Raw genomic sequence first — 44515 nt, forward strand, 5'->3', positions numbered from 1 at the left:
GGCCGGACGAACTCCCACTCCTCATCGGACAGTTCATGGCGACGTATCACCCCGACATGATCCACCACGCAAGATCAATTGAAGACACCGCCTAGTGGAAGCACCCACCGAAGTGTCTCGACATGCTAGCGCGCCCGTCCGCGCTCCCTTCCTCCAAACGCCCGAAGCGCTCATCGACAACGCCGAATTGAGTGACGCCGCCCTCCGTCTCCTCCAGGCGATGGTCAAGCTCGCGCCCCGCAACGCCCGCAACAGCGACTCCGTCGCCCGCGCCCTCCGTATGGGCAAGGACAAGACCAACGCCGCCCGTAAGGCGCTGCGCGCCCTCGGGCACTGGCATGCGCGGAAGAGGCGGAACGGCAACGGTGAGGTGCGGGATCAGCGGCTCGCCTCGCTCGTTCCGCTGCGTACGGCCGCCGAGGTCGCCGCCGGGTGGGCGGCGGCGGAGGAGGCGGCGCGGCTGGGGAAGGACACGGACGCCTCGCGCCGCCTCGGGGTGCGGGTGCTCAATTCCGCCGAGTGGTACGGGCGTTCCGCGCCGCGCACCCCCGTACCGGCCGCCGGTCCGCCCGCCGTCCGGCCCACCCGGCGGCGTCCCCCTGCGGGGGAGAAGAAGGAAGAAGAACTCCACACCCCCCTCCCTGTCCCCGCGCCGTACGCCGAGCGGGCCGAGCGCGTGCTGCTCCAGCTCCGCCGCACCGTGCCCGAACTGGTCCTCACCGTCGCCGAGGCGCGCGAGCTGGCGCAGGTCGCCGGGGAGTATCTGCTGCGGGGCGAGAGCCCCGAGACCGTACGGGCCGTTGTGGCGCACGGGCTTCCGGCTGAGGGCGTGCGGTGCCCGCGGGCCTTCGTCCGTACGCGGCTGCTGCGGTACATGCCTCCCCTCCCCGAGCCCCGGGGAGAACCCGTACTCGTACCCGTACGGGCTCCTGAGCCGCCCCGCGCGGGCGGGCCCGCCGAGCTCTTCCGGCGGGGTGAGGGGTGGCGGGCAGCTGTGCGTGCCGCCGCCCGGCCCTACGAGGTCAGCACGCGGGCCAAGGACGCGATGTCGTCCGCCACCAGGTCCACGCCCTCCGGCGGCGGAGGCGGGGTCACGGTCGGGCCCCACTCCCGGCGGGGGACGTAGGCGGTGCGGAGTCCGGCCCTCGCCGCCGCCTCCAGGTCGTCGGGGTGGCAGGCCGTCATCAGCAGGCGCCTCGGCTCGACGTCGAGCAGTTCGGCGGCCATCAGGTAGACCCGCGCGTCGGGCTTGTACGACCTGGCCAGCTCGGAGGAGAGGACGCAGTCGAAGCGGAGTCCGGACTGTTTGGCGAGGCGCGTGAGCAGGGCGACGCTGCCGTTGGAGAGCGTCGCCGTGATCAGACGGCTGTCGTGCAGCAGCTCCAGGCCGCGCGGCGCGTCGTCCCAGGCGCGCAACCGGTGCCAGGCGCGGACGAGTTCGCCCCGTTCGGCCTCGCCGAGGGCGCCGAGGCCGTGCTCGGGCAGCGCCTCGTCGAGCATCATCCGGTGCAGCGCGTCCAGCGGCTGCCACGGCAGCTCCCCGGCGAGCACGCGGCCCAGGACCGGGCGGTACCGGCTCCGCCAGGCGTCGGCCACGGCCGCCCAGTCGGCGTGCAGCCCGGCCCGTTCCCCGACGACCGCCAGCTCGGCGGCGACGCTGGAGCGCCAGTCGGTCATCGTCCCGAACACGTCGAACACCACGGCGTCGACATCCACGCCCGGCCTCCTCCCGTCAGCTTCCTTCTCCCGTCTCATCATGCCGCCGCAGGCCTGTGCGATGCTCCGACGGTGACCGACGAAGCGAGGGAAGCCGAGCGGGAAGCCGAGCTCAAGGCGCTGGCGGAGGCCGTCGCGTCCGACGGGGCGCGGTTCCCGGTGTTCGGGCTGCGGCAGGATGCGGGGCCGGAGCAGCCGCCCGTCGTGCTCGTCGCCTCCGCCATGGGGACGCCGGGTCGCTACTACCGGCGGCTCGTGCGGGAGTTGCACGGGGCCGGGGCGACGGCCGCCGTCTATGACTTCCGGTGGCAGGGCGACCGGCCGCGCGACCCCGCGCCCTGCGGTTACGCGGAGCTGGTCGACGATCTGCGGGCCGCGCTCGGCGCCGTACGGGAGGAGTTCCCCGGAGCGCCCGTCGTGGTGCTCGGGCACAGCCTGGGCGGGCAGCTCGCGCTGCTCCAGGCCGCCGAGGCGGCAGGGGGAGAGGGGCCGGGGCCCGATGCGGTCGCGCTGGTCGCCTCCGCCTCCGTGCACCACCGGGCGTTCGGGCTGCGGGCCCCGGGGCTGCTGGCGTTCGGGACGTTCATGGCCGCGTTCGCGACCGTACGGGGACGCTGGCCCGGCATCGGCTTCGGCGGGGTGCAGCCCGCGGGCGTGATCCGGGACTGGGCGTACCAGTCCCGCACCGGGCGGTACCGGCTGCGCCCGCACGGGGAGCGCGTGGAGGAGCGGCTGCGGGCGCTGCGGCTGCCGGTGCTCGGCGTCGGCGTCGAGCGGGACTTCTTCGCGCCGCCCCGCGCCCTGGACCACCTGTGCGCGAAGGTGCCGGGCGCCGAGGTGGAGCGCTGGCGGTACACGGCGGAGCTGGCGGGTGCCGAACGGCTCGACCACTTCCGCTGGACCCGGCACAGCGCCGCGCTCGCCCGGTACGTGACGGAGTGGGCGGGGCGGGTCACGACGGGCTGACGCGTGCGCGCCGCCGGGCACCCGCCCCGCCCACGGCGCGGGGTGTGACGGAGCGGGTGTACACGTCCATGTGCGCGTATGCGCCGACGGTCAGTGGAACTTCAGGGTGGCCGTCACCGACTGGGTGGCCGGGCAGAGGGCGCCGCCCTCGGTCAGTTTCGCGTCGGCGGTCGCCGAGTAGTTGCGGGTGTCGCCGTCGCGCTTCGCGGACAGCCCCTCGGCCTTGTAGCGGCAGGTGACGCCGATGACGGTGACCGAGACGTCGAGGACGTCGGCCTTGGCGGTGCCCGCGGCGTCGTCGAAGGTGACCGCCGGGTCGTTGTTCAGGGTCGCGCTGAGGCCGGAGCAGCTCAGCTTGCCGTTGATGGAACTGCGGTCCACCGTGAGGGCGTTGGGCGCGGTGTCGCTGGTGACGCCGTCGGTCCAGCTGCAGGATCTGTCGCCCGCGGCGATGGTGCCGTCGACTTTGCCCTGGGCCGCGCTGGCGGGTCCGGCCGCCAGTGCCGCCACGGTCAGCGCGCCCACGAGCACGCCGGTGGCCTTGAGGGGGGTCTTGAGGGGGGTGAGACGGGGCATTGCGCATACCTCCGTGATCGCGCCGGTCGATTACCAGCGGTAACGTGAAAATAGACATGACCATGTCACTGGTCAAGCCTTCGGGCCGAGCTCTGCCGGGCGAACGGGTTCCTCCGCATACTTGGTGCCCGGTCATCCGACAGGGCACCAACGTGCCGACGGGCAGGGCAAGTTGCGGAGGTGCTGATGCGCACGGGCATGGTCATCGGGGAGCGGTACGAGGTGGGCGGGCTCATCGGCCGGGGCGGCTTCGGCGAGGTGTGGGACGCGGTCGACCGCAATCTGCGCCGCGACGTCGCCATCAAGTTCCTCACGATCGTCACCGACGACCCCGACGCCGTGGACCGTTACGCCCGCGAGGCCAGGACCCTGGCGACGCTGCAGCACCCGGCCGTCGTCGGCGTCCAGGACGCGGGCAGCCTCGACCATGAGGGTGTCGCGCTGCCGTACCTCGTCATGGAGCGCCTGACCGGCGACACCTGGGAGACCGCCGAGGCCGCCACCCCCGTCACGCGGACGGGGGCGCAGGTCGCGGACGCGCTCGACCACGTCCACGGGGCGAACGTCGTTCACCGGGACGTGAAGCCCGCGAACATCATGATCTGCACCGGGGGACGCGTCGTCCTCATGGACTTCGGCATCGCCCGCGACGACTCCAGCACCCGCAGGGCCACGACCACGGGCGCCGTCTTCGGCACCCCCGCCTACATGGCGCCCGAGCAGCTGGCCCGCCAGCCCGCGACGCCCGCCTCGGACGTGTACGCGCTCGGCCTGGTGCTGGTCGAGAAGCTCACCGGGCAGCGGACTCCGGCACGCCAGCTCGGCGCCGAGGCCCGCGCCCGTATCCCCTGGAAGCTGCGGAAGCTGCTGGAACGCATGACCAGCCACGAGGGCGAGCAGCGGCCCACGGCGGCCGAGTGCGCGGCCGGACTGCGCGCCGCGGGATCCGTGCGGGGCGCGCGCTCGTCGGCGAACGGCGCAGGCCGCGCCAATCGCGCCGGTCCCACGTCGCTGGGCCGGACGGCACGGCAGGTGGGCGATCTGGTGCGCAGGATCCGGGAGATGAGACGCGAGGCCGCCACCACGGTGCTGCCTCCCGAGGAGGAGGAGGAGGGGGCGGGCGAGGGGGTGCGGCCGGACCGGGGGCCGTCCCTCTACGACCGCGCGGCGCGGCGCCTCCGCGAGGGGCTGCGCGAAGGGCTGCGCCGCGTGCGCGGCGGGCGCAGCGTGGTGGAACTCTGCGCGGGCGTGGTCATCTTCCTCACCCGCGTCGTCCGCGACCTGCTCATCCTCGCGGCGGCCGGAGCGGGGGCGTGGTTCGGCTCGTTCGGCGTCGCGACCGCCGTCACGTACTACTTCGAGCACCCGAGCCACGACAGCGACGGGACCTCGAACGTCTGGCCGTTCACGGTCCTGACCCTCCTCGGCTACGCCTTCGGCTTCGCGATGCTGTGGTCGTGGTGGGCGCACCTGACGACCGCCGCGCGGTACGGCCGCTCCGTCTTCGCGAAGGTCCTGGTCCGCCCGCTGATCGTGAGCCTGGCGCCGGTCCCGTTCCTGCTCGCCCTCCCGGAGGCGCCCGCGTGGACCGTGCCCGCGACGCCCGCGCTCGTCTGGGGCGGCTGGCTGCTCCACGCCGTCCTGCGGAGGCTCCAGAAGATCGATGAGAGGGCCCGGCGGCGCGGCGGCCGGGGATAGTTGTACAGTCGAAACAGTTACGCATACACAACTACTTCGGAGGCGCTCCCTTGTCCGAAGCCGCCCCGCGCCGACCCGCGCTCGTCCTCGCGATCTGCTGCATGTCGCTGCTGATCGTCAGCATCGACGTCACCGCGCTCAACGTCGCGCTGCCCGACATCCGCCAGGACCTGGACGCCTCCGTCTCCGGCCTCCAGTGGGTGCTGGACGCCTACACCCTCGTGCTCGCCTCGCTGCTGATGCTCGCGGGCTCGACCGCCGACCGGATCGGGCGCCGCCGGGTCTTCCGCACCGGGCTCGTGCTCTTCGTGCTCGGCTCGCTCGTGTGCAGCCTCGCGCCCAGCCTGAACTGGCTGATCGCGGCGCGCGTGCTGCAGGCCGTCGGGGGCTCGATGCTCAACCCGGTCGCGATGTCGATCATCACCAACACCTTCACCGAGCCCCGCGAGCGCGCCCGCGCGATAGGCGTGTGGGGCGGCGTCGTCGGCCTCAGCATGGCGGCGGGCCCGATGCTCGGCGGGCTGCTCGTCGACGTCAGCGGCTGGCGGGCGATCTTCTGGCTCAACCTTCCCATCGGCCTCGCCGCGCTCCTCCTCACCGGGCGGTACGTGCCGGAGTCCCGCGCCGCGCACGCCCGCCGCGCCGACCCCGTGGGCCAGGCGCTGATGATGCTGCTGCTCGGCTCGCTGACGTACGGGATCATCGAGGGCCCGCACCACGGCTACACCTCGCCGCTCGTGCTGGGCTGCGGCACGCTCGCGGTCCTCGCGCTGGCGGGGCTGCTGGCGTACGAGCCGCGGCGCGCGGAGCCCCTGATCGACCTGCGGTTCTTCCGCAGCGTCCCGTTCGCGGGCGCCACCCTGGTCGCGGTCTGCGCCTTCGCCTCGCTGGGCGGCTTCCTCTTCCTCACCACCCTCCACCTCCAGGAGGAACGCGGCCTGAGCGCCCTGAGCACCGGCCTCCACATGCTGCCGATGGCCCTGCTGACGCTGGTCTGCGGCCCGCTCTCCGGGCGGCTCGTCGGGGCGCGCGGGCCCCGTCCCTCGCTGCTGATCGCGGGCGTCGCGCTGACGGCGACCGGGGTGCTCTTCGCGCTCACGGCCTCCGCCGAGCTGCCGCTGCCCGTGCTCTTCGCCGGTTACGTGGCCTTCGGCATCGGCTTCGGCTTCGTCAACGCGCCGATCACCAACACCGCCGTCTCCGGCATGCCCCGCGCCCAGGCCGGGGTCGCCGCGGGGCTCGCCTCCACGAGCCGCCAGATCGGCACCTCGCTGGGCGTCGCCGTGATCGGCGCGGTGATGGCGGCGGCCACGGCGGATGGCGGCGGCACGCGGGCCGCCGTGCAGTCCGCGGACCGTACCGGATGGTGGATCATCGGGGCGTGCGGCTTCGCCGTGCTCGTCCTCGGCGCGCTCAGCACGGGCCGCCGGGCCCGCCGTACGGCGGAACGGGCCGCACGGCATCTGGACGACGAACCGCGCGCCGAATGCTCGGCACCGGCCCGGCGGAGCGAGGTGGCACAGGGGTGAGCGGGGAGTCCTCGGCGCACGAGGAGGAGGCGGTCCGGGCCTGGAGCGCGATGCGTGCCTTCGTCCTGGAGACGGCCGACAAGCGCAGACAGGTCACCGAGGCGCTCGGCATGAGCTACTTCCGCGCCAAGGCGCTGCGCATGATCGGCAAGAAGGGCCCCCTCACGCTGCGGGAACTGGCCGCGGGGCTCTACGCCGACGCCCCGTACACGACGGTCACCGTCGAACACCTCGTCCAGCGCGGCCTCGTGACCCGTACGCCCCACCCCGCCGACCGGCGCTCGAAGCTGGTCCAGGTCACCGAGGAGGGCGCGGCGGCGGTCGCCGAGATGGTCCGGCTGTCCGACGCGCCGCCGGAGGCCCTGCGCGCGCTCCCGCCCGAGGACCTGGCGGCGCTGGACCGCATCCTGTCGGTCCTCACGGGCGGGCCGGAAGAGCGGTGACGGCACAACGGTGACGGCACAACGTTGAGGGCCCGGTAGGACGTCGAACGTCCTGCCGGGCCCTCGTACGTACGGCACGGGCGCGGGCGCCTGCCGTCACTCTTCGAGCATCAGACCCTTGCGGAGCTTGCCCAGGGTCCGGGAGAGGAGGCGGGAGACGTGCATCTGCGAGATGCCCAGTTCCTCACCGATCTCGGACTGCGTCATGTTGGCGACGAAGCGCAGGGAGAGGATCCGCCGGTCGCGGGCCGGGAGTTCCGCGATGAGCGGCTTCAGGGACTCTACGTACTCGATGCCCTCGAGTCCGTGGTCCTCGTAGCCGATGCGGTCGGCCAGCGCGCCCTCGGTGTCGTCCTCCTCCGGCTGCGCGTCCAGCGAGCTCGCGGTGTACGCGTTGCTCGCGGCCATGCCCTCGACGACCTCCTCGGAGGAGATGTTCAGCCGGGTGGCCAGCTCCTCCACGGTCGGGGCGCGGTCCAGGGACTGGGCGAGTTCGTCGCCCGCCTTGGCCAGGTCGAGACGGAGCTCCTGAAGGCGCCGGGGTACGCGCACGGACCAGGAGGTGTCGCGGAAGAAGCGCTTGATCTCGCCGACGATGGTCGGCATCGCGAAGGTGGGGAACTCGACGCCGCGGCTGAGCTCGAAGCGGTCGATCGCCTTGATCAGGCCGATGGTGCCGACCTGGACGATGTCCTCCATGGGCTCGCTGCGCGAGCGGAAGCGGGAGGCCGCGAACTTCACCAGCGCGAGGTTGAGTTCGACGAGCGTGTTCCGTACGTACGCGAACTCGTGCGTGCCTTCTTCGAGGTTCTCCAGCCTCTCGAAGAGGGTCTTGGACAGGGCACGCGCGTCCAGCGGCCCGACCTCGTCGTACGGTGGGATCTCGGGGAGCTGGAGCTGGTCGAAGAGGTCGGCTTCCGCCGCTTCCTCCACGGCCTGGTCCGGGCTCGTGGTGTCGGGGTCCGGTCGGTCCGGCGTCCGCTCCGGGGCATGCTGCCTCGGGACGGTCGGGGCGGTGGCATCGGTGATGTCCGGTATCCCGTGGTCGAGCCGGGGTGACATGGTTGTCCTCCATTGTTTCTCGGCGTATGGCTGCCGAAGCCGTGACGTGCACTACGGGGTGCGGCGCCTCCAAGGCCGACGTGTTTCGGTATCCCTTCTAGACCTACCTGCTTTTCCACAGGCAGGGCAAGTTCCTTATGTCCGTATTCGTCCCACTCTGTGGGTTGTTCGGCTACCGGTGGGCGCGTCAAGGGCGTAGGGTTCGAAGCGCTCGACGGGGGAAGCAGTGAGGGCCCTAACGCGACCAGAAGGGGTGTGCATGGACCGCGGGATGCCCGGCAGTACGAGCCGGGGCCGGCTGACGGTCGACGTACGGCACGTGGGAATCAGTGCCGTGGTGACTCCCGAGGGTGAACTCGATCACCACACCGCGGATCTGCTGCGCGAGCCGCTGGAGCAGAGCGTCGAGGACGGCTACAGCCGTCTGGTCGTCGACTGCTCGCGGCTGGAGTTCTGCGACTCGACGGGGCTGAACGTGCTCCTCGGTGCCCGCCTCAAGGCGGAGGCCGCGGGGGGCGGCGTGCACCTCGCGGGGATGCTGCCCGTGGTGGCCCGGGTCTTCGAGATCACCGGCGCGGGGGCGGTCTTCACGGTGCATGATGATCTTGATGCGGCGCTTCGGCATCCGTCAGGGGCGTAACCGGGGCGTTACGCGCATCACACGAGTCCGGCCGAATCAGTGGGTGTTCTCACGGTTCGGCAGGGCAGGAGACCTCTGAATCTGTCAGGCAATCGTTAAGAGTGCGTTCTGGCTGGGCCTGGCTCAGGCTGGACGTGGACGAATCGGTAATCGGTGATCGGTGAGGTGAACCACTGATGAGCACCACCCGGCCGCACCCGGCGGGCGACTGCGGCCCGGAGCCCGAGGGCACCGCGGCGACTGCCGCCGCGCCGCAGGCCGGGTTCGCGGCGGGCTCGGGTGGTTCCGGTGGTGCGGGTGGTTCAGGCGGTGCGGAGCTGGAGGAGCCGGAGGCTCCCTCTTCTCCCTCCTCTTCTTCTTCCTCTTCCTCGTCCTCCGAGGCCGATTCCGGTTCCGAAGGGGGAGGCGGCGCTGTGGGTACCACTGCCGAGGGTGTCGCTGCCGCGGGTACGTCGAGTACGTCGCGGCAGCAGGGGCACACGATGCGCCAGGTCCGCAGGCTGCGCCTCGTCGGCGCGAGCGGCGCCGTGCCACGTGCCCGCGACTTCACCCGGCAGGCGCTGCAGGACTGGGGCTGGCTCCCCGCCGCCACCGCCGACCAGCGTGCCGCGGCGGAGGACGTCCTCCTCGTCGTCTCCGAGCTCGTGACGAACGCGTGCCTGCACGCGAACGGGCCCGAGGAGCTGCGGATAGGGACCGGGTCCAAGGTCCTCCGCCTGGAGATCGTCGACCTCGGCTCCGGCTCGCCCTCCCCCCGCACGCCTCACCGCGCTGGGCGCCCCGGGGGGCACGGCATGTTCATCGTCCAGCGTCTCTGCCTGGACTGGGGCGTCGTCCGCAACCCCGAAGGCACCGGCAAAACGGTCTGGGCCGAACTAGCCGCCCCGAACTAACCCCTGGGGCTCGCACCTTCTCCCCCGGCACCGTGCGCGGCTGACCCGCGCGATCCGCCGACCCACACCTTCTCCCCCCGGCACCTGTGCGCGGGGGCCTGCCCCTGCCCTGCCCCCTGCTGCGCATCGCAGGCTGCGACTGCGTAGTGGCTGGCCGCGCAGTTCCCCGCGCCCCTACCGGGGCACGCCCCTGCTCCTCCCTCCGCCCTGCTGTGCTTGGCAGGTCTGCGCTTCGCCCTCCGCTGTGCTTGGGAAGTCTGCGCAAGGCGCAGGGTTGGCAAGCGCAGCCCACTTCGCCGGGTGCCCCGCGTAACGGGGCCGCGCCCGGGGTGCCCCGGGCTGTGCTTCGCGGGCCGCGCCCGCGTCGTGGCTGGGCGCGCAGTTCCCCGCGCCCCTGAGGGCAAAGGGGCAAGCCCCGAGGTGTCGTGATCAGGCGCGCCCACGCGGCGGAGCCGCAAAGCAAACACAGGCCCGCGCCCCTAGATGGTTGAGTCCGATGTTCGTGCTGGTCGCGACCATGGCGAAGGGCGTCCGTTGGTTCGTTTGTGAGAACTACCAACTTGGACGCCCTTCTGGCGGCACTGTACGTGTTCATCGATGACCATGTGGCCCCTTGTCGCCGGATCGGGCGACCCCCGAAACTCACCGACAGCGAACTGCTGTGCCTGGCGGTCGCCCAGGTCCTGCTCGGCTTTCCCTCGGCCCGGCACTGGATCCGCTTCGCCCACGCCAGGCTCGCTCATCTCTTCCGCTACCTGCCCGGCCAGTCCGCCTACAACAAGCGGCTCAACGCCGCCGGACCCCTGATCAGCCACACCATCGAGATGCTCGCCCGGCAGGTACCCACCTGGCACGACGACCTGCGACTGATCGACTGCACCCCACTGCCGTGCGCGGCCTCCCGTGAGACCGTCAAACGCTCACAGCTGTCCGGGCACGCCGGATACGGCTACTGCCGCAGCCACTCGCGCTACTTCTGGGGATTCCGCCTCTACCTGGTCACCACCGCCGAGGGCATGCCCGTCACCTGGTGCCTGGCCAACCCGAAGCTCGGAGAACGGGAAGTGATGACCACCCTGCTGGAACGCGACCACCACCTCCTCCGGGCCGGACAGGTGATCCTGGCCGACAAGGGCTTCGCGGGCGAGGAGTTCGAGACCTTCATCACCGACCGACTGGGGGTTCACCTGGTCCGGCCGGACCGCAAGGACGAACCCGTCCGGCACGGGAAGATCGCCCGTGTCCGCCAGTGGATCGAAGCCGTCATCGACACCCTCAAAGGCCAGCTCAGCCTCGAACAGCACGGTGCCAGAACCCCAGCCGGAGTCTTCGCCCGCACCGGACAACGACTCCTCGCCCTCGCCGCCGGCATCTGGCACAACTGGACCACCAACACCCCCATCAAACGATCACTGATCGCGTATGACCACTGAAGACATCGGACTCATTCATCTAGGGAGAAGGGGCAAGCCCCGACGTGTCGTGACCGTCGCGCCCACGCGGCGGAGCCGCGCATCGGGCCCCCGGAGGGGTCGGGTTCCGGTTGGGGTGCTGGTTGTCTTCCATCGTCACGGCACGCGGCGTACTGTCTGCGACCAATCTGATAGGTCGTCAGTAACTTGCGAGCAAGGATGAAGGGGGAACCCGGTGTCCCACAGCAAGACGCACCACAGTCGTAGCGCCGCGATGGCGTTGGCCACGGCGGTCGTCGCCGGATCCGCGGTGCTGCTGTCGGCACCCGCGGCGAGCGCCGCCACGGTCGACGTCGACTACCAGTGCAAGACGCCCATCGGCAACAAGGGCGCCGTCTCGCCCATCGACATCAAGAGCACCAAGAGCGGGAGCGGCTACAAGCTCACGATGTCGTTCGAGAAAGGCGTCTCCTCCAGCCCCGTCGAGCTGGGCAAGGGCGCGATGAAGCCGAGTGCGCAGATCAAGCTCGGCGGCGCGGAGAGCGGGAACGTCGAGGTGACCGGCGGGCCGAACGACAAGGCCATCCCGCCCAACACCCCCATCAAGATCCCTGACTTGTCGGGCACGTACACCCCGAAGAAGAGCGGCAAGGTCACGTTCACCGCCAGCGTGCTCACGATCAAGGCGATGGGCACGACCACCACCTGCACCCCGAAGAACAACCCCAAGCCCTCCCTCTCCCTCGACGTGAAGGCTTCCGGGGGCGGAGGAGACGGTGGGGGCGGTGACACTGGCTCCGGGTCCGGGGATACGGGGGCCGGGGACAGCGGCACCGGGGACACCGGAGGCGCGGCCGCCGCCGCGACCGGTGGGGGCGGGGGCGGCGGCGAGCTGCCCAAGACCGGTCCCGCCGACTCGGCCGTCGCGCTCGGCACGCTCGGCGGAACGGTGCTCCTCGCCGGAGTGGCCGGGGCGCTGTGGGTGACGCGGCGCAGGGCCGCTGTCCGGCAGTAGGCCGTGAAGGGCCGTTCCCTGGTCGTCGCCCTCTCGTCCCTGCTGCTCGTCCTCCTCGGCGGAGGCGGCGCGACGGCCGCCTCCGCCGACAGGGGCGACACATGGTCGGCGGCGCCGTCCGGCGGTTCCGGCGGCGCCCGCTCGTACTTCTATCTGGAGGGCCCGCCCGGCACCGTCCTCGACGACACGCTCGCGCTCACGAACGAGGGCGACGAGCCCCGTACGTTCCGCGTGCGCGGCGAGGGCGAGGCGCGGTGGATCGTGCCCGCGCGGAAGCGGATCACGGTGCCGCCGCGTACGCGCGCGGAGGTGCCGTTCCGCGTCACCGTGCCGTCCGGGGCCGTGCCCGGTGACCATCCGTCCGCCCTGACGGTGAGAGAGGACGGGGAGCGCGGCAAGCGTGCCGTGCGGCTGCATCTGCGGGTGAGCGGGCCGACGCTGGCGGCGCTGAGCGTCGAGGACGTGTCCGTGCGGGACGCGGGCGGCGGCGACGGCGGCGCCGAGATCGCGTACACCCTCGTGAACCGGGGCAACACCACGCTGCGCCCCCGGCTCGCGGTGAGCGCCGACGGGCTGTTCGGGGCGCTGCCGCTGCGCGCGGCGCGCACGCTGCCCGTCGAGGTCCCGCCGGGGGAGCGCGTCACGCGCCACGAGCGCTGGACGGATCCGCCGGGCGCCGACCGGGCGACGGTACGGCTGCGGGTCACCGCCGCGGGCGGCGCGGCGGACACGGCGTCGGCCACGTACACGGCCGTCCCGTGGGGCGGCCTCGCCGGAATCGGGGCGCTGCTGGCGCTGGGCCTCTCGGGCGCCGTCTGGTACGTACACAGGACACGGCAGCGGCAACGGGACGACGGACCCGGAGAGGAAGGCACGCGCGCAGGCGAACGGCACGGTGCACCCCGCGAGTTGACGGGAGCGGTGAAGTGAGCACGCGGATACGGACGACGGCGCGCCTCGTACTCGTCCTCCTCCTCGCCCTCGGCCCCCTGGCGGCCACGGGCCCGGCGTACGCGGATACGGCGAGATCCGGCGAGCCCGACGTCTCGCTCTCCCGGCAGGAGGCGGGCGCGGGCGCGTCCGTCACCGTACGGGGGAAGGGCTGGCGGCCGAAGACGCTGCTGACCCTCCTCGTCTGCGGGCAGAACGCGATCGGCGGCACCAACGCCTGCGCCAACGACGAGGGGCGCGCCGTGACGACCGGCAAGGACGGCACGTTCCGCAAGCGGATCCCGGTGACGGAGCCGCCGAAGCCCTGCCCCTGCGTCGTACGGGCGACGACCGTGACCGGCGCGCACGCCTCGGCCGACGCGGCGCTCAAGGTCGCCGGGCATCCGGTGAAGCCGCTGCCGCGCGACGAGACGGGCGGGCGCCTCACCGTGCTGGCGGCGCGGCTGGACGGCGACAGCGGGATCCTCAACTGGTTCGGCGCCCCCGAGCAGCGCAAGCTCGTGCTCACGGTCGGCAACCTGGGCTCGGAACGGGCCAAGGACCCGGTCTTCGAGGTCGGCACCTCGCACGGGGTGTTCGCGCCGAAGTGGGAGCGGCAGCAGTGGCGCGGCACGGTCGCCCCGGGCAAGAAGGAGCGGATCGAGCTGCCGGTGGAGCTGGCCTCGGGCGCGCGCGGCGAGTACACGGTCGCGGCCAAGCACGGCGAGAAGGTGCTGACCGAGCAGCCGTGGGACGTCGGGCGGCCCTGGGGCGTGACGCTCTTCTGGGTACTGGTGTTCGTCGTCGTCCCCGCCGCCGTCTTCCGGCTCGGCATGGTGGCCGTCGACCGCGTACGCCCCCGGCAGCGCACGGGGGCCGCGCCGTCGCCGAAGGCGTCCAGTGGGGCCAAAGCTCGTGCCGCGCTCGCGGCGTTCCGCCAGGTCGGTCAGAACGGCTCGGAGGGCAGACACGTGAAGCCGAGACCCGGCCGTACCCGTATGCCGGACCCCGCGCCCGAGGCGCCCCCGCCCCCGGACCACGGCCTGCCCTGGTTCACCCCGGACACGCAGCCGTCCGTGCCGAAACAGGAGGGCCCGTCGGGCTGACGCTCAGCGGCCCAGCAGCCAGGAGCGGATCATGTCCATCACGCCCGGGAGGTCCATCAGCGGGCCGCCGTGGGCGCTGCCGGGGAGGGTGGTGACGGAGACCGCGTCACCGCCGGTCCGCGCGAGCGCGCGCGAGTGGGCGTCCGGCACGAAGTCCCAGCGCGAGTGGAGCAGCAGCATCGGCGGGTCGTCGGGCGTCAGATGGGTGGCGACGTTCATGTCGCGCCAGATCCGCGCGCACCGGGCCGACCTGTCGCGCCCCGGGTCGCAGGCGGCGAGCACCTCGGCGTTGGCCCGTACGCGCCGCTCGCGGGCGTTGCCGTGCCGCCCGTCGCGCCAGGCGCGCAGCGGATCGGTGACGGGGGAGAGGCCGATGACGCCCCGGACCCGGACGCCGGTGGCCCTCGCGCCTCCGTACGTGGCGGCGCTGAGCGCGAGATGGCCGCCCGCGGAGGAGCCGAGCAGGTAGAGCCGCCTCGGGTCCACGCCGAAGGAGGCGGAGTGGCCCCGGATCCAGCGCAGCGCGGCGAGCACGTCGTTGCGCTGGGCCGGCCAGGGGGCGTCGACGTTGCGGCGGTAGTCGATGTCGAAGACGTCGTAGCCCGCCTTGGCGAACCGCGCCGACCAGGTGTTCCAGTGCGGGGAGCGGTCGTCGGTCCAGTAGCCCCCGTGCAGGACGACGAGACCGGGCCGTGGCGCGGTGGCGCTCCGCTTGTGCCAGAGCGCGAGGAGGCGCTGGCGCGGGTGGGAGCCGTAGGCGAACGGGGTGAAGGCGGCGGCCCCTTCGTCCGCGCGGACCTTGGCGTTCCCGCTGCCGGTCCCTTCGACGCGGGCGTCGAAGGACGTGCCCAGCAGGAAGACCGTGCAGACGGTCATGACGGTCACTATTCGGCGCACGAGATGATCGTCGCCGCGCCTTTCTCCCGCCGCATGCCGGGTGAGCCGAATGGTGGGCTGGGCCCGGGCTGCCCCGTGCGATCCATCGCAGGGCGCGCCTTCCGTCGTGGCTGGCCGCGCAGTTCCCCGCGCCCCTGAAGCAGCCCCTTCGGGGCGCTTCAGCGGCGCGCTTCCGGGTGCGCCCCGAAGGGGCGCGGGGAACTGCGCGCCAAGCCACGACGTGGGCGCGGCCTGCGAAGCAACGGCACGGGGCAGCCCCTGCCCAGCAAGCTCTAGCGAACGGTGCCCAGCAGGGCATTCACCCGCTTCCGGGCGGCGAGGAAGACCAGGCCGGCCAAGACGGCGACACCGCCCTGTACGGCGAACCCGGCGGTGCCGCTCGCCGCGTCGCCGATGGCGAGCTGGAGCAGGGCGAAGACGCAGTCGCCGGCCGTGACGGCGAGGAACCAGACGCCCATGAGCTGCCCGGCGTACTTCGCGGGGGCCAGCTTCGTCGTCACCGAGAGGCCGACGGGGGAGAGGCACAGCTCGGCGAGGGTCTGGATCAGGTAGATGACGATCAGCCAGAGGGGGCTGACCTTGGCGCCGCCGGAGGCCGCGACCAGGGCCAGTGCCATCACGCCGAAGGAGACGCCGACACCGATCAGGCCCATCGAGAACTTGGTGGTCGTGGAGGGGTTCCGGCCCCGCCTGCCCAGTGCGACCCAGAGCGTGGCGAGGACGGGCGCCAGCAGCATCACCCAGAGCGGGTTCACGGACTGGAACCAGGTCGTGGGGAAGGTGATCCCGAGCAGGTCGGTGGAGGTGCTCTTCTCGGCGAAGAGGTTCAGCGTGGAGCCCGCCTGGTCGAAGATCATGAAGAAGATCGCGGCGGCGACGAAGAACCAGATGAAGCCGCTGAGCTTCCGCTTCTCCTCGGGTGTGACGTCCTTGTCGCGGCGCATCCGCGCGAAGTAGTACGTCGGCAGGACCAGGCCCGCGACGCTGACCGGCCACAGGACCCAGTCGATGGTGAAGGCGTCGGCGAGCACGACGGCGGCGTAGAAGACGCCCAGGACGGCGGCGCCCGTGAGCGTCAGGCGCAGGGCGCGGGCGCGTTCGGCGGGGGTCAGCGGGTTGGGGACGACGCTGGAGCGCGCGGCGAGGTGCCGGGTGCCGACGAGGAACTGGACCAGGCCGAGCGCCATGCCGACGGCGGCGAGGCCGAAGCCGAGGTGCCAGCTGATCTGCTGGCCGGCCCAGCCGATGAGCAGTGGGGCGGCGAAGCCGCCGATGTTGATGCCCATGTAGAAGACGGTGAAGCCGCCGTCGCGGCGCGGGTCCTGGGGGCCGTCGTAGAGGTGGCCGACCATCGTGGAGATGTTGGCCTTGAGCAGTCCGGAGCCGACGCCGATGAGGACCAGTCCGGCGAAGAAGAGGGCCGAGACCCCGGTGGCCAGCAGGAGGTGCCCGAGCATGATGACGGACGCCGAGATCGCGACCGTACGGCGAGGGCCCCAGACGCGGTCGCCGAGCCAGCCGCCCGGCATCGACATCAGGTAGACCGTCGCGTTGTAGACGGAGTAGAGCGCGACGGCCGTGGCGGCGGCCATGCCCATGCCGCCCTGCGAGGCGGCGGCCGTCAGGTAGAGGACGAGCAGCGCGCGCATGCCGTAGAAGCTGAAGCGCTCCCACATCTCGGTCATGAAGAGGGTGGCCAGGCCGCGGGGGTGGCCGAAGAAGGTCTTGCCGGAGCTGTCCTCCGGCGCGTCCTTGGTCAGGGTGGACGCCATAGGGGGTTCCTCGCTGCTGAGTTCGCTGAGCGGGCGGGATGTGCCTGTCCAGGGTCGGGAGCGAGGGGGAGGGGAGGCAGGGGCCGAGGACTCGTCCGTTCCGGGACCAAGGTCCTGAAACGGACGTACCCCCAGCTCAGGCCGGGGGTACGTCCGATGAGGCGTGCGTCACGCGGGAGCGGGGGCGGTCACTGGACCTCGCTCATCGTGGAGGTGATCTTCTTGCGGTACATGTAGACCGCGAAGCCCGCGAGGACGGCGAGCGAGGCCTCCAGGGCGACCATGCCCGTGGTGCTCAGGTCGGCGCCGCCTATCGAGAGCAGCCCGGTGACGCTGTCGCCCGCGGTGACGGCGAGGAACCAGACGCCCATGAGCTGGCTGCCGTACTTGGCGGGGGCCAGCTTCGTGGTCACGGAGAGGCCGACCGGCGAGATGCACAGCTCGGCGATGGTGTGCATCAGGAAGATGAGCACCAGCCACATCGGGCTGACCTTGGTGCCGTCGGACGCCATGCCCATCGGGATCACGAAGACGAAGAACGAGAGCCCGGTCATGACCAGACCGAAGGCGAACTTCGCCGTGGTCGTCGGCTCCTTGGAGCGCCGGTTGAGCGCGAGCCAGAGGGAGGCGAAGAGCGGGGCGATCAGGATGATGAAGAGCGGGTTGATCGACTGGAACCAGGTCGAGGGGAAGTGCCAGCCGAAGACCGACGTCGAGGTCTTCGCGTCGCCGAACGCCTGGACGGTGGACGCGCCCTGGTCGTAGATCATCCAGAAGACGGCGGCGGCCACGAAGAACCAGATGTAGCCGGTCATCCGGCCCTGGTCGGACGGGGTCAGCTCCTTGTCGCGCTTGATGCGGACCAGCACGGCGATCGGGATGACCAGGCCGAGGACGGTCAGCGGGACCATCGCCCAGTTGAGGGTGAAGGTGCCGGTGCCGACGACGATGCCGTAGAAGACCACGGCGGCCAGGACCCAGAGCAGGCCCTTGCGCAGCCAGGAGGCGCGCTCCTCCGCGCTGAGCGGCGCGGGCACGTGGCTGCTCTTGGCGTCCAGGTGGCGGGAGCCGATGAGGAACTGGACCAGGCCGAGGGCCATGCCGACGGCCGCGAGGCCGAAGCCCAGGTGCCAGTTGACGGTCTGGCCGATGCTGCCGATCACCAGCGGCGCGAGGAACGAGCCGGTGTTGATGCCGATGTAGAAGATGGTGAAGCCGCCGTCGCGGCGCGGGTCCTCCGGGCCGTTGTAGAGGTCGCCGACCATCTTGGAGATGTTGGCCTTCAGCAGGCCCGAGCCGATGGCGACGAACGCCAGGCCGACGTAGAGCGTCGGCTCGCCCGGCAGTGCGAGCGTGAGGTGGCCGACCATGATGATCACGGAGCCGACGGTGACCGTCTTGCGCGGTCCCCAGACGCGGTCGGCCAGCCAGCCGCCCGGCATCGTCAGCAGGTAGACCATGGCGTTGTAGACCGAGTAGATCGCGGTCGCCGTGGCCAGGTTCATGGCCAGGCCGCCGCCCTGGTGGCCCGCGCCGCCCTCGCCCGCGTCCGGCCCGCCGGCGACGAGGTAGACGACGAGGAGTGCGCGCAGACCGTAGAAGCTGAAGCGCTCCCACATCTCGGTCATGAAGAGGGTGGCCAGGCCGCGGGGGTGGCCGAAGAAGGTGGGCCCGCCGGTGGTGCCGGGGGCGTCCTTCGTCACGCTGGACGCCATAAGTGCGTGTTCCTTGCCTTGCGCGTCGGGACACGCCTGCCCGTACGCCCGTGTACGGGGAAGCAGTGCGTGCCCGGTGTGGGGGAGCGGCCAACGGCCGGGCGGAGAGTGGGCCCGAGCCCTGTGACCTTCACGAGAAAGGACCCCGGGCCATGGTGCTGTGGGCCAAGAGTCCTTGACGTTCACTACATAAGTGCACTCACCATATGTCACTCTCCGGCGTCCTACGGAAGAGCTTGCGGCATAGATCACAGGCCGGACCTGAAACTCTCCGCCGCAATCGATGGTGACGTGTCCATCTCACCGTCGAATCGCCGAAGATCATCATTGGCCCCCGGGGACCCCCCTTACGCTCGGCCACGCGGACTACCATCGGTCCATGACCCGAGTACTGCTCGCCGAGGATGACGCATCGATCTCGGAACCACTCGCCCGCGCCCTGCGCAGAGAGGGGTACGAGGTCGAGGTGCGGGAGGACGGCCCCACCGCGCTCGACGCGGGACTGCGGGAGGGAATCGACCTGGTCGTGCTCGATCTCGGGCTGCCAGGGATGGACGGCCTGGAGGTCTGCCGGCGGCTGCGGAACGAGGGCCACGCCTTCCCCGTGCTCGTCCTCACCGCCCGGGCCGACGAGGTCGACACGGTCGTGGGCCTGGACGCGGGCGCCGACGACTACGTGACCAAGCCCTTCCGGCTGGCCGAACTGCTCGCGCGGGTCCGGGCCCTGCTCCGCCGCGGCACCGCGACCGAGCCCGCGCAGCCGCCCGCCACGCACGGCGTCCGTATCGACGTCGAGTCGCACCGCGCCTGGATGGGCGACGAGGAGCTGCAGCTCACCGCCAAGGAGTTCGACCTGCTGCGGGTGCTGGTGCGCGACGCGGGCCGGGTCGTCACCCGTGACCAGCTGATGCGCGAGGTCTGGGACACCACCTGGTGGTCCTCGACCAAGACGCTGGACATGCACATCTCCTGGCTCCGCAAGAAGCTCGGCGACGACGCCGCGAACCCGCGCTACATCGCCACGGTGCGCGGCGTCGGATTCCGCTTCGAGAAGAGTTAGGACCGGTTCCCGGGCGTGCGCCGTCGGCTCATCCTCTCCACCCTCGCTGTCGTCCTCGTCGTGGTCGCCGTCTTCGGCATCTCCCTGGTCATCGTCGAGTCCCGCACCATCGAGAACAGCACCAAGGAGAACGTACGGTCCGAGGCGGCCCGCCTCGTCTCCACCGTCGAGAGCCGGGTGGTCGCCAAGGAGAAGGTGACGCCCCAGAGCATCGGCATCGCCTCGACGCCGCACCGCTACATCCGCGTCGAGCTGCCGGACCGCAAGCCCATCGAGGTCGGCGACCGGCTGGAGGGCGACGTCGTCGAGGCCCGGCAGACCGGCGCGACGGGCGAGCACGTCATCGTGCAGGAGGCCCGCTCGACCGTCCGCGCGGAGGTCGGCCGCAACCTGCTGATCATCCTCGCGGTGGCGCTCCTCGCGATCGTCGCCGCCGCGATCCTGGCCGTCCGGCAGGCGCACCGCGTCGCCGCGCCGCTCACCGACCTCGCGGAGACCGCCGAGCGCCTCGGCTCCGGCGACCCCCGCCCCCGGCACCGGCGGTACGGCGTGCCCGAGCTGGACCGCGTCGCGGACGTGCTGGACGCCAGCGCCGACCGGATCGGGCGGATGCTCACCGCCGAGCGGCGCCTCGCCGCCGACGCCTCCCACCAGCTCCGTACGCCGCTCACCGCGCTCTCCATGCGCCTTGAGGAGATCATCGCGACCTCCGACACCGACGACCCCGAGGACCGCGCGATCGTCAAGGAGGAGGCGACCATCGCGCTCGCCCAGGTCGAGCGGCTCACGGACGTCGTGCAGCGGCTGCTGACCAACTCCCGGGACTCCCGCTCGGGCTCGGCCGTCAGCTTCGACCTCGACGAGGTCGTCAAGCAGCAGATCGAGGAGTGGAAGCCCGCCTACCGCAGCGCGGGCCGGGCCCTCGTGCGCTCCGGCAAGACACGGCTGCGGGCCGTCGGCACGCCGGGCGCGGTGGCGCAGGTGCTCGCGACGCTGATCGAGAACGCGCTGATGCACGGGGACGGCACGGTCGCGCTCCGTACCCGGGTCACCGGGAACCAGGTGGTCGTGGAGGTCACGGACGAGGGTCCGGGCGTCGATCCCGAGCTGGGCTCGCGCGTCTTCGAGCGGACGGTCAGCGGCCACAACTCCACGGGGCTCGGGCTCGCGGTGGCCCGTGACTGGGCCGAGGCGGACGGCGGGCGCCTGGAGCTGCTCCAGCAGCTCCCGCCGGTCTTCGCGCTCTTCCTGAGCCGCGAGGCGCCGGACACCGGTACCAGTGCTGGTTCCGGTTCCGGCCCGGCCTAGAGGGCCGCGGCCCGGCTAGACGGCCGCCGTCTCCTTCGCGGGGGCCTTCCCGGCCGCCTCCGCGTCCTTCTCCTCGTGGTGGGCCGCGACCCGGAAGACCCAGGTCCGGTACGACCAGAAGCGGAAGACGGTGCCGATGCCGAGGCCGATCACGTTCTTGGCGATGTTGTCGGCCAGGGGCGAGGTGTAGCCGAAGCCGTAGTGGGAGAGGGCCAGGATGCCGTTCTCCAGGACCAGCGCGATCCCGCTGAAGAGGAAGAAGAGCGTGGTCTCGCGGTGGATGCGGCTCTTGTCGATGTGCCGGTAGGTCCAGTAGCGGTTGCCGACGTAGTTCGTGGCGATGGCGACGACCTGCGAGATCACACCCGACCTGATCGGCGCCAGCGAGAAGGTGTGGATGCAGAGGTTGAATATCGCCACGTTGACGAGGAAACCGACCGCTCCCACGGCGCCGAACTTCGCCAGCTCGCGCACGAGCCGTTCTGCTCGTACGCGCAGTGAGCGCCATTCACTCATAGTGATGCTGAGCCCCGTTTCATTCGGCGGTCGGTCCGGTGGCCATGCTAACCACGCGAGGAATCGTTCCGTAGGGCCCTCACGGAACCCGAGGGGCCCCCGGTACCGGTGACTGCCTACGTCCGGTCTACGGAGGATCTACGTCGTTCTACGCCGATCTACGGCCGGGTCCTGAGCCGCTCCGGCGCCCCGTACCCTGGTTGCCGTGACGTTTCCGGTAGTCGGCATGGTCGGTGGCGGCCAGCTCGCGCGTATGACCCACGAGGCGGGCATCCCCCTCGGCATCCAGTTCAAGCTCCTCTCGGACACCCCGCAGGACTCGGCCGCGCAGGTGGTCGGTGACGTGGTCGTCGGCGACTACCGCGACATCCACACCCTGCGCGCGTTCGCCCAGGGCTGCGACGTGATCACCTTCGATCACGAACATGTCCCGACCGAGCTGCTCCAGGTCCTGGAGGCGGACGGCATCCCCGTCCGCCCGGGGCCCGACGCGCTCGTGCACGCGCAGGACAAGGGGGTGATGCGGGCCCGGCTCGACGCCCTCGGCATCCCCTCGCCGCGCCACCGCCTGGTGACGGACGCGGCGGACGTGGCGGCCTTCGCGGCGGAGGGCGGTACGGAGGGTGACGGCTTCCCCGTCATCCTCAAGACGGTCCGCGGCGGCTACGACGGCAAGGGCGTCTGGGTCGTGCGCGGCCCGGACGACGAGGCCGCGAGCGAGCCGTTCCGGGCCGGGGTCCCCGTACTGGCCGAGGAGAAGGTCGACTTCGCGCGCGAGCTCGCGGCGAACGTCGTGCGCTCGCCGCACGGCCAGGCCGTCGCCTACCCCGTCGTGGAGTCCATCCAGGTCGACGGTGTCTGCGACACGGTGATCGCCCCCGCGCCCGAGCTGCCCGAGGACGAGGCCGTGCGCGCGCAGGAGCTGGCGCTCACCATCGCGCGCGAGCTGGGCGTCGTCGGCCACCTCGCGGTCGAGCTCTTCGAGACGAAGGACGGCAGGGTCCTGGTCAACGAGCTGGCGATGCGCCCCCACAACTCCGGGCACTGGACGCAGGACGGCGCGATCACCTCCCAGTTCGCCAACCACGTCCGCGCGGTCCTCGACCTCCCCCTCGGCGACCCGCGCCCCCGCGCGCCCTGGACGGTCATGGCCAACGTGCTGGGCGGCGACTACCCGGACATGTACTCCGCGTACCTGCACTGCATGGCCCGCGACCCCCAGCTCAAGATCCACATGTACGGCAAGGACGTGAAGCCGGGCCGCAAGGTCGGCCACGTCAACGTCTACGGCGACGACCTCGCGGACGTCCGCGAGCGGGCGGCCCACGCGGCGGGCTATCTGCGCGGCACGATCACGGAGTGACCGTGCGCGGAGCGACCGCCACGGAGCGACCGCGCCACACCTCACACGGAGACAAAGGGGACACATGAGCACCGCACCACCCACCGTCGGCATCGTCATGGGCTCCGACTCCGACTGGCCCGTCATGGAGGCCGCCGCCAAGGCTCTGGACGAGTTCGAGGTGGCCTACGAGGTCGATGTCGTCTCCGCGCACCGCATGCCCCGCGAGATGATCGCCTACGGCGAGGGCGCGGCGGAGCGCGGCCTCAAGTCGATCATCGCGGGCGCGGGCGGCGCCGCGCACCTGCCCGGCATGCTGGCGAGCGTCACGCCGCTCCCCGTCATCGGCGTTCCTGTGCCGCTGAAGTACCTGGACGGCATGGACTCCCTGCTGTCGATCGTGCAGATGCCCGCGGGCGTCCCCGTCGCGACCGTCTCCGTCGGCGGCGCCCGCAACGCGGGCTTGCTGGCCGTACGGATGCTCGCCGCGCACGACGAGGCGCTGCGCGGCAAGGTCGCCGACTTCCAGCAGGAACTGAACGAGCAGGCGACCGAGAAGGGCAGGCGCCTGCGCGCCAAGACCTCCAGCGACGCCTCCTTCGGATTCGGAGGCAAGTGAGATGACCGACTCCCTCAACCGAGCCCGCGCGCTCCTCGCCGAGCACCCCATCGTGGACGGGCACAACGACCTGGCCTGGGCCCTGCGCGAGCAGGTCGGCTACGACCTCGACCAGCGGGACATCGCGCACGACCAGGCCGCCCACCTCCACACGGACCTGCCCCGGCTGCGCGCGGGCTGCGTCGGCGCCCAGTTCTGGTCGGTGTACGTGCCCGCCAGCCTCACCGGCGACTCGGCGGTGAGCGCCTGCCTCGAACAGATCGACGTCGTACGGGCGCTCGCCGCCCGCTACCCGGACGACATCCAGCTCGCCTTCTCCGCCGACGACATGGAGCAGGCGCGCGCCCAGGGCCGTATCGCCTCGCTCATGGGCGCCGAGGGCGGCCACGCCATCGACAACTCCCTCGCCACGCTGCGCGCCCTCCACCAGCTCGGCGTGCGCTACATGACGCTCACCCACAACGACTCGCTCGCCTGGGCCGACTCGGCGACCGACGATCCGCGCGCCGACGGCCTCTCCCGCTTCGGCGAGGAGGTCGTACGGGAGATGAACCGGCTCGGCATGCTCGTCGACCTGTCGCACGTCGCCGCGACGACGATGCGCGACGCGCTCCGTGTCTCCGAGGCCCCCGTCCTCTTCTCGCACTCCTCCGCGCGCGCCGTCTGCGGCCACCCGCGCAACATCCCCGACGACGTGCTGGCGGCCCTGCCGGGCAACGGCGGGGTGGCGATGGCGACCTTCGTCCCCAAGTTCGTCCGCATCGAGGCGGCCGACTGGTGGGAGGGCGCGTCCGCGCACATGGAGAAGCACGGCTTCGAGCTGTTCGACTCCACGAAGGAGGCGGTGCGGGTCCGCGAGGAGTACCTCCGGGAGCACCCGGCCCCGCCCGTGAAGGCCACCCACGTCGCCGACCACCTCGACCACATGCGCGAGGTCGCGGGCATCGACCACCTGGGCGTCGGCGGCGACTTCGACGGCATGCCGTTCGGCCCCGACGACCTGGCGGACGTCTCCGGCTACCCGACCCTGGTGGCCGAACTCCTCGACCGCGCCTGGTCGGAGGCCGACCTCGCCAAGCTCACCTGGCAGAACGCGGTCCGCGTCCTCCGCGACGCCGAGTCCGTCTCCCGCCGCCTCCAGACAGAACGCGGCCCGTCGATAGCGACCCTCGCCCAACTGGACGGCTGACCCCCGCATTTCCGTACAACCCCTCCCGTGCCCCGAAGGTCTCCCCTGCGGGACTGACGGGAGGGGTGAGGCGTGAGCGCTTCAGGAACGGTGCCGGGGTCACGACGCTTACGGGCGGCGCTTCTGCAGGGTGGCCTGATGGGCCTGGGCGGCGCCGCCGTGGCGGAGAGCGATCCAGGGCTGTCGATTCTCTTGGGGGCCGCGCTCGGTGCGGGGGCGGGACTGCTGGCCGGGATCGTGACCCCACGCCACGCGCTGGGCGGCCTTACCGCACGGCGGAACACCGCGTACTGGCGGTACTACCGCCCCTTCCTCGTCGTGCTGTACCTCGTCGTGGCGGTGGGGAACATGCAGGTGGGGCGCTGGATCCTCGGCGTCTTCATGGTGGCCGTGGCCCTCACGTTCCACCTGCTGCCCCGACCGTCCCGCGACGGGGATGCGGCGTGAACGGGGGCGTGGCGGCGCTGGGCCGGCGGCGGCGCTTACGGGCGGCGCTGGCCGGAGGGGCGCTGCTGGGGGTAGGCGGCGGCTCGTGGGGGGAGGTCGACTTCTTCGTGTTCATGCCCTCCGTCTGGTGGAGTGCCGCCGGGGGCTGTGCGTTGGGGGTGATTCTCGGGGCCGCGTCCCCGAGGCGCATGCTGGGCGAGCCGCGGCCGCCCGTAGCCACGACGGAGCCCGTTGAGGATCTGCGGGAGACGCGCTACTGGCGGTTCGGTATGCCCGTGTTCGCCGTCGTGATGGTCATGATGAGCCTCGTCCAGGTGCTGAACGGGCGCTGGTTCATGGGAGCCCTGATGTGCTACTGCGCGGCGGGGACTTTCCTCGTGCCGCAGTGGCGCTACTCGCGGAAGCTGCGGCGGGGCGAGGACCCCGGGCCGCCGATTCCCGTGCGGCGAGTCCGCGTCGGCCGCCGGAGGTTCGGGCTCGGCGCGGTGGTGGGCTGGGGCCTTGTGCTCGCCATGGTCGTGGGCGTGCTGGTAGGGGCCCTGCTGGCGTAGCGGCCGTCCTCGGGTTAACCCCACCCCCGATCCGCCAGGTTGCCGGATGTCCGCTGACCTGGTCCTTTTTCTAGCGTGGTCGGCATGACGAAGAGGACCGCCGCAGCTTGTGCCCTGGCCGTAACCGTGTGCGCCGTCGGTGCGCTGTCCGCGTGCTCGACGGAGGAGGTGAGCGACGGGAAGGCGGAGCACAGGGAGTTCGCGCTCTCGGGGAAGCGGCTGACTGTCGTCTCCGACGACTCCAAGCTCGAACTCGTGCCTGTCAAGGGCGAGAACAAGGGCGTCGACGTCACGCGCTGGTTCAAGGCGTCCAAGGTGAAGGGCGAGGCGAAGGTCTCCTGGTCGATGGAGGGCGGGAAGACGCTCCGTCTCAAGACCAAGTGCACCGGTTTCATCGTCGACTGCAACACCCGCCACAAGGTGAAGGTCCCCGAGGACGTGGCCGTCACGGTGAAGACGGGCGCCGGCCGCGTCGTCGCGAGCGGCTTCCGTACGCCGCTCTCCGTCCGCACCAAGGACGGCAACGTCAACGTCCGCGACCTGACCGGCCCGCTCACGCTCAGCACGGTGGACGGCAACGTACGCGCCGAGCGCCTCCGTTCGCCCTCCGTCACCGCCACCGCCCGCGACGGCTACCAGCTCCTCTCCTTCGCCAAGGCCCCCTCCTCCGTCCGCACAGACGTCCGGGACGGCCGTACGACGGTGACCGTGCCGAAGAAGCAGACGTACAAGGTGACGACGAAGGTCTCCGACGGCACCGCCAAGGTCACCGTGCCGCGCGACGCGAAGGCCCCGCGCAGCATCCACGCCACCGCCCACGACGGCCGGGTGGCCGTGCGTGGGCGGTGACCCCGCCGTTGTCCCGTCTCACCGGGTCAGGACGCCTTCCGGCGCCTGCGCGTACCCTGCCGGGCGGCTGGTGAACGTGCCCCTGCCGCGCGTACGGCCGCGCAGCCGGGACGCGTAGCCGAAGAGCTCCGCCAGCGGCACGGTCGCGGTGACCACGCTCGTACCGCCCCGCACGGTCGAGTCCGAGACCCGGCCGCGGCGGGCCGCGAGGTCGCCGAGGACCGCGCCCACGGCGTCCTCCGGCACCGTGACCGTCACCTCGGCCACCGGCTCCAGCAGTGCCACCGCACAGGCCCGCAGCGCCTCGCGGAGCGCGTTCCTGCCCGCCACGCGGAAGGCCATCTCCGAGGAGTCCTTGGAGTGGGTGGCCCCGTCGGTCAGCGTGACGCGCACGCCGGTGACCGGGTGGCCGCCCAGCGGGCCCTCCGCGAGCGCGTCCCGGCACCCGGCGGCGACAGCCCGCGCGTACTCGGCCGGTACGCGCCCGCCGACGACGGTGGACACGAACGCGAACCCCTCCTCCCCGCCGCCGTCCTCCAGCGGCTCGACGTCCAGCACGACGTGCGCGAACTGGCCCGCGCCGCCGTCCTGTTTGACGTGCCGGTGCACATGCCCGGTGACCCCGCGTACGACCGTCTCCCGGTAGGCCACGCGCGGCCGTCCGACGGAGACCTCCAGCCCGTGGTCGCGCCGCAGCTGCTCCGCCGCGACCTCCAGGTGGAGTTCGCCCATGCCCGAGAGCACCGTCTGGCCCGTCTCGCCGTCCGTCCGTACGGTCAGCGAGGGGTCCTCCTCGGCCAGCCGGGCCAGCGCCGTCGCCAGCCGCCCCGTCTCGGTGCTCCGGGCGGCCTCCACGGCGACGGAGACCACCGGCGCGGCGGACGAGGGCGGTTCGAGGACGAGCGGCGCCTCCGGCGCGCAGAGCGTGGCCCCGGGGCGCGCGGCCTTCACCCCGACGACGGCGACGATGTCCCCGGCGACGGCCCGTTCGACCTCCTGGTGCCGGTCGGCCTGGACCCGCAGGATCCGCGCGATCCGCTCCGTACGCCCGGCGCCCGCGTCCAGCACCGCCGTGCCCTTGCCGACCGTGCCCGCGTACACCCGCAGGAAGGTCAGCCGGCCCGTCGGCGCCGCGTGCACCTTGAACACCAGCGCGGCGAACGGCGCTTCCGGATCGGCCGCGCGCTCCCACTCCTCGTCGCCGTGCGTGCCCCGTACGGGCGGCACGTCCAGCGGCGAGGGCAGATACGCCACGGCGGCGTCGAGCAGCGGTTCGACGCCCCGATTGCGGTACGCGGAGCCGCACAGCACCACGACGCCCTCGCCGGTACGGGTCACGTCGCGCAGCGCGGCCGTGAGCGTCACCGCGGAGACCTCCCCGGCGCAGAACTCCTCCAACGCCGCCGGATGCAGCTCCGCCACGGTCTCCTCCAGCGCCCGTCTCCGCCGCCGCGCCTCCGCCAGCAACTCGTCCGGCACGGGGCCCTCCTGGAGCGCCCCGTCCCCGTCCGGCCAGAGCAGCGCCCGCATCCGCACCAGGTCCACGACGCCGGTGAAGCCGTCCTCGCGCCCGACGGGCAGCTGGACCACCAGCGGCACGGTCCCCAGCCGCGTACGGATGGAGTCCACGGCGGAGTCGAGGTCGGCCCCGGCGCGGTCGAGCTTGTTGACGAAGGCGATCCGGGGCACGCCGTACCGGTCGGCCTGCCGCCAGACCGACTCGCTCTGCGGCTCCACCCCGGCGACCGCGTCGAACACGGCGACGGCCCCGTCGAGGACCCGCAGCGAACGCTCGACCTCGTCGGCGAAGTCGACGTGCCCGGGGGTGTCGATGACGTTGATCCAGTGCCCGTCCCAGGCGCAGCTGACCGCCGCCGCGAAGATCGTGATCCCGCGCTCGCGCTCCTGCGCGTCGAAGTCGGTGACGGTCGTCCCGTCGTGGACCTCGCCGCGCCGGTGGGTGGCGCCGGTCAGGTGCAGGATCCGCTCGGTGACGGTGGTCTTCCCCGCGTCGACATGGGCGAGAATGCCCAGATTACGGACGCGGGACAGGGCGGTGGCGGTACGTACGGCACGCATGCCAGGACCTTTCAGTGATCCAGATGTTCCATGGGTTCCATGGACAGGGCAGCGCGATGGCCCTGGCGAGCGTCAGAAGCTCGCAGGGAACGTCCAGCCCCGGGCGCGCAGCCGGAGCCGGGCGCGGGGAGACACGAGGATCACCTCGAACCGCGACAGAGGACGGACGGCAGCGGTGTGCTCACGCATGCCGACCTCCTCTCGTATCTGTGCGCGGTGTGACGCGTGGTGAGTGTAGGGAGAGCGGACGGGACGGCGCACCGGGTTTTCGGGCAGGCCCGAAACGCCGACGCCCCTGAGGGGCCCCGGAGGGGCGCCCTCAGGGGCGCGGGGAACTGCGCGACCGGCCACGACGCACTCGCGGTCTGCGAAGCACGGGCAGGGGCACCCCCTGCCCAGGCCCCGACAGGGCGCACAGAACGACCGGCGAACCGCCGTGCGGCTACGGCAGGTTGCGGGCCATCACGATCCGCTGCACCTGGTTCGTGCCCTCGTAGATCTGCGTGATCTTCGCATCACGCATCATCCGCTCGACCGGGTAGTCCCGCGTGTAGCCGTACCCGCCCAGCAGCTGGACCGCGTCCGTGGTGACCTCCATGGCGATGTCCGAGGCGAAGCACTTCGCCGCGGCGCCGAGGTAGGTGAGGTCCGCGTCGACGCGCTGCGAGGCGGCGGCGGCCTGGTAGGTCAGCGCGCGGGCGGCGGAGACCTTCATGGCCATGTCGGCCAGCATGAACTGCACGCCCTGGAAGTCGCCGATCGGCTTGCCGAACTGCTTGCGCTCCTGGACGTACCCCTTCGCGTAGTCCAGCGCGCCCTGGGCGATGCCGAGGGCCTGGGCCGCGATGGTGATACGGGTGTGGTCCAGGGTCTTCATCGCCGTCGCGAAACCGGTGCCCTCGGCGCCGATCATGCGCTCCGCCGGGATCCGCACGTTGTCGAGGTAGACCTCGCGCGTGGGGGAGCCCTTGATGCCGAGCTTCTTCTCGGGCGCGCCGAAGGAGACGCCCTCGTCGCCCTTCTCGACCACGAAGGCCGAGATGCCCTTGGTGCGCTTCTCGGGGTCGGTGACGGCCATCACCGTGTAGTAGTCCGAGACGCCCGCGTTGGTGATCCAGCGCTTCACACCGTTGAGGACGTACGCGTCACCCTCCCGTACGGCCTTCGTCTTCATGCCGCCCGCGTCCGAACCGGCGTCCGGCTCGCTGAGGCAGTACGAGAACATGCCGTCGCCCTTGGCGAGCGGCGTGAGGTACTTCTTCTTCAGGTCGTCCGAGGCCGAGAGGATCACCGGGAGTGAGCCCAGCTTGTTCACGGCGGGGATCAGCGAGGAGGAGCCGCAGACCCGGGCGACCTCCTCGATGACGATGACCGTGGCCAGCGCGTCGGCGCCCGCGCCGCCGTACTCCTCGGGGACGTGCACGGCGTGCAGGTCGTTCGCGGTGAGCGCGTCGAGCGCCTCCTGTGGGAAGCGGCCCTCCTCGTCCACCTCGGCGGCGTACGGAGCGATCTTCGCCTCGGCGAGCGCACGCACCGAATCGCGGAGCATGTCGTGCTCCTCGGACGGCCGGTAGAGGTCGAAATCAGACGCCAAGGTGTCTCACTCCTCTGTGAGCGGGGCTCGCTAATTACCGTTAAGTAACTCGATTTTAGTGGGCCGGAAGCGGATCGGGATACGTGAGGTTCACGACAGGTGGGGCCCCGTTATGCTCGCGGGCAGCGTTCTGCCTGGAGCAAGGAGCATCAGCAATGGCCTCGCCGAAGATCACCGTGATCGGCCTCGGATACCTCGGCGCCACGCACGCCGCCGCCATGGCGGAGCTGGGCTTCGAGGTGCTCGGCCTGGACGTGGTCCCGGAGAAGATCCGCATGCTGGAACAGGGCCGCGCGCCCATGTACGAGCCGGGTCTCGACGAACTGCTCGGCGCCCATGTCGCGGGCGTCGAGGGCTCCAGCGGACGGCTCCGCTTCACGGACTCCTGGGAGGAGATCGGGGAGTTCGGCGACGTCCACTTCGTCTGCGTGAACACCCCGCAGAAGCACGGCGAGTACGCCTGCGACATGAGCTACGTCGACAGCGCCATGGACTCCCTCGCGCCGCGGCTGACGCGCCCCGCGCTGGTCGTCGGCAAGTCCACGGTCCCCGTCGGCAGCGCCGAGCGGCTCGCGGTCCGTATCGCGGAGCTGGCGCCCGCGGGCGAGGACGCCGAGCTGGCCTGGAACCCGGAGTTCCTGCGCGAGGGCTTCGCCGTCCAGGACACGCTGCACCCCGACCGGCTGGTCGCGGGCGTCCGCAGCGAGCGCGCCGAGCGGCTGCTGCGCGAGGTCTACGCACGGCCGCTCGCGGAGGGCACGCCCTTCGTCGTCACCGACTTCCCGACGTCCGAGCTGGTCAAGACCTCCGCGAACTCCTTCCTCGCCACCAAGATCTCCTTCATCAACGCGATGGCCGAGGTCTGCGAGGCCGCGGGCGGCGACGTCGTGAAGCTCGCCGAGGCCATCGGGTACGACGACCGGATCGGCCGGAAGTTCCTCCGCGCGGGCATCGGCTTCGGCGGCGGCTGCCTGCCCAAGGACATCCGCGCCTTCATGGCCCGCGCGGGCGAGCTGGGCGCCTCCGAGGCGCTGACGTTCCTGCGCGAGGTCGACTCGATCAACATGCGGCGCCGGGCCCAGATGGTCGAGCTGACCCGTGACGCGGTCGGCGGCACCCTGCTGGGCAAGCGCGTCGCCGTGCTCGGCGCGACCTTCAAGCCCGACTCCGACGACGTACGCGACTCCCCGGCGCTCAACGTCGCGGGCCAGCTCCACCTCCAGGGCGCCCAGGTCACCGTCTACGACCCGAAGGGCATGGCGAACGCCCGCGCGATCTTCCCGACCCTCGGATACGCCGACAGCGCGCTGGAGGCCGTCCGGGGCGCCGACATCGTGCTGCACCTCACCGAGTGGCGGGAGTTCAAGGAGCTGGACCCCGCGGCCCTCGGCGAGGCCGTCACCCGGCGCCACGTCCTGGACGGGCGCAACACGCTGGACCCCGAGGTGTGGCGCAAGGCGGGCTGGACGTTCCGCGCGCTGGGGCGCCCGACGGCCTAGCCTGCAGATCCGGGGGAACCCGGGGAACCGAAGAACCCGAGGAATCCGAGGCCCCCGAGGCATCCGAGGAGAGGGAGAGATAGCTCATGGCCATCGCCACGATGGGCGTCACCGTTCTGGACTGCCCCGATCCACGGCGGCTCGCCGAGTTCTACGCGGGCGTGCTCGGCTGGCGGATCCTGGAGGACCGCTCGGACAGCGAGTGGGTGGAGCTCGGCGACACCGCGGGGACCCGGCGCCTGGCCTTCCAGGAGTCGGCGGGCTACGTCCCGCCGGAGTGGCCGAGCCTGGAGCACGCGCAGCAGCTGCACCTCGACTTCGACGTGCCCACGGAGCGCTGGGACGAGGCCGAGCGCGAGGTGATCGAGGCGGGAGCGCGGCTCGTCCAGGGCGACGAGGGCAAGCGCGACTTCCGCGTCTACCTCGACCCGGTGGGCCACCCCTTCTGCCTCTGCGCCAAGTAGCGAGCCGAGCACGCGCGAGGGCGCCCGCACACGGTGTGTGCGGGCGCCCTCTACGGATCAGGGGATCAGCGGTCCGAGGAGACCGTCACCTTCTCGCCGTTGTTCATCTGCTCGACCATCTTCTTGACCTTCGGCTTGTCCCAGGCCAGGTTGCCGCCGGGGGCCGGGCCCGCGATCGGCATGTTCATGGACTTGCCGTCGCCGCCGGAGACGCCCTTCATCGCCCAGAACATCCGCGCGACGTTCCAGAGGCTCATGTCCTTGTCGACCTTGAGCGTGTCCAGGCCCGCGCCCATCGTCGGGTAGAGCCGGAAGGGGTTGAGGACGGTCCAGGGCGTGGCGACCTGGTTGGCCAGCGCGGAGAGGAACTTCTGCTGGTTCTTCGTCCGGTCCAGGTCGCTGCCCTTGAGCGCGTACCGGGTCCGCACGAAGGCCAGCGCGTCCTTGCCGTCGAGGGTCTGCGTGCCCTTCTTCAGGTCAGCGCCGGACTTCTCGTCCTTGATGTCCTGCGGGATGTCCATCTCGACGCCGCCGACCGAGTCGACGATCTTCGCGAAGCCGCCGAAGCCGATCTCCGCGTAGTGGTCGATGCGCAGCCCGGTGTTGGCCTCGACGGTACGGACGAGGAGCTCGGGGCCGTCCTTGGAGTAGGCCGCGTTGATCTTGATGTGCTCGCCGCGGGCCGGGTAGTCCTTGCCGGACTCGGAGCCGGTGAAGGAGGGCAGGACCACGTCCGAGTCGCGGGGCAGCGAGACCATCGTGTTCCCGCCGTCGCCGACGTGCAGGATCATGATCGAGTCGGTGCGGCCCTCGTCGGTGGGGCCGCCCGTGTGGAGCTTGTTCCGCTCGTCCTTGGACATGCCCTCGCGGCTGTCGGAGCCGACGATCAGGTAGTTCGTGCCGTCGCCGCCGTCGGGGCGGTCCTTGACGATGCTGAGGTCGACCTCGCGGCGCAGCTTGGAGTCGGCCCAGAAGTAGGTGCCGATCGACCAGACCAGCACGACCGTGACCAGTACGATCACGCCCCACTTGATCCGGCGGCGCCAGTTCGGGCGGGGGCGGTCGTCGTACGGGCCGTACCCGTCGTCGTCGCCGTTTCCGCCGCCTCCGTAGACCTGGCCGGTGTTGTAGCCCGAGTCGTAGCTGTCGTAGCCGCCCTGCTCGTTGTACCCCTGGCCGTAGCCGTCCTGGCCGTAACCCTGCTGTCCCGAGCCCCGGGACTGAGGGGGGACTCCGGGGCCATGTGTATGGGGCATGACACGCGTGGGGTCCGGGTTGGACGCTCCGCTGCCGCGTCCTTGCCGGCCCTGGGGGCGGTCGGTCCAACCGTCGGGCCACTGATTCATGGGGGAAGTCTGCCTCCCCCGCGCCACCCCTATACAGGCCGGGTACCGCTTCGGGCAGAGGCTGTAGCAGTTCTGATGCAATGACTCGGGGCAGAGCCGGACGATCTCGGCGCATATGGTGGTGGACATGACGCACCAGGCCACCACGGCGGACGAGGCCCTTCCGGGCAAGCCGACCGCCGCCTCACGCACGACCCTGTCGCACATCATGACGGTCAACGACACCAATCTGCTCGGCACCGTGCACGGCGGCGTGATCATGAAGCTGGCCGACGACGCCGCGGGCGCCGTCGCCGGCCGCCACTCCGAGGGGCCTGCCGTGACGGCCTCCATGGACGAGATGGCCTTCCTGGAGCCGGTCCGCGTGGGCGACCTCGTCCATGTCCGTGCTCAGGTGAACTGGACGGGCCGGACCTCCATGGAAGTCGGCGTCCGCGTCATGGCCGAGCGGTGGAACGAGTCGACGCCCGCGACGCAGGTCGGCTCGGCCTATCTCGTCTTCGCCGCGATCGACGAGAACGGCAAGCCCCGCTCCGTCCCGCCGGTCGTCCCGGAGACGGAGCAGGACCGCCGCCGCTACCAGGAGGCCCAGATCCGCCGCACCCACCGGCTGGCGCGGCGCCGAGCGATCAAGGAGCTGCGGGCTCAGCGCTGAGCCAGGGCCCCCTCAGCTCAGCCGCAGCCGACCTTGTCGCCCGTCACCGGGGAGCCCTCGTCGCCGGAGAGGGCGTCGGCGTGGACGCGGCGCACCCTCTGGTCCGGGTCGGCCACGGTGACCCGCATCTGCGGACCCTGGCCCTCCTCCTTGACCAGCTCGGCACCGGGCAGCGCGGCGGCCAGGGAGCGCGCCGAGCGGTCCCACTCCGGGTCGTACGTGAGCGTCGTACGGCCAGGGCTGACCTTGTGCGCGTTGCCGGGGGTGCCGGTCGTGGCGAAGCCCGTCTTGTGCAGCTCCTTGTCCAGGCGGTTGCCGAGGCCCTTCTCGTCCGTTCCGTTCTCGACCTTGACGCGGATGTCGCGCGGGGCGACCTCGACGCGGGCCGGGCCCTTGCCCTTGGGCTTCCGTACGGCCAGGGGGCGGTCCTCGCGGAGCGCGTCGAAGAGCTTGCCGGCCTTCTTCCGGTCCCACTTCACCGTCGAGCCGAGCCCCGGCACCTGGTGCCCCGGGTCGCCGACGGGGACCGAGGCGAACTCGGAGGAGGCCGGGGTGAAGCCCCGCATCGCCTGGCCCAGGGCCATCATCTGGTCGCTGCCGAAGCCGTGGTCGGCGCGGACGGAGTCCAGCAGGGTCTGGGCGACCTTGTTGAACTTCACCGGGTTCATCAGCACCCCGCTGTCCGTCGCCTTGGAGATCACCGAGGCCAGGAACCGCTGCTGCCGCTTCATCCGGCCCAGGTCCGAGTCGCCGCCGAGATGGCGGGCACGCACGTACTGCAGGGCCTCGCCGCCGTTCAGCCGCGAGGTGCCCTTGGGCAGGTCGAGCCCCGAGTAGCTGTCCTTGAGCGGCTTGCGGGTGCACACCTCCACCCCGCCCAGCACGTCGACCGTGCTCATGAAGCTGGTGAAGTCGACCTCCAGATAGTGGTCGACCCGCACCTGCGTCAGCTTCTCCACGGCCCGTACGGTCAGCCCCGGGCCGCCCATCGTGTACGCCGAGTTGAGCTTGGCGGGCTGCGCCGCGCGGCGCTTGCCGGTGGTCCTGTCCTTGTGCGCGGGCAGCTTCGTGTACGTGTCGCGCGGCAGGCTCACGACGCTGGCGCGCTTGGTGTCGGCCGAGAGGTGCACCAGCATCATCGTGTCCGTGCAGTCGCAGGCCGAGCCGCCCAGGTTGTACTTCTCCTTCATCTCCTTGGAGAGCTTGTCGCGCCGGTCGGTGCCGACGACGAGGATGTTCGCGCCGTCCCCGCCCTCGGGCCGGTCGGTGAGCCCGTGGAAGGGGTCCACGCGGCGCACGTCCGCGTTGAGGTCGGTGACCATCGCGTGCCCGACGCCGCTCGCGGTCAGCAGCAGCGCGGAGGTGCCCGTCGCGATCCGCAGCCCCCAGCGGGGCCGCCGCGCGGGCGGTCTTCCGCTGCCCGGACCGCCTCGTCGGCGCCCGGCGCGGGGCGCGGCTCCTGAGGGGCGGGGGGACTGTGCACTGACGGGCAAGGGACGACACCTTCACGGAAGAGGGGCGGCGGACCGTTCCGTCCGCCCACCTGGGGGCACGGTCTTCGCACGGTAGGCCCGTACGATCTCCGGATCGCGGCCCCACGCCGCCGTGCTCCCGGCGGGCACTCGGCCGGTGCGGCCCGTTCCCCCGTTCGCGGTAACGTGAGCGCGTGACTCAGGACGCCTCACTCCCCGCCGTTTCCGTGATCATGCCTGTCCTCGATGAGGAGAGGCATTTGCGCAGCTCTGTCCAGCACATCCTGGAACAGGAGTACGGCGGCGAGATGGAGATCGTGATCGCCCTCGGCCCCTCGGACGACCGTACGGACGAGATCGCGGCCGAGCTGGTGGCGGAGGACCCGCGGGTCCACACGGTGCCCAACCCGACGGGCCGTACGCCCGCGGGGCTGAACGCCGCGATCAAGGCGTCACGGAACCCCGTCGTGGTCCGCGTGGACGGCCACGGCATGCTCTCGCCCGACTACATCGCGACCGCCGTCCGGCTCCTCGACGAGACGGGCGCGGCGAACGTCGGCGGCCTGATGTTCGCCGAGGGGGAGAACGCCTGGGAGGACGCGGTCGCCGCCGCCATGACCTCGAAGATCGGCGTCGGCAACGCGGCCTTCCACACCGGCGGCGAGCCCGGCGAGGCCGAGACCGTCTACCTGGGCGTCTTCCGCCGCGAGATCCTGGAGCAGCAGGGTGGGTACAACGAGGAGTTCATCCGCGCCCAGGACTGGGAGCTGAACTTCCGCATCCGCGGTGCGGGCGGCCTCGTCTGGTTCTCGCCCGAGCTGCGGGTCTCCTACCGGCCGCGGCCCAGCGTCCGCGCGCTCGCCAAGCAGTACCGGAACTACGGCCGCTGGCGGCACGTCGTCTCGCGCTACCACTCCGGCTCCATCAACCTGCGCTACCTCGCGCCCCCGACCGCCGTCTGCGCGATCGCCGCCGGTGTGGTCGTCGGCGCCGTGGTGACGCCCTGGGGCCTCGTCGTACCGGGCGGCTATCTGGCGGCGATCGTCGCCGGTTCGCTCCCCGCGGGCAAGGGGCTGCCGCTCAAGGCGCGGGCCCAGATCCCGGTCGCGCTGGCGACCATGCACATGACGTGGGGCTGGGGCTTCCTGACGAGCCCCCGGAAGCTGGCCAAAAAGGTCATCGCCAGCCGCCGCGAGCCCGTCCACCAGAGCTAGCCCCTCCCCGGCGAATCCCGGGTGCCCTCACCTCGGGGCTGAACAGGGGCTGCCCCCGGCTGTGCATCGCAGGCTGCGGCTGCGTCGTGGCTTGTCGCGCAGTTCCCCGCGCCCCTAGAGGTACGGGGCGCTCCTAGGAGCGCCCCGTCAGGGGCGCGGGGAACTGCGCGAGCAACCACCCGCCACCCGCAGCCTGCGGCGCACAGGCAGGGGCACCCCCTGTCCAGCCACGGGCAGAGGGCACCCACGAATCGGCGGCGCGGCGTGGTCACCAGGTGTAGTTCGGGTTCACCTTCATGCACGCCTTCTTGTCGTCGCCCCGCAGGGCATCCGCGCTGTCGGGGGCCTTGTTGTCGTCCTTGCCGCCCTTGCCGTGGCCACCGGCGCTCTTCGGGTAGCTCTCGTTCTCGCGCCAGTCGGCGCCGACCACGAGGGTGACCTCCTGGGCCGCCGAGGAGTGCTTGACCAGCCGCTCGGGGACGCCCAGCGCCTTGGCGACGGCCAGCGCGTCGCCGCGCTGGTCCTCCCGCGGGTAGCTGATCGTCGTGTCCGCCTGGGACTTGGGCGTCTGGTCGGCCGTCGCCTGCTCGTACCCCTTCTGGGCGAGCGCGTTGGCGATGACGCTGGCCCGGCCGGAGACGGGCGGCTGCAGCGCGGTGCCGGTGCCGTTCATCACGCGTACGGCGATCTTGCCCTTGGGCTGCGAGGGCTCGGTCGGCTGGGCCTTCTTGCTGGCCTCGGCCTTCTTCCTGTCCTTGCCGTCGAGCGCGACATCGTTCCGTACGAGCGAGAAGATCTTGTCCGCGTCGTCCTTCTGCGGCACCACGTAGTCGCCGGAGTACCTCCACGGCATGGTGGCCATGGTGATGCGCTTGGTGGGGACGCGCTTGAGGTCGTTGCCCAGGTCGTAGAGCTTCTTGACCGAGCCGAGGCCGTCGTCGACCGTGAGCGCCTTGGTGGCGGCCTCGGCGAGGTTCTTCATCTTGCCGGGGTCGGTCAGCTTCGTGCCCGCCTTGAGCTGGCGCACCATCGAGTTCATGTACATGTGCTGCGCCTTGGCGCGGCCGATGTCCGTGCCGTCGCCGAAGCCGTGCCGGGTGCGGAGCCAGCTCAGGGCCATCTCGCCCTTGATCGTCGACTCGCCCTTCTTGAGCTTCAGATGCGACTTGGGGTCGCTCACGTTCTGGTTCACGCAGACCGGGACGCCGCCGACCGCGTCGGCCATGGAGACCACGCCCGAGAAGTCGATCATCATGAAGTGGTCGATCGGGACACCGGTCATCTCCTCCCAGGTCGCGACGGTGCAGCCGGGACCGCCGTGCTGGAGGCTGGTGTTGATCTTGTCGCTGGTCTTGGCGTAGACCTTCTGGTCGTCCGGGTCGGTGCACTTCGGGATCGTCGCCCTGGTGTCCCGGGGCACGGAGATGACCGACATGTTGCTGCGGTCGGCCGAGACGTGCAGCAGCATCTGGACGTCGGCGAGCGGCTTGCGCGTCGCGTCGCCCTTCGAGCCGCCGAGCCGGACGTTCTCCTTGCCCGCGCGGGAGTCGGAGCCCAGCAGCAGGATGTTCATGGGCGTCTGGCCCTTGGCGTTGGGGTCCGACTTGTCGAGCTTGTTGTCGCCGAGGTTGAGGGCGTCCTTGTTCAGGTTGCCGTTGAGGTGCTGGTAGTAGAGGTAGCCCGCTCCCGCGGTGCCGAGTATGAGTACGGCGAGGGATATCGCGAACCAGCGCAGCACGCGTCTTTTGCGCCGCGGGCGCACCTGGCCCTCCACCGCGTCACGCGCGTACGGCCCGTCGGGACCGGCGCCCGGGCGGGCCTGGCGGAGCTGACGGGTCGGGCGGTCCTCGTACATGCTGTCGTCCCAGCCCCGGTCGGAGGCCGAGGGCGCGCCCCTGCGCGCCCGTCGGCCACGGGTGTTGTTCTGCCGCACGGGACCTCCCCGTTCTGATCAGGCGATGCTGCCCCATGATCGCCTGGCGGGACGATCATGAGGGGTCGGAGTCACTTTGCACACACGTTCTTGTCGTCCGCGTTGACTTTCTGCACTCCTTCCGGAGCCTTGTCCGGTGCGCCGACGGGCTCGCCCGCCCCGGTGTAGTCCCTGCCCAGCGTCAGCGTCATCGCGGTGGCCGCGCCCCCGCCGTCGGACGACTTCTTCAGCGCCGAGGGCGGCAGCCCCATCATGTCGGCCAGCCGTGCGGCCTGGCCGATCTGGGACGGCGCGTACTCCAGCCGGGTCTTCTTGAGCTGGGCGGCGTTGCCCTTGGCGGTGGCCTCGCCGACGCCCTTGTCGTTCTGGAGCCAGAGCGCGGTCTCGTTCGCGGCGCCCGCGAGTCCTCCGCCGTTCCAGATCTGGACGCGGACCTCGGAGGCGGGTGCCTTCTTCGCCTTGGCGGCGGCCACCTTCCGCTTCTTCTGTTCCTGCTTCACCTTGGTCATCGACTTGTCGTCCCTGACCATCTTGAAGAGGGGCCCGGCCTTCCCCTTGTCGAGCACGACCGTCGCGGGGTCGTTCGGGTTGTCGAGCACGGGGACGGTCGCGAAGGTGATGTTCTCGACGTTCACCCGCTTCAGGTCCTGCGCCATGTCGGTGAGCTTCTTGACGCTCCCGATGCCGGTGTCGACGGTGAGGGCCCGCGTCGCCGCGTTGCCGAGCTTGAAGAGCTTCGACGGGTTGGTGAGCGTGTCCCCGGACTTCATCTTCCGGATCATGGAACTGAGGAACTGCTGCTGGAGCTTGATGCGGCTCAGGTCGCTGCCGTAGCCCACCGTGTGCCGCGTCCGTACGAACGCGAGCGCCTGCTCGCCCGCGATCGTGTGCTTCCCGGCCTTGAGCTTGAGGTGCGACTTGGGGTCGTTGATGTTCTTGGCCGTGCAGACCTCGACGCCGCCGACCGCGCTGGACAGCTCCTTGACGGCGTTGAAGTCCGCCATCATGAAGTGGTTGATCTTGACGCCCATCAGCTTGTTGACCGTGCGCCAGGTGCAGCCCGGGTCGCGCTCGTTCTGGCCGAGGCTGGTGTTGAAGCGGGCGTTGGCCTGGCCCGGGATCGTCTTGGTGGACCCGTCCTCCTGCTTGGTCGGGCAGTCCGGGATGTCCGTGATCATGTCGCGCGGGATGGACAGCGCCGTCGCGTTCGTCCGGTCCTCGGAGACGTGGAAGAGGAACGTCGTGTCCGCGTGACCGACGCTGCCGTTGTCCCCGTACCCGGTGTTGCCCTTGCCCGAGCGGGCGTCGGTGCCGATCACCAGGATGTTCACGGGGCCGTCGGTGACGGCGGAGTTGTTCATCCCGACGTCGACCTTGTTGATGTTCCCGTTGAAGTGCTGGTACAGGAAATAGCCGGTCGCGCAGCCCGCGATGAGCAGCACGCACACCGTGCCGCCGCCCCAGCGCAGGGCCTTCTGCTTGCCGGACAGCCGCGGCTTGGCCTTCCTGCGGCTGTGCCCGCTCCCGTGGCCGCGGCCGTGGCCGCCCGAGCCCCCGGAGCCGCGCTGCGAGGGGAGCCGGGCCTCGCCCGGGGCCTCCCCCCGGGAGCCGTGGGCCTCGCGGCCGTCGCGGGCCTCGCGGCCGTCCCCGGTGCGCGATCGTCTCTGGCGCGGCGCTGCGCGTCGGCGGGTGCCGTACGAACTCGGGGAGTCGTCGGCGACGGGGTTCAGTCGCAGCTCGTAGCTGCCGGTGTTCGGGTCGAACACCCACTGATCCGCGGGATCTACATCTCCCGCGTGCCCACGGCCTTGCGCGTCCACGATTGCGTAAGTCCTCCCATGCTGCGTCATTCCCGGGGCCCACGGACGACCTGGGAGGCCAGACCCGGCATCGCGAGGTGGAATCCCGGAAACCCGCTGCCACCGCCCCGGAGCCGACCGGAGCGCTCACACTATCCGGCAGGTTCGGCGGGTAGCGACGTCGGTGACAAATTCCACGCGGCCAGAAACGGTCAATTCGCCGCATTCTCAGCCTCGTTCGCGGCGCAGATGTCTCGTGCCGCAGTGGTCCCCCGGTAGGAGGGTCCCGAGTCCCTCTTCCCGTCGCTCGCGTCGCCCGGTTTCTTCGCGTCGTCCCGCGCGGACTCCGTGTCGGCGACGCGGTCCTTTCCGGACCCCACCCGCACCGGGCGGTCGTGCCGCAGCCGGGTGAACAACTGGTCCGCCTCCGGCTGTACGAGCTGGTCGCGGTTGATGTCCAGTTCGTACGACTGTCTGGGCACCGTAAGAAAGCGCACCTTCTCCTCGGGGATATCGCGCACGGCCCGCACGAGTTCGTAAAGCTCCTTGAGGGAATCCAGCCCGGAATCGGCGGTGAGGGCCGAGGTCGCCGCGTCGAGCACCGGATAGACCTTGGTGGGATTCAGCAGCACACCGTTCCCGCGCACCTTCTTCACGAGCGAACCCATGAATTGCTGCTGACGGTCGATACGGTCCGTGTCGCTGCCGTCGCCGATGCCGTGCCGCGCGCGGACGTAGCCGAGCGCGTCCTCGCCGTGCAGCGTCTGCCGCCCGGCCGGGAGGTCGAGCTTCGCGTCGCGGTCGTGCACGGACTCGGACAGGCACACGTCGACGCCGCCGACCGCGTCGACCAGCTTCTTGAAGCCGCGGAAGTCGACGACGAGGTGGTGGTCGATCCGGATGTCGGTCATCTTCTCGACCGTGCGGATCGTGCACGCCGTGCCGCCGAACTGGTAAGCCCAGTTGAACTGCGCGAACTGCTTGCGCGTGCGCGTCCCGTCCTTCGTGGTGCAGCGCGGGATGTCCGCCATCAGGTCGCGCGGCAGGGAGACCCCGGTGGCGCTCCGGCGGTCGGCCGCGATGTGCAGCAGGATCGCGGTGTCCGCGCGCTCGGTGCCCTCGTCTCGGCCGTATTTGCCGTTACCGTCGCCGCGGTTGTCGGAGCCGAGGATCAGGACGTTCTGCGCCTTGCCCTCTATGGGGACCGGGCGCTCGTCCTCGAACCTGGCCAGCTCGTCGGCCGTGTCCTCGTCCGTACGGATGTTGCCGTCGAGCTTCTGGAAGAGCGACCACCCCACCCCGGCGGCGCCCAGCACCAGCACCGAGATCCCCAGCGCCGTCCAGCGCAGCCAGCGGCGTCGTCGGCGGGGGGCGGCGGAGGAGTCGGTACCGGAGTCGTCGATGGTGCCCGGGTCGGTCACGGCTGCGTCATCCCTCACGAACTCGACGGCGTCTAGGCGTACAGGCGTGCGGGTGCGCCGGTCACGTAGACAGACGTCCGAATCGCACGCAAGGTTGTACGCACTGCCGATCATGAGGTCGGGGCCGGGACCCGGCCACCGTCAGTCGGCGGTGTGGGTGATGCGCTCGCTCTCCTTGCGCTTGTCGAGGGACGCGGAGTCCAGCAGCCCGAGCCGCGGCGCGAGGACGACCGAGGCACCGGCGGCCAGCGGCGCCAGCAGCCCGGCGCCCACGCCCGCCCAGGAGTCGTACGGCAGCGCCGAGAGCAGCCGCGAGCCCGGCGTCAGGCCCCGCGCCTCCGCGTCGGCCCGCGCCCGCGCCACGACCTGGGATCCCGTCAGCTCCTCGCGGCCCGACCGGCTCGACCCGCCGTTCGCGTCGGGGAGCCCGAGTGCGGGCGCCTCCGGGTCCACGGGCGCGTACGGCGTGAACCGGTCGCCCTGTCCGGGGACCTCGACCGCGTAGTCCGTGAAGCCCTCCGGCGGCTGCGGGAAGCGCGCCCCCATCGGGCGCAGGCTGAGCGCGATCCGCTCGCCGGAGCAGGCGCGCGCCGCGTCCAGCGTCTCCGGGCCGCTGACGACCAGGTCGGCGCCCGCCGGGTCGCCGTGCAGATCGGCGACGACACCGGTGGAGGCGCAGGCCAGCAGCCAGACCGCCGACTGCCAGTGCGCGGGCAGCAGCAGCGCGAGCCGGTCGCCGGGCTCCGCCGACAGCTCGTCCTGGAGCAGATTCGCGGTCTTCGCCACCCAATTGGCGAAGGTGGCGACGGAGAGTTCGACGCGCTCGCCCGTGGCGTCGTCGTAGTAGGTCACCAGCGGGCGCGCGGGGTCGGCGGCCAGCGCCGTACGCAGCAGGTCGGCGGGGGTGCGGTCGGTGGCGTTCATCCGCGCAAGCGTACGCCGCGCCCGGCGTGGCGGGGCGTCAGAGCCGGGGCGGGGGAGGGGTGCTGAGGGGGCGTGAGGCCCCGGAGCGGAAATTCCTGAATAGACAGGAACAGGCGTATATGCACACGATCATGACATGCGTGCACACCTTGCAACCTCGCTCGGAGTCGTAGGCGCGGCGGCCCTGCTGCTGCCCCTCGCTCCTCACGTGGACGGCCTCTCCGGAGGCCCGGCGGGCGACGGCGCGCCCCCGGAGACGGCGCGCGGAGCTGCGCGCGCGTCCGCGGCGCCGGGCGGCCCCGCCGCCTCCGCCCGCCGCGCCAACGCCGGTGACGGTCAACTCGCGGGCAGCACCCAGTCGCTGCCCTTCCTCGCACCGGAGACCAGCTCGCGCGGCCACTCGGGCAGCCAGGCGACGCCCGGCCTCGCCGTGGCCGAGCGGGAGGTACGCCCGTACGCGCTGCTCGGCGTCGTGTGGGAGCACGCGGACGCCGAGCTGCACGGGCGCGTCCAGGTGCGTACGCGCGCGGCGCAGGGCGGCAGGTGGACCGGCTGGCGCGAACTGGAGGCCCATCCGGGCGACGCGCCGGGCGAGCTGAAGAGCGGCGGTGCCGGGGAGGGGCGGGAGCGCGGCGCGACGGCCCCGCTGTGGGTCGGCTCCTCCGACGCCGTACAGGCCCGCGTGGTGCCGGGCACCGGCGAGAAGCTGCCGGAGGGCCTGCGCCTGGAACTGGTCGACCCGGGCCCGGAACCGGGTGCGCAGGGTGCGCAGGGTGCGCAAGGGACGCAAGGGGCTTCGACGGCACCGGGAGCTTCGGCACCGGGCGCCTCGGCGGTGCCGGGCGCCTCGGTCACGCCCGCGACCCCGGCAGCGCCCACCCCGCCGGGCGCCTCGGAGGCCCCCGGCACCAGCATCCCCGCCTCGCCCGTCACCAGCGTGGCCGGGAGCCCGTACAGCGCGTCGGCAGGAGAGCCGCTGATGCCCCCGGCGTCACCGGCGTCACCGGCGTCACCGTCGGCGCCGTCGTCCCCGGCCTCCTCGCCGCAGCCCTCGCAGCCCTCGGAGCGCGAGGAGACCGGCGCCGCCGGGGTCGCCGGGGCGCGCCCGAACGCCGGTCCGCGCCCCCGGATCGTCACGCGCAAGGGCTGGGGCGCCGACGAAGGGCTGCGCGAGTCCGGCTTCGCGTACACCCGCACCGTGAAGGCCGCGTTCGTCCACCACACGGCGATGAGCAACAACTACCGCTGCTCACAGGCGCCTTCGATCATCCGGAGCATCTACCGCTACCACGTCAAGAGCAGCAAGTGGCGTGACATCGGCTACAACTTCCTGGTCGACAAGTGCGGCACGATCTACGAAGGCCGCGCCGGAGGTGTGGCCAAGGCGGTCATGGGAGCCCACACTTACGGTTTCAACACCAACAGCACGGGCATCGCCGTCATCGGCTCGTTCGGCAGCACCCGTCCGCCCGCCGCCGTGGCCAACGCCCTCTCCAAGCTCTCCGCCTGGAAGCTCGGCCTGTACGGCGTGAACCCGCGCGGCACGGTCACGCTGACGTCCGGCGGCGGCAAATACAAGAAGGGAACGAGGGTCAAGCTCCACACCATCTCCGGCCACCGCGACGGCTTCAACACCGCGTGCCCCGGAGCCCAGCTCTACCGCAAGCTCGGTACGGTGCGCGCGGCCGCGGCCCGGTTGCAGGGGCGCTGAGCGCGCCCGCGTGGTGGCGGGGGGGGCCCCCCCGCCCCCCCCCGGGGGGGGCCCCCCCCCCCCCCCCCGCCCCCGGGCGGGGGCCCGGGGGGGGGGGGGGGGGGGGTGGGGGGGCGGCCGATGATCGGTGGCAAAAAAAGACCCCCCCCAACC

At 71.6% G+C, this 44515-nt stretch carries 39 protein-coding genes; 24 read left to right on the forward strand and 15 right to left on the reverse strand.

The window, feature by feature from the left end; all coding sequences use genetic code 11:
* Positions 1-187 precede the first annotated feature (187 nt).
* Positions 188-1126 carry a hypothetical protein gene (locus ACGF3A_RS43620; RefSeq protein WP_393736902.1) on the forward strand — a complete coding sequence of 313 codons (939 nt, stop codon included), beginning with the start codon at positions 188-190 and terminating at the stop codon, positions 1124-1126.
* Here ACGF3A_RS43620 and ACGF3A_RS43625 read toward each other — a convergent pair.
* Positions 1015-1716 (reverse strand): haloacid dehalogenase type II, encoded by a 702-nt coding sequence (locus ACGF3A_RS43625; RefSeq protein WP_393736904.1) that lies wholly within the window; start codon positions 1714-1716, stop codon positions 1015-1017. The two genes, ACGF3A_RS43620 and ACGF3A_RS43625, sit on opposite strands and share 112 nt — an antisense overlap.
* Positions 1717-1788: 72 nt before the next feature.
* On the opposite strand from ACGF3A_RS43625, the gene ACGF3A_RS43630 reads away from it, so the two are divergent.
* On the forward strand, positions 1789-2682 hold the full coding sequence (locus tag ACGF3A_RS43630) for an alpha/beta fold hydrolase (RefSeq protein ID WP_393736906.1): 894 nt from the start codon (positions 1789-1791) through the stop codon (positions 2680-2682).
* Between the two features lie 90 nt (positions 2683-2772).
* On the opposite strand, the gene ACGF3A_RS43635 is transcribed toward ACGF3A_RS43630, so the two are convergent.
* Positions 2773-3258: a hypothetical protein gene (locus ACGF3A_RS43635; RefSeq protein WP_393736908.1), complete on the reverse strand. Its 486-nt coding sequence runs from the start codon at positions 3256-3258 to the stop codon at positions 2773-2775.
* A 186-nt stretch (positions 3259-3444) separates the two neighbouring features.
* Here ACGF3A_RS43635 and ACGF3A_RS43640 point away from each other — a divergent pair, with 186 nt between their 5' ends.
* From ACGF3A_RS43640 to ACGF3A_RS43650, 3 genes are read left to right on the forward strand one after another with little or no spacing between them, the layout of a single operon-like run.
* On the forward strand, positions 3445-4956 hold the full coding sequence (locus ACGF3A_RS43640) for a serine/threonine-protein kinase (protein WP_393736910.1): 1512 nt from the start codon (positions 3445-3447) through the stop codon (positions 4954-4956).
* A 50-nt stretch (positions 4957-5006) separates the two neighbouring features.
* Positions 5007-6485, forward strand: coding sequence for an MFS transporter (locus tag ACGF3A_RS43645; protein ID WP_393736912.1), 1479 nt, complete (start codon positions 5007-5009; stop codon positions 6483-6485).
* Entirely contained in the window at positions 6482-6928 is a 447-nt protein-coding gene (locus ACGF3A_RS43650) for a MarR family winged helix-turn-helix transcriptional regulator (RefSeq protein ID WP_393736914.1), read from the forward strand. The genes ACGF3A_RS43645 and ACGF3A_RS43650 overlap by 4 nt, the downstream gene beginning before the upstream one ends.
* Positions 6929-7024: 96 nt before the next feature.
* Here the strand turns inward: ACGF3A_RS43650 and ACGF3A_RS43655 are convergent, their stop codons facing one another.
* Positions 7025-7990, reverse strand: a complete 966-nt coding sequence (locus ACGF3A_RS43655) for an RNA polymerase sigma factor SigF (protein ID WP_393736916.1) — start codon at positions 7988-7990, stop codon at positions 7025-7027.
* Positions 7991-8249: 259 nt separating this feature from the next.
* Between ACGF3A_RS43655 and ACGF3A_RS43660 the strand changes: the two genes are divergently transcribed.
* From ACGF3A_RS43660 to ACGF3A_RS43685, 6 genes are all read left to right on the forward strand, one after another.
* Positions 8250-8630 carry an STAS domain-containing protein gene (locus tag ACGF3A_RS43660; protein WP_393736918.1) on the forward strand — a complete coding sequence of 127 codons (381 nt, stop codon included), beginning with the start codon at positions 8250-8252 and terminating at the stop codon, positions 8628-8630.
* 176 nt (positions 8631-8806) lie between these two features.
* Complete coding sequence (locus ACGF3A_RS43665) at positions 8807-9523, forward strand: ATP-binding protein (RefSeq protein ID WP_393736920.1); 717 nt, start codon at positions 8807-8809, stop codon at positions 9521-9523.
* A gap of 545 nt (positions 9524-10068) precedes the next feature.
* On the forward strand, positions 10069-10956 hold the full coding sequence (locus ACGF3A_RS43670; protein WP_393736922.1) for an IS982 family transposase: 888 nt from the start codon (positions 10069-10071) through the stop codon (positions 10954-10956).
* A 253-nt stretch (positions 10957-11209) separates the two neighbouring features.
* Positions 11210-11950 carry an LPXTG cell wall anchor domain-containing protein gene (locus ACGF3A_RS43675; RefSeq protein ID WP_393737018.1) on the forward strand — a complete coding sequence of 247 codons (741 nt, stop codon included), beginning with the start codon at positions 11210-11212 and terminating at the stop codon, positions 11948-11950.
* 3 nt (positions 11951-11953) lie between these two features.
* Positions 11954-12880 (forward strand): FixG Ig-like domain-containing protein, encoded by a 927-nt coding sequence (locus ACGF3A_RS43680; RefSeq protein ID WP_393736924.1) that lies wholly within the window; start codon positions 11954-11956, stop codon positions 12878-12880.
* On the forward strand, positions 12877-13986 hold the full coding sequence (locus ACGF3A_RS43685; RefSeq protein WP_393736926.1) for a hypothetical protein: 1110 nt from the start codon (positions 12877-12879) through the stop codon (positions 13984-13986). The genes ACGF3A_RS43680 and ACGF3A_RS43685 overlap by 4 nt, the downstream gene beginning before the upstream one ends.
* A 3-nt stretch (positions 13987-13989) precedes the next feature.
* Here the strand turns inward: ACGF3A_RS43685 and ACGF3A_RS43690 are convergent, their stop codons facing one another.
* The 3 genes from ACGF3A_RS43690 to ACGF3A_RS43700 all read right to left on the reverse strand — a co-directional run bounded on the left by ACGF3A_RS43690 (position 13990) and on the right by ACGF3A_RS43700 (position 18370).
* Positions 13990-14862, reverse strand: a complete 873-nt coding sequence (locus ACGF3A_RS43690; protein WP_393736928.1) for an alpha/beta hydrolase — start codon at positions 14860-14862, stop codon at positions 13990-13992.
* 293 nt (positions 14863-15155) lie between these two features.
* The gene (locus tag ACGF3A_RS43695; RefSeq protein WP_393736930.1) at positions 15156-16655 is read right to left on the reverse strand and encodes a peptide MFS transporter; all 1500 of its coding nucleotides are present in this window, start codon (positions 16653-16655) and stop codon (positions 15156-15158) included.
* Positions 16656-16843: 188 nt separating this feature from the next.
* Complete coding sequence (locus ACGF3A_RS43700; protein ID WP_393736932.1) at positions 16844-18370, reverse strand: peptide MFS transporter; 1527 nt, start codon at positions 18368-18370, stop codon at positions 16844-16846.
* A gap of 379 nt (positions 18371-18749) precedes the next feature.
* Between ACGF3A_RS43700 and ACGF3A_RS43705 the strand changes: the two genes are divergently transcribed.
* Together ACGF3A_RS43705 and ACGF3A_RS43710 are read left to right on the forward strand one after the other, a co-directional pair.
* On the forward strand, positions 18750-19430 hold the full coding sequence (locus ACGF3A_RS43705) for a response regulator transcription factor (protein WP_393736934.1): 681 nt from the start codon (positions 18750-18752) through the stop codon (positions 19428-19430).
* Between the two features lie 15 nt (positions 19431-19445).
* Positions 19446-20738 (forward strand): ATP-binding protein, encoded by a 1293-nt coding sequence (locus ACGF3A_RS43710; protein ID WP_393736936.1) that lies wholly within the window; start codon positions 19446-19448, stop codon positions 20736-20738.
* A 15-nt stretch (positions 20739-20753) separates the two neighbouring features.
* Here the strand turns inward: ACGF3A_RS43710 and ACGF3A_RS43715 are convergent, their stop codons facing one another.
* Entirely contained in the window at positions 20754-21254 is a 501-nt protein-coding gene (locus ACGF3A_RS43715; protein WP_393736939.1) for a GtrA family protein, read from the reverse strand.
* A gap of 205 nt (positions 21255-21459) precedes the next feature.
* On the opposite strand from ACGF3A_RS43715, the gene ACGF3A_RS43720 reads away from it, so the two are divergent.
* The 6 genes from ACGF3A_RS43720 to ACGF3A_RS43745 all read left to right on the forward strand — a co-directional run bounded on the left by ACGF3A_RS43720 (position 21460) and on the right by ACGF3A_RS43745 (position 26251).
* Positions 21460-22617, forward strand: coding sequence for a 5-(carboxyamino)imidazole ribonucleotide synthase (locus ACGF3A_RS43720; RefSeq protein ID WP_393736941.1), 1158 nt, complete (start codon positions 21460-21462; stop codon positions 22615-22617).
* Between the two features lie 64 nt (positions 22618-22681).
* Positions 22682-23215, forward strand: a complete 534-nt coding sequence (purE, locus tag ACGF3A_RS43725; RefSeq protein WP_393736943.1) for a 5-(carboxyamino)imidazole ribonucleotide mutase — start codon at positions 22682-22684, stop codon at positions 23213-23215.
* Position 23216: 1 nt separating this feature from the next.
* A complete protein-coding gene (locus ACGF3A_RS43730; protein ID WP_393736945.1) occupies positions 23217-24404 on the forward strand; it encodes a dipeptidase in 1188 nt (395 codons plus the stop codon).
* 138 nt (positions 24405-24542) lie between these two features.
* Positions 24543-24851, forward strand: a complete 309-nt coding sequence (locus ACGF3A_RS43735) for a hypothetical protein (RefSeq protein ID WP_393736947.1) — start codon at positions 24543-24545, stop codon at positions 24849-24851.
* Entirely contained in the window at positions 24848-25402 is a 555-nt protein-coding gene (locus ACGF3A_RS43740; RefSeq protein ID WP_393736949.1) for a hypothetical protein, read from the forward strand. The genes ACGF3A_RS43735 and ACGF3A_RS43740 overlap by 4 nt, the downstream gene beginning before the upstream one ends.
* A gap of 84 nt (positions 25403-25486) precedes the next feature.
* Complete coding sequence (locus ACGF3A_RS43745) at positions 25487-26251, forward strand: DUF4097 family beta strand repeat-containing protein (protein ID WP_393736951.1); 765 nt, start codon at positions 25487-25489, stop codon at positions 26249-26251.
* An 18-nt stretch (positions 26252-26269) separates the two neighbouring features.
* Here ACGF3A_RS43745 and fusA read toward each other — a convergent pair whose 3' ends face one another.
* Both fusA and ACGF3A_RS43755 read right to left on the reverse strand, forming a co-directional pair.
* Entirely contained in the window at positions 26270-28330 is a 2061-nt protein-coding gene (gene fusA, locus ACGF3A_RS43750; RefSeq protein ID WP_393736953.1) for an elongation factor G, read from the reverse strand.
* Positions 28331-28772: 442 nt separating this feature from the next.
* Positions 28773-29924 (reverse strand): acyl-CoA dehydrogenase family protein, encoded by a 1152-nt coding sequence (locus ACGF3A_RS43755; protein WP_393736955.1) that lies wholly within the window; start codon positions 29922-29924, stop codon positions 28773-28775.
* Positions 29925-30079: 155 nt separating this feature from the next.
* On the opposite strand from ACGF3A_RS43755, the gene ACGF3A_RS43760 reads away from it, so the two are divergent.
* Both ACGF3A_RS43760 and ACGF3A_RS43765 read left to right on the forward strand, forming a co-directional pair.
* Positions 30080-31423 (forward strand): UDP-glucose dehydrogenase family protein, encoded by a 1344-nt coding sequence (locus ACGF3A_RS43760; RefSeq protein WP_393736957.1) that lies wholly within the window; start codon positions 30080-30082, stop codon positions 31421-31423.
* 86 nt (positions 31424-31509) lie between these two features.
* Positions 31510-31887: a VOC family protein gene (locus tag ACGF3A_RS43765; protein ID WP_393736959.1), complete on the forward strand. Its 378-nt coding sequence runs from the start codon at positions 31510-31512 to the stop codon at positions 31885-31887.
* A gap of 65 nt (positions 31888-31952) precedes the next feature.
* Here the strand turns inward: ACGF3A_RS43765 and ACGF3A_RS43770 are convergent, their stop codons facing one another.
* Entirely contained in the window at positions 31953-33143 is a 1191-nt protein-coding gene (locus ACGF3A_RS43770) for an LCP family protein (protein WP_393736961.1), read from the reverse strand.
* A gap of 217 nt (positions 33144-33360) precedes the next feature.
* Between ACGF3A_RS43770 and ACGF3A_RS43775 the strand changes: the two genes are divergently transcribed.
* Positions 33361-33888 carry an acyl-CoA thioesterase gene (locus ACGF3A_RS43775; RefSeq protein WP_393736963.1) on the forward strand — a complete coding sequence of 176 codons (528 nt, stop codon included), beginning with the start codon at positions 33361-33363 and terminating at the stop codon, positions 33886-33888.
* Positions 33889-33905: 17 nt separating this feature from the next.
* Here ACGF3A_RS43775 and ACGF3A_RS43780 read toward each other — a convergent pair whose 3' ends face one another.
* On the reverse strand, positions 33906-35381 hold the full coding sequence (locus ACGF3A_RS43780; RefSeq protein WP_393736965.1) for an LCP family protein: 1476 nt from the start codon (positions 35379-35381) through the stop codon (positions 33906-33908).
* A 173-nt stretch (positions 35382-35554) separates the two neighbouring features.
* On the opposite strand from ACGF3A_RS43780, the gene ACGF3A_RS43785 reads away from it, so the two are divergent.
* Entirely contained in the window at positions 35555-36574 is a 1020-nt protein-coding gene (locus ACGF3A_RS43785) for a glycosyltransferase family 2 protein (protein WP_393736967.1), read from the forward strand.
* A gap of 268 nt (positions 36575-36842) precedes the next feature.
* Here ACGF3A_RS43785 and ACGF3A_RS43790 read toward each other — a convergent pair whose 3' ends face one another.
* The 4 genes from ACGF3A_RS43790 to ACGF3A_RS43805 all read right to left on the reverse strand — a co-directional run bounded on the left by ACGF3A_RS43790 (position 36843) and on the right by ACGF3A_RS43805 (position 42651).
* Positions 36843-38507 carry an LCP family protein gene (locus ACGF3A_RS43790; protein WP_393736969.1) on the reverse strand — a complete coding sequence of 555 codons (1665 nt, stop codon included), beginning with the start codon at positions 38505-38507 and terminating at the stop codon, positions 36843-36845.
* A gap of 71 nt (positions 38508-38578) precedes the next feature.
* A complete protein-coding gene (locus tag ACGF3A_RS43795; RefSeq protein WP_393736971.1) occupies positions 38579-40327 on the reverse strand; it encodes an LCP family protein in 1749 nt (582 codons plus the stop codon).
* Positions 40328-40518: 191 nt separating this feature from the next.
* Positions 40519-41727: an LCP family protein gene (locus ACGF3A_RS43800; protein ID WP_393736973.1), complete on the reverse strand. Its 1209-nt coding sequence runs from the start codon at positions 41725-41727 to the stop codon at positions 40519-40521.
* A 141-nt stretch (positions 41728-41868) separates the two neighbouring features.
* The gene (locus tag ACGF3A_RS43805; RefSeq protein ID WP_393736975.1) at positions 41869-42651 is read right to left on the reverse strand and encodes a TIGR03089 family protein; all 783 of its coding nucleotides are present in this window, start codon (positions 42649-42651) and stop codon (positions 41869-41871) included.
* Between the two features lie 136 nt (positions 42652-42787).
* Between ACGF3A_RS43805 and ACGF3A_RS43810 the strand changes: the two genes are divergently transcribed.
* Complete coding sequence (locus ACGF3A_RS43810) at positions 42788-44362, forward strand: peptidoglycan recognition protein (protein ID WP_393736977.1); 1575 nt, start codon at positions 42788-42790, stop codon at positions 44360-44362.
* Positions 44363-44515: the final 153 nt, after the last annotated feature.

The sequence above is a fragment of the Streptomyces sp. NPDC048172 genome, from assembly GCF_043202595.1.
In the GTDB taxonomy this organism is placed as follows: Bacteria; Actinomycetota; Actinomycetes; order Streptomycetales; family Streptomycetaceae; genus Streptomyces.

Coding starts and splice junctions, on each gene's coding strand:
- ACGF3A_RS43635 (WP_393736908.1), bottom strand. CDS start 3,258: ATGCCCCGTCTCACCCCCCTCAAGACCCCCCTCAAGGCCACCGGCGTG.
- ACGF3A_RS43640 (WP_393736910.1), top strand. CDS start 3,445: ATGCGCACGGGCATGGTCATCGGGGAGCGGTACGAGGTGGGCGGGCTC.
- ACGF3A_RS43655 (WP_393736916.1), bottom strand. CDS start 7,990: ATGTCACCCCGGCTCGACCACGGGATACCGGACATCACCGATGCCACC.
- ACGF3A_RS43660 (WP_393736918.1), top strand. CDS start 8,250: ATGGACCGCGGGATGCCCGGCAGTACGAGCCGGGGCCGGCTGACGGTC.
- ACGF3A_RS43665 (WP_393736920.1), top strand. CDS start 8,807: ATGAGCACCACCCGGCCGCACCCGGCGGGCGACTGCGGCCCGGAGCCC.
- ACGF3A_RS43675 (WP_393737018.1), top strand. CDS start 11,210: ATGGCGTTGGCCACGGCGGTCGTCGCCGGATCCGCGGTGCTGCTGTCG.
- ACGF3A_RS43690 (WP_393736928.1), bottom strand. CDS start 14,862: ATGACCGTCTGCACGGTCTTCCTGCTGGGCACGTCCTTCGACGCCCGC.
- ACGF3A_RS43695 (WP_393736930.1), bottom strand. CDS start 16,655: ATGGCGTCCACCCTGACCAAGGACGCGCCGGAGGACAGCTCCGGCAAG.
- ACGF3A_RS43700 (WP_393736932.1), bottom strand. CDS start 18,370: ATGGCGTCCAGCGTGACGAAGGACGCCCCCGGCACCACCGGCGGGCCC.
- ACGF3A_RS43705 (WP_393736934.1), top strand. CDS start 18,750: ATGACCCGAGTACTGCTCGCCGAGGATGACGCATCGATCTCGGAACCA.
- ACGF3A_RS43715 (WP_393736939.1), bottom strand. CDS start 21,254: ATGAGTGAATGGCGCTCACTGCGCGTACGAGCAGAACGGCTCGTGCGC.
- purE (WP_393736943.1), top strand. CDS start 22,682: ATGAGCACCGCACCACCCACCGTCGGCATCGTCATGGGCTCCGACTCC.
- ACGF3A_RS43730 (WP_393736945.1), top strand. CDS start 23,217: ATGACCGACTCCCTCAACCGAGCCCGCGCGCTCCTCGCCGAGCACCCC.
- ACGF3A_RS43735 (WP_393736947.1), top strand. CDS start 24,543: ATGGGCCTGGGCGGCGCCGCCGTGGCGGAGAGCGATCCAGGGCTGTCG.
- ACGF3A_RS43745 (WP_393736951.1), top strand. CDS start 25,487: ATGACGAAGAGGACCGCCGCAGCTTGTGCCCTGGCCGTAACCGTGTGC.
- fusA (WP_393736953.1), bottom strand. CDS start 28,330: ATGCGTGCCGTACGTACCGCCACCGCCCTGTCCCGCGTCCGTAATCTG.
- ACGF3A_RS43760 (WP_393736957.1), top strand. CDS start 30,080: ATGGCCTCGCCGAAGATCACCGTGATCGGCCTCGGATACCTCGGCGCC.
- ACGF3A_RS43765 (WP_393736959.1), top strand. CDS start 31,510: ATGGCCATCGCCACGATGGGCGTCACCGTTCTGGACTGCCCCGATCCA.
- ACGF3A_RS43770 (WP_393736961.1), bottom strand. CDS start 33,143: ATGCCCCATACACATGGCCCCGGAGTCCCCCCTCAGTCCCGGGGCTCG.
- ACGF3A_RS43775 (WP_393736963.1), top strand. CDS start 33,361: ATGACGCACCAGGCCACCACGGCGGACGAGGCCCTTCCGGGCAAGCCG.
- ACGF3A_RS43805 (WP_393736975.1), bottom strand. CDS start 42,651: ATGAACGCCACCGACCGCACCCCCGCCGACCTGCTGCGTACGGCGCTG.
- ACGF3A_RS43810 (WP_393736977.1), top strand. CDS start 42,788: ATGCGTGCACACCTTGCAACCTCGCTCGGAGTCGTAGGCGCGGCGGCC.